Raw genomic sequence first — 57,671 nt, 5'->3', positions numbered from 1 at the left:
GATGCTTTCCCAAATGCTTTTGTTCGTTCAGAAGTTTATGAAAAGAATCCTGCGTACCTGGCCAATTTTTATGCTGACATTGCAATTCCTTACCAGGGAACGTCCAACGAAAAAATGGACATGCAGTTTTATTTCGGGCCGAACCACTACCAGACTTTAAAACAATACCACATCGACCTGGAACGATTGGTTTATCTGGGATATGCCATTGTAAGGCCGGTAAACAAATACCTTATTATTCCTACATTTAACTTCCTACGTCGCTTTATCGACAACTTCGGAATTATAATTCTGTTGCTCACCATATTCATCAAAACTATTTTGTTCCCGTTTACATACAAATCATATGTATCGCAGGCCAAAATGAAGGCGCTGAAGCCGGAAATTGATGAAATAAATAAAAAGTTCGGCAACGATAAACCAATGGAAAAACAGCAGGCAACAATGGCGCTATACAAAAAAGCCGGGGTTAACCCAATGGGCGGATGTTTGCCAATGTTGCTCCAGTTCCCGATTTTGGTTGCCATGTTCTTTTTCTTCCCGACTTCTATCGAACTCCGGCAGGAAAGTTTCTTGTGGGCAACCGATTTGTCTACTTACGACTCTATTTTGGATTTGCCGTTTAAAATTCCGTTTTACGGCGATCATGTGAGCCTTTTCTGTTTGCTGATGACTGTTACTACTATTATTTCAACCCGGTTGAATCAGCAGGCAACAAGCTCTCAGGGAATGCCCGGAATGAAAACGATGATGTACATGATGCCGGTTATGTTCCTGTTCATCCTGAATAACTATTCTTCTGGACTGAGTTATTACTATTTCCTTGCGAACTTAATTACCATCGGACAAACATACGCCATCAGGTCGTTTATCGATGAAGATAAAATCAGGGCTCAACTGCAGGTGAATAAAAAGAAACAGGTAAAAAAATCTAAATTTCAGCAACGGCTCGAAGAGGTCGCAAAACAACGCGGCGTTCAGATGCCGAAAAAATAGTTTCGAAAAACAGCAATATATTTAAAGCCGGAGAATAATTTTTTCCGGCTTTTTTTTATTTTTAGTCCATGACCAAGAGGCTAATCATTTTGCTGGTTTTACTCCCGGTTCTGTTTTCTGTTTCAGCTCAGGAACGAATATTTCAATTATGGAATTTAAACAGGGTGCAAGTTGCACTTTCAGAAAAAACAAAAATTGGCGTAACCGAAAAAGTTCATTTCACACCACATTCCGGAAACATCGATTTGAAATTGGGCGACGTGACAATCAAGCGAAGTATTAATCCCTGGTTTGAAGCAGGCGTTGCAGGACGAATTCTGATGATTCGAAAAGATTACGGCTGGCTTCAGGAAAACAGGCCAATGGTTTTCGGTGATATCTCGAAAAAACTGGGTCGGCTGGGTTTTGGTTTTTCAAACCGGTTTGAGTACAGAATGTTTAAGCACGTTGACGACCATTTCAGATACCGCCAGATGTTTTCAGTTGAATTGCCACCATTTGTTACACCGCGACTTATAATTTATGCAGCAGAGGAAGGTTTTATTAAGTTTAACGACGAGAACCTGCATATTGCAAGGTTGTATGCCGGAACAAAACTTAAATGCAGCAGAATCTTCGAAATGAGGTTTTACTATGTTCTCGAAAAAAGCAAAGAACTGGATTTCTGGAACACTTCAGATGTTGTTGGAATGAACCTGAGCCTGGATTTTTAACCTTTTTTCGGGCGCAATAACCTTCATCGATTTTCCGGTTTTAAAAGTGTGTTTTTTGTGCAATAAAATATAAATCCAAACACTCTTCTGTAACATCCGAGAAGAAATAGTCATCTATTGTAATCGACGATGTCAGTTTTTTGTTCTTACGTAATAATAGTACCCTGTTGAGCCGATTCATTAAATCGTAGGGGATTTTTAGCACCCAGTTGGGAAGCAAGCGATTTAACCCCAACACATCAAACTTGAGGATTTTTTGAACTGCTTTTTTGTTTTTCTCATAATAAGAAACCACGTTCCCGTTGCCCTGAATTCCTTTTGCTTCTACCTTTTTGAATGTCTGCAATAAAATCGAATGAAATTCCTGCCCGGTATATTCTTTTACATGCCATGGGTTTCTGGTTAGCGACATTTTGATGTTGGGCGTTGAAATAATCAATTTTCCGGTGCTTTTCAGAACTCTGCTTATTTCGCTTAGCATAAATTCGGCGTCTTTTATGTGTTCTATCACCTGAAAACAAATAACAAAATCGAAATAGTTATCGGGAATATTGGTCAACGGCGGTACCTTGTTTTTAATAAATCGGGTATTGCTGTATTTTTTATAGTTTATCGAAATATAATGTTTATCGAGAGTCCAGAATTCTGCGGCTTTTGGAGCAATCTCCCGAATGCCGTATCCACTTCCTGTTCCAATCTCGAGTACGTTGCCATGTACTCTTGCCGCCGCTTCTTTATAAGCCAGCAACGACCGCTGGTACACATAGTTATCCGACGGAGCTAACGATACTCTTTCTGCTGTTTTTATAAAACCCATACTTATTCTGTTTTGCATATATCAATAAGACAGGTTCCGGGGAAAAGGTACGGAGTATTTTTTTCAAATTATTTCGAAATAAATTGAAGGGAAAGACTTAAAGTGCAGAAAATCAAAATTCTATAAAATCGCAAAAAATTAAAATTTTTGGATCAATGCAAAAGAATATCCAAAAGCAGATTTAGATTTTGAAACAGGATATTCGTTGTTAAAAACAGAACCGGTGGGGTGCATGTATGAAGTTGAAAAAGAGATTGACGTTTTTCTGAATATTTTGTATTCCAGCGAAATATCTGCAACCACATCCATTTTGAATTTATTTAGCGGAGCATCTTTTAAATTCTTTATTTGGTGGGGCGGCTCAGAGCTTAAGTCGATATAATATCCGTCCCGGCTATTTAAAAAATTACCCCAGATTCCAATGTTTCCGCCAATGCTAATAGTACGGGTTAATTGTCCGCTGTACCCAACCAGCAAAGGAATTGACAAATACTGATAATGGTTTTTACCGACCCTGGGAAAACTGGCAGTATCGGGAATAAAAAGCAATTCGGAGGATACGGTATCAAGAGATGAGTAATTATAACTTTCGTTGCTTTTTTGAAGCGCTAACCCGGTGGTGAACTTTAACTGGTTAATGCTTACTGATGCCGTTATTCCTGCCCGCGACGACAATAACATTTCTTCTGATCCTGTAATAATACTTTTGACTTCGGCACTGCTTTCTCCTGCTCCAAAGTGGTTGTATTTTGCAGATTCATTTATGATTTGATAGAAGGGGGCAACCGAATATTCCACTATTCGTCTTCCCGGAAAGCTAAAGTAATTGGTGTTATTTCTGAATATGCCCGACTGAAACGTTCGCTTGTTTTTCCTTCTTAGAGAGCTTGACATTCGTTTCTCGTTTCCTTCCAACCCTTTCTGAGCAGGAGCCAGATTAATTTGCAACAGCGTGTCCTGATTCAGTGTTGCCGGCACCTCCAATCCGGTAAAAATATATGGTTCAATTTGAATTATTGGTATGGATGCTGGCTTGTCTTTTTTTTCCTTTTTACTTTCATTTATTGCTGTTTCCTCCTTTTTAGCATCGCGCAGTACTTTGGGTTGCTCTTTGTTTTTTGCCTTTTTCTGCCCGTTGCTTGGGGTGCGATACAAAATAATATTGTTTGAATTGAGGGTGAATGACGTGTTCTCCGGTAAAATGCTTTTTAATACGTCTTCCAGCTTGCCGTTAAAAATGAGTACGCTGATAACACTGTCTGAGTTTATGGTTGAGTTGTTGTACGAAAAGGTGACTTTCGCTTTTTGCTCAATCTCATCAATTAATTTACCGAATGTTTTTTTTTGAATCCGGATAGTAACATCGGTTTGCAAAACTTCGTTTTGAGGCTGTGCAATAACACCTTGCAGAAAAAACACAAATGCAATAATCAAAAAGTATCTGATAAAATTACTGTTTTGCATAAAAAATAAGGGTATCTTCTTTTTCTTCAATTCTTGCATTCAAAATAATTTCGAGCACCATTTTAACGGCAGGTAACGGTTGGTTATCCACGGTGGTGGTAATTTTTTCACTTTCCAGGTATTTATCGTTGAACACAATTTTCTTTCCGTACATCCTGGTTAATTCTTCAGCTACTTCAGCCATTGATGTATTGTCAAATTCAAGAATCCCGGTTTTCCAGGCCAGAAAATTACTGCTTTCAATCTCTGACTTTCTAATCAGCTTTCCTTTTTGAGACACAACAACCTGCACATTAGCAGGAACCGATTTCTGCATTTCTGATTTTTTGTGGTTTACAGAAACCAGCCCTTTGGTTACTGCAACTCTCACCAGGTTGGCAAGCGTATCTGTTTCCACCTCGAAACTGGTGCCGAGTACTTTTATATTGATATCGCCACAATCAACTGTAAATGGCCGGCTGGCATCTGCTGTAACATCAAAAAATGCTTTTCCAGACAGACTAACGGTTCTGAAATTATCGTCGAACTGTTCGGGTTTTTCGAGTTCCGAATTTTTGCTGAGTGTTATTTGGGTTTTGTCTTCGAGCTGAATTGTCAGATTAGAATCACGCGCCGTGTAATGCACCGTTTTAGTCTGAATATCTTCCTGCTGGTTGAAGAAAAAGTTTGCCAGAACAGCTATCAGAGCAATCGACGCCGCAATGGCCACAGCTCTTTTTATACTGGTAATTCGATGGGTTCGTTTGTTTATTTTCTGAAATTCAGCCAGGCTGCCTGATGCATCTGCAAATTGGGCAGGCGAGGGGTTTACAGCCCGTAAAACAGCAAGCTGTTCTTTAAAGTATATTTTATGTGTGCTGTTTTTTTCAACCCACAACAAAAGCTCTTCTGTTCCCTCGGGGCTGATTATCCCTTTGGAGTACTGGAGTATCAGAAAATCGATATGTTCGTTATAATCTACCATCGGTTACTCATAAGACAGTTTTAAAGTAAGTTTTCCCACTCATTTATTGAAATAATTTTCTCAGTTTTTCTCTAAGCGTTTTTGTCGCTTTCTGCAAATGTGTCTCTACAGTTCTTTCCGAAATGCCTAATTCATTGGCTATCTCCTTGTATTTCATGCTGTCTAAATAGCGCATTTCAAAAATCTTTTTTACCTGCGGAGTGAATTTTTTCACTTCATTATCAATTTTTTCCCGAATTTCCCACTGATAAAAAGTATCGTCAAAATTTTCAAGCTCAATCTCCAGCAATCGTACCCGCGAATAGTTTATGTATTTGTTCTGTACCTTCAGCTTTTCGAGCCTGTTTACACAGCCGTTGTAGACTGAACGATAAAGGTATTTTTCGATGGACTGGACTGGCGGAAGCGTATTCCGTTTTTCCCATATCCGAAGCATTACTTCCTGAACAATTTCTGTGGCTTCGCCTTCTTCGGGGAAAAAGCGAAATGCATACAAACACAGCGGTTCAAAATAAGCCTGGTATATTTTGGTAAATTCGTTTTTATCCATCTTCAGTGTTATTTCTGCAATTACTGTCAGAAATTTTTAGGCAAACGCAAAGTACGGTATTTTATTTTTTTGAAAAGAGGTTTGGTTCAAAAAATCAGATGTAAAAATGCAGCCTGTTTTTTTTCTCTTTTTTCCAGTTCCGTTAAACTATTTTCAGTTTATCATGTCAAAAGGGCTATAATTCATAAAAAAACATTGTAATGAAAAAAATTGGTGTTACTCTGATTCTGGTTATGCTGGTCGTTGTAACTTCCATTGCCCAACCCGGACAAAGAAGTTTTGACCCTGCAGAAATGGCTAAACGCCAGACAGAACAAATAAAAAAAGCTGTTGACCTGAATGAAAAACAGGAAAAGAAAGTATCAGACTTATTTGTTGAGACCGGAGAAAAAATGAAAGCTCTGCGCGACGAAAATCAAGGGGGAGATTTTGAGAAGATGCGTGAGAAAATGAATGAAATAAGAGCTGAGCAGGACAAAAAAATGAAAGAGATTCTGACCGAAGAACAATGGAGTAAGTATCAGAAATTTCAGGAAGAGAGACGGGCTCAACGGCGTGATCGCCGTCCCGGAAACAGAAGATAGTTTTGTTTTTACATTTAGTTTAGTTTGGTTTTCTTGAAAGGGCTTGCACAGGCAGGCCCTTTTATTTTTTGTCGGTTTTCTTTAAACTAAATAGAAAAATTCTGTTTCAGGTGAACCATTTTTATTGCCGTCACAGCCGCTTCGTCGCCTTTGTTACCGTGTATTCCGCCGGCGCGGTCTTTGGCCTGCTGTTCGTCGTTGGTAGTAAGTAGTCCGAAAATAAACGGCTTGTTGTACTTCAAATTCAGGTCAACAGTTCCTTTGGTAACACCGTCGCAAATGTAATCGAAATGGCGGGTTTCACCCTGAATTACACAACCCAGAATAATTACTGCATCCACATTTTCCATTTCAGCAAAGAACTGTGCTCCCAGCGGCAATTCAAAGCTTCCGGGCACATATTTTACCAGAATATTATCGCTGGTAGCTCCATGCTTTTTTAGTGTATATATTGCTCCTTTTGCAAGTGCCGATGTTATTTCGTAATTCCACTCGGCTACTACAATCCCAAACCGCATACTTTCAGCAGAAGGAACCGATTCTATGTTGTATTGAGAAAGATCTTTTGTTGCCATTTTTTTTGAAATAAAAAACCCCTCGCAGGGAGGGGTATATATTATAAATACAAACTGTTTACTATCCCAGTTTAATTTCTACCCGTGCAATGTATTTATCTACATTTTGACCTTCGGTAGAATTTGGATACTTTTCTTTGATTGATTTGTAGAGCGTCAATGCGTCGTTCAATTTTTCCATTGATTCGAGCAACTTGGCGGCTTTCAACATGTAAATAGGTGCTGTAAGCTCGTTGTCGTTTAACGAGTAAGCTTTTTTGTAATGTTTTAAAGCTGCATTTGAATCTCCGAGTTCCAGTTTTGCATCGCCTTTGGCACCTTCTGCAATCGGGGCAAGAAGCATGTCTTTTGTACTAAAACTCTGCAAATAGTCCAGCGCTTCTTCGTACTGTCCTAAATGAAGGTATGAAACTCCTGCGTAGTAGTTTGCAAGATTGGCCGATTTGGTCATTCCATAATCATCAATAATGTCAAGAAACCCGAGGTAATTACCATCACCGTTAATGGCCAGGTTGAAAGAATCTTTTTCAAAATAATTCTCAGCCATAAACATTTGCGATTGTGCTTCTTTTTCACGGGGCTGCAAATAAAATCTGGTAAAACCGAGATATGCAACCGCTACCAAAATAATAGCTCCGACTACGTAAGTTATTGGTTTTTGGTTTTCTTCAATAAAATGCTCTGTTTTAGTCAGTGCACTTTCAAGTTCCTGCAAATTATCAGCTTGCTGGGCTTTCTTGTTTGCCATGTTCTTAGATTTCAAAATTGTGCCGCAAAAATAGCTTTTTTTTACAAATTGCACCGAAAATGAACCTTTAAATTTCGGCTTTAATCAACAGTTGGATGTTATTAACCCATATTTTCATTAATCTGTTCTCTTCCCGCTGTTTTTTGGTTAGTTTTGCATGTTAAAAAGCACTTTTTTTATGTACATCGAAGAGATTTCCATCATAAATTTTAAAAACCTGAAAGATGTTCAGGTGGAATTTTCTCCGCGCCTGAATTGTTTGATTGGCAATAATGGCTCGGGAAAAACAAATCTGATGGATGCTGTTTACTATTTGTCGTTTTGCAAAAGCTTTTTTAATGCGGCAGATCAGTTGAACATCAATCACGATGAAAGCTTTTTTATGCTGAACGGGAATTATCGCCGGGATGATTCTGCCGAGATAATTTCCTGCGGACTTCAGAAAGGACAAAAAAAGCAGTTTAAACGAAACTCTAAAGTGTACAAAAGGTTGATGGAACACATTGGACTGCTGCCGCTGGTAATGATAACTCCATCGGATAACAGCCTTATTTTGGGAGGAAGCGACGAACGCCGGAAGTTTATGGACGGGGTAATTTCTCAATACAATCAAAATTACCTGGATGATTTGCTTAAATACAACCGGGCGCTATTGCAACGGAATAACCTGCTGAAACAATTTGCTTCGGAACATTATTTCGATGCCGAGCTGCTTTCTATCTGGGATGACCAACTGGTTGAATACGGCACGCGCATTCACGATGAACGCAAAAAATTTGTAGAAAAGCTGATTCCCGTTTTTCAGGAGTTCTACTCATTTATTTCGCAGGAGAACGAAAAAGTTGGACTTGTTCATTATTCGGCATTGTACGAAAACAACTTTGCCAATCTGTTGCAGCAATCATTAAAAAAAGACAGGATTGCACAACATACAACAGTTGGCATTCATAAAGATGACCTTGTTTTTAATATTGATGAATATCCCATAAAAAAGCTGGGTTCGCAGGGGCAAAACAAAACTTACCTGGTGTCGCTAAAACTGGCGCAGTATGAGTTTATTAAAGAAATTTCGGGGATGAAACCCATTTTGTTGCTCGATGATATTTTCGATAAACTTGACCGACACCGGGTGGAACAGATAGTAAAAGTTGTGTCTGACGAAAATTTCGGACAAATTTTTATTACCGATACCAACCGCGAACATCTGGATACCATCATAAAAAAAATGAATGCCGATTATCGGATTTTTAATGTGAATTCAGGAATAATAGAACCATTGCCATGAGAAAAAGTAATACCCAATCGATTAGTGCGGTGCTTCGCGAATATGTTAGCGCCATGAAGTTTGACCGGAAACTGAAAGAGGTTGATGTGGTTCAATCGTGGGAAACGTTGCTGGGGAAAACCATTGCAAGTTATACCCGGAATATTTTTCTGTCGAAACAGGTGTTGTATGTGGAAATTAGTTCGTCGGTGGTAAAAAGCGAACTTGTAATGATGCGAGAAGAAATTCGGAGGCGACTGAACGAACATGCAGGGGAGGAGATCGTCAAAAAAATTGTACTCAAATAATCCGTAAACAAACCATTTTTATCCAATAAAAACAAAGCTCCAATCCTTTCGGACCGGAGCTTATTGTTATAGTAAAATGGATTAGAAAATGGTCTATTCTTCTTCCTGCTCGGCTTCGTAAGCTTTAAGCAGTTCGTCCTGAACCTCTGCAGGAACTTTCTCGTAATCGTCAAACGAAATGCTGAATACGCCACGGCCACCGGTAATTGAACTCAGTGAAGTAGAGTATCTGAACATCTCTTTTTGCGGAACTTTGGCACTGATTTTTTCCATTCCTTTTTCCGACCCCATTCCCATAATCATGGCGCGGCGTCCCTGTAAATCACTCATTACATCGCCCATGCGGTCAGACGGGACCCAAACTTCGAGGTTGTAAATTGGTTCCAGAATTTTTGGCCCTGCATTTTTAAACGCTTTGCTGAAAGCATTCCGGCCGGCCAGTTTAAATGAAATTTCGTTGGAATCTACCGGGTGCATTTTCCCGTCGTAAATATACACAACAATATCGCGGGCGTAAGAACCTGTAAGCGGGCCTTCTTCCATTTTTTCCATAATTCCTTTCAGAATTGCCGGAAGGAAGCGGGCATCGATGGAACCACCTACAATACTGTTTACAAAAATCAGTTTACCTCCCCACGGAAGCAGATTTTCCTGCACGTCGCGAACAGATATTTTTTGTTCTTTGTCGCCAAACTTGAACATTGTTTTTGGTGCAGCGCCTTCGGTGTAAGGTTCAATAATCATGTGTACCTCGCCAAACTGGCCGGCGCCACCCGATTGTTTTTTGTGGCGGTAATCTGCCTGTGCGGGTTTTGTAATGGTTTCGCGGTAAGGTATTCTAGGTTGAATATAATTGACATCAATTTTGTACACATTGTCGAAATACCATTTCAATACATTCAGATGGTATTCGCCTTGTCCGTGTACCAACAATTGTTTCAATTCTTTTGAATATTGTATAACGTAAGTTGGATCTTCGTATTTAATTTTATTCAATATTTCACCAACTTTCTCATCGTCTGATTCGTTGGCTGCTTTAATAGCAATTATGTGTTTCGATGCCGGGAACTTAATCGGTTCGTATTTCGTTCCTGCTTCTTTGGTGGTCAGTGTCTGGTTAAATTTTGTCTCTTTCAGTTTTACGGTGCAGCCCAAATCACCGGCAACCAGAGCTTCTACTTTTTCGCGGTTTTTTCCGGCAGAAACAAACACTTGAGAAAGCCGTTCTTTATTGCCTGATTTGGAATTGATAAGATCCATGCCTTCCTGGATTTTACCCGACATAACTTTAAAGTAGGTAATCTCACCCACATGCGGTTCTACGGCTGTTTTAAAAACAAACAAGCTGGGCTCGGCCGACTCATCCATTTTCAATTCTTTTCCTTCAACAATAGGCCTTGCAGGGCGTTCTTTCGGGGTTGGAACGATGTTTACAATAAATTCCATCAGACGGCCAACGCCAATATCTTTTTTCGCACAGGTGCAGAACACCGGGAACAAGTCGCGCTGCAACATTCCCATTTTCATGCCCTGGCGCATTTCATCCTCGGTAAGAGTACCTTTGTCGAAATAGAGCTCCATCAACGATTCTTCGTTTTCTGCCGCCATTTCAACCAGTTCGTTTTGCAATTCGCTTGCTTTGTCTTTTTCTGAATCCGGTATGTCAAGTACTTCTGGTTTACCTCCGTTGGGGCCGTACTTGTACATTTTCATTTTTAAAACATCAATAATAGTGTTAAAACCTGGACCGGCTTCAACGGGGTATTGCACAACTGTAACTTTGTTTCCGAAGGTTGCTTTGCACTGATCCAGAGCAGCATCGAAGTTTGTGTTCTCATGATCGAGCTGGTTGAATACAAACATCATCGGAATCCCGAATTTTTCGGCCTGACGCCCGGCAGCAACCGTTCCCGACTCAATGCCGTTGATGGTGTTTACAGTTAACAGCGAAAGGTCGGTTACGTTCAACGACGAAACCACTCCTCCGCACAAATCATCCATTCCCGGGGTATCGAGAATGTTAATTTTTGCACCGTTACATTCTGTGTATAAAAGTGTGGATAATACTGAGTTGCCATATTCCTGCTCGATAAAACTGTGGTCCGAAACCGTGTTTTTTGCAGTTACTTCACCTCTGCGGGTTACTACTCCACCCTCGAACAGCATGGCCTCTGCGAGGGTGGTTTTTCCACTGCCGGCATTTCCAATTAATGCAATGTTTCGAATTTGATCGGTCTTGTAAACTTTCATGTTATTTTAGTTTTTTGATTCACGTTTGTACCTTTTGAACATTCTGTAAAAAAAGGTCACCAAAATTAGTAATAATTTATTAACGATCAAGTTTATTGTTATTTTTGGGCTTCGAATAATTGGCATGCTGAAGAAAATCATAATTGTTGTTGTACTACTATTTACAGGCATTTTTACGAATGCGCAAACCCTATACGTTTTAAGCGGAAATGTCACTGATATGTCAACCGGAGAGAGTCTGGTTGGAGCTGCTGTGGCTGTTGCCGAAAAAGACGGAATCGGGGCTTTTTCAAATAGTTACGGATTTTATTCGCTTTCGCTGGAAAGTGGAGAATATCGAATTCTCGTGCAATTTACAGGGTACGAAACAATGGTTATTCCGGTAGATTTGAGAAAAAATACAAAGCTGGATATTGAACTGAATAAATCGAATTATGAGATTGGGGGTGTGGTAGTTACCGGACAGCGTGCCGACCGGAACGTTACTTCGGTTGAAATGGGGAAAGTACAACTGGCACCCAAGCAGATTGAAAGTATTCCGGTGATTTTTGGAGAGCCGGATATTTTGAAAACGATTCAGTTGACAGCCGGCGTAAAACCGGCAGGGGAGGGGAATTCAGGTTTTTATGTGCGCGGCGGCGGAATTGACCAGAACCTGATTTTGCTCGATGAAGCCCCTGTTTACAGTGCTTCGCATTTGCTCGGTTTTTTCTCTGTTTTCAATTCAGAAGCGCTGAAAAGTGCCAGCCTGTTAAAGGGTTCTATTCCTGCCGAATTTGGAGGCCGTGCGTCTTCTGTGCTAGATATTCAGATGAATGAAGGGAATATGAAAAGACACGGTGTTTCCGGGAACCTGGGGCTTATTTCTTCAAACCTCACCGTTGAAGGGCCGATTGTAAAAGATAAAAGTTCGTTTATGCTAAGCGGGCGCCGCACTTATGCCGATTTGTTTCTGAACCTTTCCAGCGACGATGATATAAAAAATACCTACCTCTATTTTTACGATCTGAATATGAAGGCCAATTATAAGATAGACGGTAAAAATCGCATTTATCTTTCGGGATATCTGGGGCGCGACGATTTCGGATATAAAAAAGAGTTTGGGTTTGACTGGGGAAGCATTACCGGAACGTTGCGCTGGAACCATATTTTCAGCGAACGGCTATTTGCCAACACTTCGCTTATTTTCAGTAACTATTCATACAACATCAATGTTTTACGAGATCTGGATTTAAAAATTCGGTCTGAAATTCAGGATGTTAATCTGAAGCAGGATTTTTCGTTTTACATGAATGCGGATAATACTCTGAAATTTGGATTTAATATTATCAACCACAGGATTTTACCCGGAGAAGTTAGAGTAAATGAAGGATACACCTATATTTCGCCGGAGAACATTTCAAGAAGAAGAGCTGTTGAATGGGCGGGATACGTTTCCAATTCGTGGCGAACTTCCGACAAAATTAAATTGTATTACGGCCTTCGCCTTGCGTTGTTCAGCAATATTGGCCCGGGAGAGTTTTATGAGTTTGACGATAGCGGCGAATTGATTGAAACCATCCAGATTGGCAAAGGAAAGTCATACAAAACGCAGGGCGGGCTGGAGCCTCGGTTGGGATTTAATTACACGTTTACGAACCGAAGTTCGGTAAAAGCTTCCTACAATCGTATTTATCAGTTTTTACATTTACTAACCAACTCAACCACAACCACGCCCACCGATTTGTGGTTGCCCAGCAGCAACAACGTAAAACCCCAGATTTCAGACCAGTTTTCGGTTGGCTATTTCCAGAACTTTAAGAGCAATGAATTTGAGTCTTCCATAGAATTTTACTATAAAAATCTGCAAAACCAGATTGACTATAAAAACGGCGCTGATTTGATGTTTAATTCCACGGTGGAATCGGAGTTGGTGTTTGGCCGCGGGTGGGCTTACGGCGCCGAGCTGATGTTAAAACGAAACTTTGGCCGGTTGAACGGCTGGTTCAGCTACACATGGTCTAAAACCATGCGGCAATTTGATGAAATCAGCAACGGAAATCCGTTTCCTGCGCGGCACGATCGCACACACGATATTTCGGTGGTGGCCATGTACGACATTACCCGAAAACTGAAACTCTCGGCCACGTGGGTTTTTTATACCGGAAATGCAGTTACTTTTCCCAGTGGCAAATACGAAATCGACGGGAAAACAATCGGTTATTACACCGAGCGAAACGGCTACCGGATGCCCGATTATCACCGCATGGATTTGGGATTGGTTTGGCAGCTTAGGAAAACGACCCGGTTTGAATCGAGCCTGAATTTTTCTGTGTACAACGCGTACGCGCGGGAAAATGCCTATTTTATCGATTTCAGAACAAAAGAGGATAATCCGGATGAAACGGAGGCTGTGCAGGTTTCGCTGTTTCGAGCCATTCCGTCAATAAGTTACAGGTTTAAATTTTAAGAGAGAAATGAACATGTATAACAAATCACCGAAAAAATATCGACCGATTTACTTTATTTCCTTTTTGGCCGGTGTGTGTGTCATGTGCTTATCAGGTTGTGAGAAGGTGATTGACGTTGATTTAAACGATGCAAATCCTCAAATAGTAATCGAAGGCAACCTGTCGTTCGACGATGCTGCGCTGGAAGTTAAAGTGACAAAAACCGGCAGTTACTTTGGGAAAGAGGCTGCAGAAACAGTTGACGATGTATATGTGTTTTTGGAAAATGAGGCGGGAAAAAAAGTGGATGCGTTCCCCCTCGGGCAGGGACTTTACAAAATTGAATTTTACCCGGTCAGAAGAAACGAAGAATATACGTTACACGTTGAAACAGAAACGAAAAACTATGTGGCAAAATCAAAAATTCCGGCACCGGTTGCAATCGATTCGTTAAGCTATTCCTATCAGCAGGAAGTAAAATTTTTTGATGGCGGCTACCGTATTTTGCTTTACTTTTCGGATCCTCCGGACGAAAAGAATTATTACAGGGCGAAGGTTTATAAAAACGGCGAGCTGCAAAATGAAACCAGCGATATAATAGTTTTTGACGACAGTGGCCTCGACGGACGGGTTATTCAGGTAACGCTCCGGGGGCAGGTTTTCGAACACGGCGACACAGCTCGGGTCGAAATGTTTTCGATAGATGAAAACGCCTGGGTTTATTTTTCAACGTTTCGCGAAATGGCCAACACGAATCCCGGATCGCCGGCACCTTCCAATCCCGTTTCCAACTTTTCAAACGGTGCGCTGGGCTACTTTTCTGCCTGGTCGGTTAGCGAAAAGCAGATTATAATAGGGGAGTGACGGAGCTTGTTTTTATGAACGAGAAAAAGACTTTGCCGGCAGTTTTAACGGCTGTGAAATTTTCTTAAAATGTGTTAAGAACAGGTGTTCGTTTTTTTTCCAAAAGTTACATTTTTTAAATTCGTTCCCCCGAAAAAAACAATCACTTTTGAGCAATTAACTATGGATATCATTATTGATGGAAAAACGACAACGTATGGCCGTCAGAATGCGGTCGATAAGTTAAGTTTCGCCGCACACAAGCGGGAATTTTTCTTTCCTCCTTTCCTGTTAAACCTTATTAACACTATTGATGACCTTTTAAGGTTGCTTTTTTATAATTTTATTCGTTCAAAAATTATTAAAAACTAAATATTCAGGCAATTTGTGCTGATAACATTTCAATTGTATAATCAGATGAAAAGCATGAAAATTTTGAAAAACAATCCAACCACAATAAATGAATGTCGTTTTTTTGAATACGAAAAAGCGAAGCGTATTACCAACATTTGGGATCGAGTTTTCGATTTACCCCCTCCTGACATTTCCTGATTTTAACTGGTCTTTTTTCCCTCACCACACACTTGTCAACTAAATTTATTAACGATTAATTTTTAGATGATTCGATGTGCTTTTTATTAGCTAAAAGAAGAAAAATAAAACGACCATGAGAATAATTTTCGCAGAAATGCAAATTATTGAAATCACGGGAGTTTCATCATATACCTTTTAATAACAAACAATTTTAATAACATGAAAAACCTAAAATTTTACCTCAATGTGTTTTTTTGCGTGTTTCTGGTGGCAGCCGCTGCTGTAAAAGCTGACGCAAAAGACAGTCTGGAAGTTTATTCACCCTACACAAAAGTGTCGGTGGCGCCGGGCAGTACTGTAAATTACAAGATTGACATAATCAATCATGGCAACACTACCCGAAACGAAAACATTGTTATTAGCAATGTTCAGCGCTCGTGGAATTCTATGCTAACGGCAAGCGGATTAAATATAAAAAAACTTGCCGTTTTGCCGGGCGAAAAGAAGACTCTTGATTTAAAAGTTGAAGTTCCTTACCAGGTAAAAAAAGGAACTTATACCATTTATGCCAAAGCCGGGGATGATTCTGTCCTTCCGTTAATGATTACCGTTGCGTCAGCCGGGTCAAACGAATCGGAACTAACGTGCGACCAAAAAAATATGGAAGGTACTCCCAAATCGAACTTTTCATTTAAGGCAGTGCTAAAAAACAAAACAGCCAACAAGCAGCAATATGCCTTAATGGCTGCTCCTCCGAGGGGCTGGTCGGTAGCCATCAAGCCAAACTACCAGCAGGCCACTTCTACTGAGGTTGAAGCCAACGGCACAAAAAACATAACCTACGAAATAAAACCGTCGGCAACAGTAAAAGCAGGCACTTATAAAATACCGGTTAAAGCGGTTTCGGGCACAACATCTGCCGAACTGGAACTGGAAGTGGTGATTACCGGAACCTACGAAATGTCGTTCACAACTCCTTCCGGGCTTATTAGCGCACGCATGACCGCAGGCGACGAAAAAGAAGTGGAACTTGTGGTAACAAACACCGGATCTACTCTTCTTGAAAATGTTGAAGTAACCGCTTCCAAACCGCGAAATTGGGAGGCAACGTTTAACCCCGAAAAAATTGAAAAACTACAGCCCGGAAAATCAGTAACAGTAACCGCAACCATAAAGGCCGATAAAAAAGCGATTCCGGGAGATTACGTTACGAAATTTACGGCAAAAAATCCGGAAGTAAATGAAGCACTCTCGTTCAGGGTAATGGTAAAAACGCCTATGATTATGGGCTGGTTGGGTATTCTAATCATTTTTGTTGCACTGGGTGGCGTTGTGTTTCTATTCAAAAAATACGGAAGGAGGTAAGCCGTGGCCGAACCAATTATCCAACTGGTTGATATAACCAAAAAATATGGAGATTTTACGGCGGTTGACCATTTGAACCTGACTGTTAACCGGGGTGAAATTTTTGGTCTGCTTGGTCCCAACGGCGCCGGAAAGTCGACTTCTATTTTGATGATGCTGGGGCTTACCGAGCCAACTTCCGGGGAAGTCAGGGTTTGCGGAATAAATTCAACCACACATCCAATTGAAGTTAAAACCAGAGTAGGGTACCTGCCCGAAGATGTCGGGTTTTATGACGATCGCACAGGGCTAGAAAACCTGGTATACACAGCCCTGCTTAACGGAGCAAACCGCAGTGAAGCCACGCAGTTGGCAACTGAGTTGATGAGCCGCGTTGGGCTGGCCGACCAGATGAGCAAGAAAACCGGCAAATACTCCAAGGGAATGCGCCAACGGCTTGGACTGGCCGATGTTCTGATAAAAAATCCGGAGGTAATTATTTTGGATGAACCAACATCGGGAATTGATCCCAAAGGTGTTCAAAAGCTTCTGGACTTGATTGTAGAACTGAGAAACGAACACCAAATCAGCGTGCTTTTTTCCTCTCATAATCTGCACCAGGTGCAACAGGTTTGCGACCGCGTCGGGATTTTTGTTGAAGGAAAACTAATTGCCGAAGGGAATATTCAGTCGTTATCTCAGCAGCTTTTCACCCACGGAATGTACCTTATTGAATTGGGGCTTGACGAAAAATCGCTGCCCAAAAATACCAATCCTGACGCCCTGTGGCTGAAGCAAATATTGGAGCCGGTAGAAGGGGTACAAAAGGTAACTCGGGCAAATGGTCTTTTTCAGATTGAGTGCGCCGGAGATGTATCGTCCGCTGTTTCGAAGCGGATTATTGAACGCGGGCTAGGCCTGAATTTTCTGAACAGAAAAGAATACGGGCTCGATGCAATTTATAACCGTTATTTTGAAGGAGGAGTTTAAAATGAACAATTCATCAAGTAGCTCAGTTCGCCCTTTTTGGGTGATTGTAAATAAAGAAATTTCAGATACCGTTAGAAGCTGGCGCTTTTTAATTATGCTTGGGTTAATCGTTCTTACCTGCATGGGGTCGCTTTACACAGCACTCGACGATTTTTCGCAGGCCATTAAAGCCAGTGCGCCCGAAGGAACTTTTTTCTTTCTGAAACTGTACACGCACACTGACGGCACGCTGCCTTCTTTTATTGTTTTTATCAGCTTTTTGGGGCCGCTGCTGGGAATTAGCATGGGGTTCGACTCCATTAATTCGGAACAAAATAACGGTACGCTTAGCCGCATTTTGGCACAACCCATTTACCGCGATTTTGTGCTAAATGCCAAGTTTGTTGCAGCATTAATTGTACTCGGCATTTTATTTTTTGCACTGAGTCTGCTGGTTCTTGGTTTTGGCCTGTTGTTTATTGGTATTCCGCCAACTGCCGAAGAATTTTTAAGAATAGTTGTTTTTACCGTTGTCAGCATTATTTATGTGGCATTCTGGCTTAACCTTGCCATTCTGTTTTCTGTGAAATTCAGGCAGGCGGCAACTTCTGCTTTGGCGGGGATTTCAATATGGCTGTTTTTTAGTATTTTCTTTGGAATGATTGTGAACCTGATTGCCAAAGGACTTGCTCCATCAGTTTTTGTAAGCGAAAATCAGGTGGTAGCTTTTCAGCGTTTCATCCAAAATATAATGCGGATAAATCCGGGTCAATTGTTTAACGATGCAACAACGTCGTTGCTGATGCCAACGGTCAGAAGTCTGGGGCCACTAACAACCGAACAGATGAGCGGAGCCATTCCAAGCCCGCTTCCCCTTGGGCAAAGCCTCATGCTGGTGTGGCCGCAAACAACGGCGCTGATTGCCGGCACTATTGTGTTTTTTGCAATTGCATACACCATGTTTATGCGCCGCGAAGTACGTTCGCGTTAACAAATGCGCCAGATAAAATTTGAAAAGGGTATGGATTTTTCCGTGCCCTTTAGTTTTTTATTTGCAAATGGATTTTTCTTTCTCTTATCTAACTGCGAGTCGAGATACTGAACGACTTTGATTTCTTTAACTTTTTCTTTGTTGTTCAATGGAAAAAGCTTCCATTTGTTTAGTCTCTTGTGTACCCGTTTTTATGTTTTAAGCCGATTACTTTCCGATACAAAAATTTTTAAAGATATGCCCTAAAACTTCGTTGTTTGTTATTTCGCCGGTTATTTCACCAAGGTAGTGAAGACACTCGCGAATATCTTGTGAAAGGAAATCTCCTGTTATTCCCGTATCCAATCCGTTTAACACGCGCACAATGGCTTCGTGGGCGTGTTTCAGAATTTCGAAATGCCGGGCGTTGGTCACGATTACATCTTCCTGGCTTGCCGAATCGAGATTAACCGACACGGTCATCAAATCAATCAACTCATTTAGATTTTCTTTTTGCTTGGCCGCAATAAAAACGATTTTTTCGTGGGCAGACAACTGGATGCTCGTCAATTGTTGCTTTGTTTCTTCAAGCCCGGAATCAATTTTATTGGCCACAATAATAAGTTGCTGGTCGGGCGCAAGTCGTTCGCGTATTTTATCGATGCGGCTTTTTACAACCGAGTAAGGATTTTGCGTATCTACAACCAGCAGCACAACGGTGGCAGCATTCAGTTTGTCGTAAGTTCGTTCAATCCCCAGGGTTTCAATTTTATCAACGGTTTCACGCAGCCCGGCAGTATCAAAAAAGCGAAATGCCGTACCGTGAATATTTACTACGTCTTCAATTACATCGCGGGTTGTTCCGTGGATATCAGAAACAATGGCTTTGTCTTCGTTTAGCAGCGCATTTAGAAGGGTAGATTTTCCAACATTGGTCTCGCCGACAATGGCGACCGGAATTCCGTTTTTGATAGCGTTGCCCAGGTGAAACGAATTTTTTAGTTTTCCCAGCAAGTGCTCAACTTTTTCGGCTAGCTTTCTCAATTCGGTGCGGTCAGCAAACTCCACGTCTTCTTCGCTAAAATCGAGCTCCAGTTCAACCATTGCCGTAAAATGAAGCAGTTGTTCGCGAAGCTGGTTAATCTCTTTAGAAAAACCTCCCCGCATCTGTTTCAATGCAAGTCGATGAGCAGCAGCACTCGACGAAGCAATTACATCAGCTACAGCTTCGGCCTGCGACAAGTCCATTTTCCCGTTTAAAAAAGCACGCTGTGTGTATTCTCCCGGACGGGCAAGTCTGGCACCGTTCTCAACCAGGATTTCTAATATTCTTTGTTGAATATACACCGAGCCGTGGCACGAAATTTCAACGATATCTTCTCCTGTAAAAGAGTGGGGCGCACGAAACAGGGCTACTACCACTTCGTCAATTACTTCATTTTTGGAAACAATCTGACCAAAATGTAAAGTATTTGCAGGCTGCTCTTCAATTTTTTTTGTTTGGTTGGGGCTGCGAAAAATTTTGCCTGTAATTGAAATTGCATCATCCCCAGAAAGGCGAATTACAGCAATGGCACCGCTTCCGGGCGAAGTTGATATGGCACAAATGGTTGACTGGTCGAGCATCTCTTTTTATATTTTTGAAAAACAGTTCTTGTTTTTGTATTAATTTATTGAACTTTGCAAAAGTAAAAAATAAGTCGTTTAATAGCTAAATTGTTAACTTCGCCACCCGGTTAAAACTTGAGTCAATAATTTATGAGCATGACACCCGAAAAAACAACTGTAAGCGTTATTGTACCATGTTACAACGACGGCATCTATTTGGAAGAGGCTGTAAAATCGGTACTTGCATCTACTTATCCTAACGTTGAGGCAGTAATTGTTAACGACGGTTCTACCGACAACACCAATGAGATTGGAAAAAAGCTGCAGCAACAATTCAGCAACGTTAAATACATTGAAAAGAAAAATGAAGGATTGCCAAAAGCCCGAAACATGGGGATAGCAGAGGCGAAAGGCGATCTGATTCTTCCGCTGGATGCTGACGATAAAATTTCGAAAGACTACATCAGTGAGGCGGTACACCTGTTTGAGCAAGACCGGAACAACCAGCTGAAACTGGTTTACTGCAATGCCCAATTTTTCGGAAAAAAACAAGGCGAATGGAAACTCAAAGATTTTTCGCTAAAAAAAATAGCAAAGGATAACATGATTTTTTGCAGCGCCGTTTACCGAAAAGAAGATTGGGCGAAAATAGGTGGGTATTCTCCCGAAATGCTTGGTGGTTGGGAAGACTGGGAGTTCTGGATTTCGATGCTGAAAAATGGGGGAGATGTTGTTCGCCTGCCAATTACAGGGTTCTTCTACCGGATAAAAGAGAACTCTATGCGGAAAGGCATGACCAAAAAGCTGAAGAGTGAAAAGATTAATTTTTTGAATAAACGCCATCGCGACTTTTTTCAAAAGCAGTTAAACGGTCCGCTGAGAAAAAGCCGGTCGCTATCGAAACCGGTAAATAACATTGCCAAAATTTTAGGTGCCCGGAAAAGTTTTTTTCTATAATTTTAGGACTGAAAGCTGAATGCTTCAGGCTTGAACTAGGAAACAACTGATTTTTGTACTACAACAACCATTGTGTCTGACGGCAATCAGCAGATGTTTTAAAATTATTCCGATAGAATAAAAACTTTAACTATGCCAATAAAAGATTTAGTTCCGGAGGTGGCAAGCATCATTAAAGATTCGAATTATCTGATGGCTTTTACCGGTGCCGGAGTATCAGTCGAAAGCGGTATTCCTCCGTTTCGGGGTCCAAACGGATTGTGGAACAAGTATGACCCCGAAGTGCTTAACCTGGATTATTTTCTTGAAAATCCGGAAGAGTGCTGGTTTTACATCAGCGAAATATTCTACGATTTTTTTTCCGATGCCCGGCCCAATAAAGCACATCTGGTACTTGCACACCTGGAAAAAGACGGCTTGTTGAAATCGCTGGTAACTCAAAATATAGACAACTTACATCAACAGGCAGGAAGCCTGAATGTGCACGAATTTCATGGTAACTCCAAACGACTGAAATGTTTGAAATGCGGAAAGTTTTTTTATTCAAATGAGTTCGATTTCAATAAAATTCCTCCCCGGTGTGACGATGATGGTGAAATTTTAAAGCCCGACTTCATCTTTTTTGGCGAAGGAATTCCGCGCGATGCATATGAAAACTCTTTTGCTGATGCTGAAAAGGCTGATGTGTGCATTATTGTTGGTTCAACGGGCGAAGTTACTCCGGCCTCGTTTGTGCCGCGAACCGCCAAACAAAACGGAGCGGTAATTATTGAGATTAATCCTGAAGAAACCCTTTTTACAGAGCCGGTTACCGATATCCATCTAAAAGGAACAGCTTCGGACGTATTGGCGAGACTTGAACTGGAATTGCTTTAATTCAAAATTGTTCCATTATATTTGCCACGGAAAAATGTCAGTTATGAAGCGAGCCTTGTGTTATTTTTATACACCGTACAATTTTGTTTCGGCAACTGCCGGAGCGGCGAGTTTCATCAAATACCTTGAATAATTAATAATTTAAAGAAATGAAATTACTTGAAGGAAAGACAGCTATTATTACCGGCGCATCAAGGGGAATTGGAAAAGCCATTGCCCTGAAATTTGCCCAGGAAGGTTGCAATGTAGCTTTTACCGATCTTTTTGAAGACGAAAACATGAAAGCTACCGAAAACGAGCTGAAAGCGCTGGGAGTAAATGCAAAAGGTTATGCGTCAGACGCCAGTAAATTAGACGATACAGAGAGAGTTGTAGCTCAGATTGTAGACGATTTTGGCAGAATTGACGTACTGGTAAACAACGCCGGAATTACAAAAGATACATTGTTGATGCGAATGACCGAAGATCAGTGGGATGCAGTAATAAATGTTAACCTGAAATCGGTTTTCAACTTTACCAAAGCTGCCCAAAAAACCATGCTGAAACAACGCTCTGGCTCTATTATAAATATGAGTTCGGTAGTGGGTGTAAGCGGAAATGCCGGTCAGGCCAACTACTCGGCGTCAAAAGCCGGAATTATTGGTTTTACCAAGTCTGTAGCACGCGAACTGGGTTCACGCGGAATTCGGTCGAATGCCATCGCACCCGGATTTATTATTACTGAAATGACCGCAAAAATACCCGAAGATGCACGTAAGGCATGGGAAGCTTCAATTCCGTTAAAACGTGGAGGAACACCGGAAGAAGTTGCAGGTGTTGCAACATTCCTGGCATCTGACCTTTCTTCGTATGTCAGTGGGCAGGTAATTCAGGTTTGTGGCGCAATGAATACTTGATTTTAAAAGATATTCTTCAAAAAAAACAGGAGGTGAAATCTGCAAAGTTTCACCTCTTTCGCTTTTAAAAATTATACGAGCTGTGAAAATGCACGAAAAAAAATAAAAGTGCATGTTTTATAACGCTGTCGGAAACAAGAAATTTAAATCGTGTGAAATACCGGGGACTATTTATCGGATTAACAACCATCGACATTCAATATTTTGTCGAGCAGTTTCCTGAACCAAACAAAAAAGTTAAAACAAAATCGCCTGATATTTTAGTGGGCGGTCCGGCGGCTAATGCTGCTGTTGCATTTGCTCACTTAAACAACGGGGCGTTTTTTGCTTCGGCATTTGGCAATAATTCTTTCGATGCTTTTGTTCGAGAGGATTTTGAAGAAACCCGGGTTCAGTTTACGGATTTAATTGGGATGCAGAAAAAAAATCCGGTGCTGGCATCGGTAATTACTTCGGGGCAAAACGGCGATCGAAATATTTTCACTCACTCTCCCGATGCCATTTCCCCTGAATTATCTCCTTAAACACTGTTCGAAAAAGTTCGGCCCGAAATTTTATTGCTCGATGGATTTTATCCTGAATTTTCGCTGGGATGCGCACAATTTGCCCGCAGTTTAAAAATACCTGTGGTACTTGACTGTGGCAGTTGGAAACCTCAATACGAAACCTTACTGGAGAATGCCGACGTGGTTATTGCATCTGAAGATTTCTATCCGCCGGGTTGCAAAAATTCAGCCGATGTTTTTTCATTTTTCAGCAGCAAGGGAATTTAATTTTCTGCCATTTCCAGGGGCAGCCAAAATATGTTTTTTAATCAATGCGGCAGCCGCGGAGAGCTTCCCGTAAAAAAAGTAAGTGCGGTTGATTCACTGGGTGCAGGGGATTTTTTGCACGGTGCATTCTGTTACTATTATCTTGAGGCGAAATTAGATTTTGAAAAAGCTTTGAAACAAGCCATGCAACTGGCAACTTTCACCTGTCAGTTTAAGGGAACGCGGAGCTGGTTAAATTTTACAAAATAACTTTTATTTCGAAATTATTCCTTAAATTGTAGTTTATAAAAATAGGAGAGGGGAATGTCCAATAAATCTATTGCCTATCGTTTAACCTTATTCATTTCTCTGGCGGTAATAACTGTTTTCATAACATTTATTATTGCTAATTATTTGTTTAATCAAAAGCTAATTCGCGAAAATAACGTGAACCGGGCTATTGTTATGAGCATGGAGGTTAGTGCTTTAGTTAACAGCAAAGTATTTACAACCGCAGAAGTTACCGAGAATATTGCTGAACAGTTTATTTATTATGGTACAAAAGGCGACGAGCAGGTGTTGCTTTCCGGGATTGTTGAAAAATATCCGTTCATTAAAGCCATTCACGTTCATATTGATTCTGCAGTTCCACTTCAGTATAAAAATTTTTATGCCATACGTGGCGAAGATGGTGACATAAACGTTGGACAAGGAAACCGGATGATATCCTGCTGTGATAAAGAGAGGGAAATATACGACGAAATTAAAGACTTAACTGCTTCAGACTGGACAGATCCTTTTCTGTGCCCCAAAAAAGGAACTGTTGTTGCGGCTAATTATGCCCCGATTTTTTATCATGGTGAAGACGGAAAAAAGATATTTGCCGGTCAGGTAGTTATAGAGCTTTCTCTAACAGAGCTGAATGATGCTATTAATACAATGAAAAATCGGGAAAAAGGGTATGCATTTTTAATTACCCGGGATGGCGATTACATTACTCACCCAAACGACAGTAATATTTTAAAACGAAATTTGTATTCCCTTCCGTCCAGAATGTATGATAACGGGAAATTAAATCCAAAGGACATTTTGCAGGAAGGAAAATCGGGCTGGGCTACTATTTATCCTGATATTCTTGATTTTCAGAAGAGTTGGGTATACTATACTCCGATTAACGAAAACAGATGGTTTTTAATTTTTGTGATGCCCTATCGTGCACTTTTTGCACCGCTTTACTGGATTACTGCTCGCATGCTGACTTTTGCTCTTCTCGGAATTATTCTGACCTATTTGATTATTAAATACATTACCAAAAGTCTGGTAAATCCGCTAACCGATGTAACCTCTAAACTGACGGCTTTAAGCGGAGTTGGTAGCAACGGTGACAACACGTTAAATGAGGTAAAACAGGTGTCTGATACGCTGGAATACCTGAATGAGTGGTTTGACCATTACCGGATAGCAAGTGAACAGGAGGAGGTGAAAAGTCTGCGCAGGAAGCAGGCATTGCAACAGGCATCTGAAATTCAGCAAAGTCTCATAAAATTGAATTATCCTGCTTTCCCGAACAGAAAGGACATTGACCTTTTTGTGGCATACAAACCTGCACGGATAGTTAGCGGCGATTTATTCGATTATTTTCTGATTGATAACGAGAACCTTGTTTTTACCATTGGCGATGTTTCCGGGAAAGGTGTTCCTGCCGCTATTTTTATGAGTGTAGCACAAACAATTATCAGAAATAAGGCAAATGCGCTAAAAAAGGCAAAAGAGATTGTAGCAGAAGTGAACGTTGAACTGAGTACCAGCAACAGGCACCAGTATTTCCTAACGCTTTTTCTGGGAGTATTAAACCTGCGTACGGGGGGTTTAAATTGCTGTAATGCTGCCCACGATTTTCCGTTTATTCTCAAATCCGATGGAAATATTGAAGAGTTGCGCGAAGCTCACGGATTGCCGCTGGGGCTTTATCCTGACAGAGGATATAAAGAATCAATCGTTAAAATTGAAAAAGGAGATACCATTGTACTTTATACCGATGGGGTAACAGAACAGTTGGACAGCCAGAAAAATCAATATGGAGAAGTTCGGTTAAAAGAGAATTTGAGAAAAATGGCAAAAAATTCTTTAACGCCGTTTGAAATGGTGAAAAAAATAGAAGATGATTTGGATGTGTTTCGGGGGAATTCTCCTCAAACCGATGATGTTTGTCTATACACACTTAGGTATAATCCATAAAAAAAGCCCGGAAAACCGGGCTTCTATTTTGTTTTTAAGCAAGAATGCATCAATTATTGCTTAGCTCTTTTTTATTTGAAAGTATCCGCATCAGCAGTTTTTCATTCTTTTTATCAAATCCTACTGAAATGGTGTCACCCTCGGTAATGGAGGCTTTGATAATTATTTCGGCCATCTCATCTTCCAGATATTTTTGAATTGCTCTTTTTAACGGACGTGCTCCAAACTGCGGATCATATCCTTTCTCAGCAAGAAAATCTTTGGCAGCCGGAGATATTTTCAGCTTATAATTCAGCGCTTCAACACGGTTGTATAAATCCTTAATTTCGATGTCAATAATTTGATGGATATCTTTCTTATCCAACTGGTTAAACATCACTACATCGTCGATTCTGTTAAGGAATTCCGGTGCGAATGCTTTTTTTAGAGCTTTCTGAATTACATACTTCGCATGCTCATTGTCTGCTTCTGCTGTTTTGTTTATGGCAAATCCAACACCTCGTCCAAAATCCTTCAGTTGCCTTGTTCCAATGTTGGATGTCATAATAATTATTGTGTTTTTAAAGTCGACACTACGGCCCAAGCTGTCAGTCAACCGGCCTTCATCCAACAACTGAAGCAAAATATGGAATACATCAGGGTGCGCTTTTTCCATTTCATCGAGCAACACAACAGAGTAGGGTTTCCGTCTCACTTTTTCGGTAAGTTGTCCTCCTTCTTCATATCCCACATATCCGGGAGGCGCTCCAACCAAACGTGAAACAGAAAATTTTTCCATGTATTCACTCATGTCAATCCGGATTAGCGAATCAAGACTGTCGAAAAGATAGGTAGCCAGAACTTTTGCAAGCTGTGTTTTTCCAACACCGGTAGGCCCCAAAAATATGAACGACCCAATTGGCCGGTTCGGATCTTTCAGTCCTGCTCGGTTACGCTGGATTGCTTTCACTATTTTCTGGATAGCTTCTTCCTGCCCGATAACTTTCGATTTCAGGTCTTTTCCCATGTTCATCAAGCGTTTCCCTTCAGCCTGGGCAATCCGCTGAACCGGCACGCCCGACATCATGGCCACAACTTCGGCAACTTTTTCTTCATCAACTGTTTCCCTGTGATTTACCAGCTCTTTTTCCCAGGCTTCTTTTTCTTTTTCGAGTTGTTGCAGCAGATTTTTTTCTTTATCCCTGAAGTTGGCCGCCAGCTCAAAATTCTGACTTTTTACCGCTGAAATTTTTTCTTCTTTAGTCTGTTCAATTTTTTCTTCCAGCTTTACAATTTTATCAGGAACATTAATATTTGAAATATGCACCCTCGAACCGGCTTCATCCAAAGCATCAATTGCTTTGTCCGGCAGGTACCTGTCAGAAATATATCGTGCAGTTAATTTTACGCACGCATCAATTGCTTCGGGCGTATACATAACATTGTGATGATCTTCGTAACGGCTTTTTATGTTGTTCAGAATTTCAATGGTTTCGTCAACCGATGTTGGCTCAACCATTACTTTCTGAAACCTACGTTCCAGTGCACCGTCTTTTTCAATGTGCTGCCGGTATTCGTCGAGTGTGGTAGCACCAATACACTGAATGTCTCCACGCGCCAGTGCAGGTTTTAACATGTTTGCAGCGTCAAGAGAACCAGTTGCTCCGCCGGCTCCAACAATGGTGTGGATTTCATCTATAAACAGAATGACATTATTCACCTTGGTCAGTTCGTTCAGAATGGCTTTCATCCGTTCTTCAAACTGTCCGCGGTATTTCGTTCCTGCAACAATTGAAGCAATGTCGAGGCTTACCACACGCTTGTCAAACAAAATGCGCGACACTTTTTTTCCGATAATACGCAATGCCAGACCTTCTGCAATAGCAGATTTTCCTACGCCGGGCTCACCAATTAAAATCGGGTTATTCTTTTTTCTACGGCTCAGAATCTGAGCAAGCCGTTCAATTTCTTTTTCACGACCAACAATGGGGTCAAGGCTGTTTTCCTCGGCCAACTTGGTAATATCAATTCCAAAATTATCGAGTACCGGAGTGTCTGATTTTGGCACTGAACTTTTTTTAGCACCCTGTGAACCACCGGGGCCTTTTGAAAACGAACCGGCGGGTTCATCATCTTCGCTATCGGGAAAATCAGACTTGGCTTCAGTACTTCTGAAATCTTTTAACTGAGATTTTACGATATAATAATTTACACCAAATTCTACTAAAAGCTGTGTTACAACGTTGTCGTTATCCTTTAAAATTGCAAGTAATAAATGGCCACTGTTAGCGGTTGGGCTTTTAAACCAGCGGGCTTCGAGGTAAACAAGTTTCAGCGTTTTTTCAGTCGATTTCAGCATCATCAAATCTGCCTTTTCATCAACAGGCTTGTCGGTTCTAACCTTCTTTTCTATAAGATGTTTTATGTCGGCCAGATTTACACCCAGGTTTTCGAGTATATCGGTTGCAATGCCTTCGCCGTCCCTCAAAATACCAAGAAACAAGTGCTCCTGCCCGATGTAATCGTTGCCAAGCCTAATTGCTTCTTCTCTACTGTAACCTATGATATCTTTTATTCTTGGAGAAAACTGAGAATTCATATTCATTTTAAAATTTTACCTATTTAAACAAAAACTATTCCTAATAGTTTGAATCACTAAATTACTTAAAATACCGGTGCAAAATTAATAAACACGGGGGAAGTTTTTAAGGAATAATCCTTTTACCTGAATTATTGACAGTTAATTTGTTGATATCTTCTGGCTCTGCCTTTTATAAATCAAACGGCAATATGTCCTTTTGACAGCTGAATTTTACTATTTTTGTGGGTCTTTTTAAAAGGCTAAAAATTATTTACAAAAGAAGATAGAAATAATGAGTGAAGGAGAAAGAATAATTCGGGTTAACATCGAAGAGCAGATGAAATCTGCATACATTGATTATTCGATGTCAGTCATTGTTGCACGTGCATTGCCCGATGTACGAGACGGTTTTAAACCGGTCCATCGCCGGGTGCTTTACGGAATGTATGATTTGGGCATTTTGTCTAACCGCCCATACAAGAAATCAGCAAGAATTGTTGGTGAAGTTTTGGGGAAATACCACCCTCACGGAGACTCTTCTGTATATTTTACAATGGTTAGGATGGCGCAGCACTGGTCGTTGCGTTACCCGCTAATTGACGGACAGGGAAACTTTGGCTCTGTTGACGGTGACGGCCCGGCTGCCATGCGTTATACCGAAGCCAGAATGGCCAAAATTGCTGAGGAAACTCTGGCCGACCTGGATAAAAATACCGTCGATTTCCAACCCAACTTCGATGAGTCATTATCGGAACCAACAGTGCTTCCAACACGAATTCCGCAGTTACTGGTAAACGGTACTTCCGGAATTGCAGTGGGGATGGCCACAAACATGGCTCCGCACAACCTTTCTGACAGTATTGATGCCATTATTGCATACATTGATAATAATGAAATCGAAATTTCAGAATTGATTGATATTATTAAAGCCCCCGATTTTCCAACCGGAGGTATTATTTACGGTTACCAAGGAGTAAAAGAAGCATACGAAACCGGACGTGGACGGATTGTTTTGCGCGGAAAAGCCCACATCGAAAATGAAGGAAACCGTGAAAAAATAATTGTTACCGAAATTCCATACATGGTTAACCGTGCTGAAATGATTCAGAAAACGGCAGACCTGGTAAACGATAAGAAAATTGAAGGTATTTCCAACGTAAACGACGAATCGGGCAGAGATGGAATGCGCGTGGTTTACGATATTAAAAGGGATGCCATGAGCAATGTTGTGTTAAATAAACTGTATAAATACACCGCTTTGCAAACGACCTTCAATGTAAACAATATTGCGTTGGTAAACGGACGGCCACGGATGCTTAACCTGAAAGACATTATCAGGCATTTTGTTGACCACCGCCACGATGTGGTAACACGTCGTACCCAATACGAATTGGAACAGGCTGAAAAGAGAGCTCATATTCTGGCAGGATTAATTATTGCAAGCGATAATATTGATGAAGTAATTGCAATTATCAGGGGATCATCTACTCCCGACGAAGCCAGGGAAAAATTGATAAATCGTTTCGAGCTTACTGAAATACAGGCAAGGGCAATTGTAGATATGCGTTTGCGTCAGTTAACCGGACTGGAACAGGACAAGCTGCATAAGGAATACGAAGAAATTATGGAGCGAATCGAATACTATAAAGAAATACTGGCTGACTTGTCGCTTCGTATGGGAATTATTAAAGATGAACTTTATGAAATAAAAGCCAAATATGGCGATGAAAGGCGTACCGAAATAGTCCCCAATGCCGAAGAATTTAATCCGGAAGACTTTTACGCAGATGAAGATATGGCAATTACCATTTCGCATTTGGGATACATTAAAAGAACTCCGCTGAGTGAATTCCGGACACAAGGAAGGGGAGGAGTTGGCTCCAAAGGCGGAACTACCCGCGACGAAGACTTTTTGGAACACATTTTTGTTGCTTCAATGCACAATACGTTGTTGCTTTTCACAGAAAAAGGAAGATGTTACTGGTTGAAAGTTTATCAGATTCCTGAAGGTTCACGGGCTTCAAAAGGTCGTGCAATACAAAATATTTTGAATATCGATTCAGAAGATAAAGTACTTGCATTTATTAAGGTAAAAACGCTTTCCGACGAAGAATTCATCAATAACAATTACATTCTTTTTGCAACAAAAAAAGGAATGATTAAGAAAACTTCGCTCGAAGCATATTCAAGACCTCGCCAAAATGGGGTGAATGCAATTACTATCAGAGAAGACGATCAACTGCTTGAAGCAAGGTTAACCAATGGTGAAAGTCAGATTATGATGGCAGTAAAATCAGGCAAGGCCATTCGGTTTGACGAATCGAAAGTACGCCCAATGGGACGGACAGCAGCAGGTGTTAGGGGAGTATCCCTGGCCAACGAAAAGGATGAAGTAATTGGAATGGTTTGCCTGCAAAATGGCAGTGAAGATATTCTGGTTATTTCAGAAAACGGATACGGAAAACGCTCAAAACTGGAAGATTACCGTATTACAAACCGTGGAGGAAAGGGTGTTAAAACATTGAATATCACCGAAAAAACCGGACAGTTAATTTCCATAAAAGGGGTATCGGACAAAAACGATTTAATGATAATTACCCAACACGGATTAACCATCAGACTTGCTGTAAGCTCAATTTCACTTTTAGGCAGGGCAACACAGGGAGTTAGGGTAATTAACCTGAAAGAAGAAGACAGTATTGCATCTGTAGCGCGTGTTGCTCCTGAAGAAGTAGAAGACGAAGTTGTGGAAGATGCAACCGAGTTGGACACAAATACAGAAGCTGAAAATAATTTTTCGGATGAAGGTGAAAAGACTGATAACGAAGAAAAAGACTTAGAACAAGAATAAATAGTTGAATATTTTGGCGAGATATTTGAATAAACTATAAATCGTAATATTTTTGTAACTTAATAAGTATAAATAAAAAATTTTATAGGTAATGAAAAAATTGATGATGTCAGTGGCATTGGTTTCCATGGTCCTTATAGGGTGTGCACAGAAAGGATTGGTTACCAAGTCACAAAACCTGAAAGATACAGGAAAATTAAAGGAAGCTATAGAGAATATCGACAAAGCTATCGATCCAGCAAATGAGAAGTCAGAAAAAACGATTAACTGGCCACGTACATGGGAAGTTAGAGGTGAAGTTTATCAGGCTGTTTTTCAGTCAGATAATAAAGAAGTAAAAGAGCTTGCAAAAGACCCGCTTACCGAAGCACTTAATTCTTACAAAAAAGCTCTGGAACTCGACGAAAAAGGTAGATTCGATAACAGTGTAAAAGTTAAACTAACACTGTTAACCAATGACTTAACCAATCAGGCAGTTGAGTCGTTTAATAAAGACGATTATGCAAAAGCACTTCAGTCTTTTGAACAAATTATTGATATTCAGAATATTGATGTAATAAAGAAAGACAATCCGGAAGCTGTTGATACAGTGATAGTTTTTAATGCTGGTCTCGCTGCATATAATGCAGAAAATTACGACAAAGCCATTAAATATTACAAAGAAGCAGCTCAATACGGATACAACGAAGCAAAAACTTACAGTTTAATTGCCAACGCTTACCAGTTGAAAAAAGATACGTTAGGAGCACTTACCGCATTGCAGGAAGGTTTTGAAAAATATCCGGAAGATAATACTGTATTAACAAGTATGATTCAGATTTACCTGGATATGAACAAAACAGAAGATGCCATGAAATATTTGGATATGGCCATTTCTCAAGATCCGACTAATTCCACTTACTATTTTGCTCAGGGCACCTTGTTCGAAAAACTCGAAAAAGAATCAGAGGCAATTGAAGCATACAAAAATGCTATTGAAAATGACAAGACATCTTTTAATGCATATTACAACCTGGGTGCGCTTTATTATAATAAAGGCGTAAAACAAATAGAAGTTGCCAATGCTGTTCCTACAAGCGACAACGAAAAATATGAGGCTGAGTTGAAAAAAGCAGACGAATGGTTTAGCAAAGCTTTACCATATATGGAAAAATGCCACGAGTTGAAAGCAGATGACAACATGACCATGGAATCTTTAAAAAACCTTTATTACAGGTTAAAAGACATGGAGAACTACAATAAGATGCTTGAAAAATTAGGACAATCATAAATAGCAAATAAAGGGGTGTTTTTTACATCCCTTTTTCAATATATATTTTATTTAACATAATATCAATTATAAGACAAAATCATATTTGTGAAATATATGAGTGTTTACGCGGCTTTTAGCTATAATTCAGGTTTTGTCCAATTTATAACAACGTCAAAGTTTTTCTCTCAAAGAATATTTAACCATGTTTTTTCAGCAAGGAATGCAATTAAAAGGTTAATGTTCATAACTTGTATCTGAACAGTTTATTCCAGTCCAAAAGAGTTTTAAAATTATACTTATTTTAGCAGCTTATAATAAACCGAGTTTGATTTCGTTTTTTGAATTGAAAATCTATAATAATACAATTGTCCATGTTTAAACTTTTAATGATTCAGGCCGATTTAGCAACAGAACTGGATACGTTGGCCACAGAACCTGAAGGAATCTCAACAAAATTTATCGATCTGGCTTTTAAAGGTGGCTGGATTATGATTCCGATTATTGCGCTTTCGATTATCGCAGTTTACATCTTTTTCGACAGGTTTTTTGCCGTTAAAAAGGCAGGAAAATTTGATGCTGGATTGCTCGAAAAAATAAAGGTTTACATTACCAATGGAAAAATTGACGATGCAGTAATGCTTTGTCGTAATAATCCGAATCCTGCTTCCAGAATGCTCGAAAAAGGCATCAGCCGCATTGGCAGGCCTCTTACTGACGTAAGTACTGCTATTGAAAACGTGGGTAATCTGGAGATTTCCAAGCTTGAAAAAGGGCTTCCGGTTCTGGCTTCGGTGGCTGGAGGTGCTCCCATGCTCGGGTTCCTTGGAACAGTAATGGGTATGATTCAGGCATTTTATGATATGGCCAATGCTGGAAACAATATTGATGTAACTCTTTTGTCTACAGGTATTTATCAGGCAATGGTTACAACTGTTGCCGGACTTATTGTTGGTATTATTGCCTATTTCGCATACAACATTCTGGTAACCAATGTTGAAAAGGTGGTATTTAAAATGGAGGCTACCACTACAGAATTTATGGATTTACTGAATGAACCTGTATAATCGTTTAAAATGGCTTTAAAACGCAGAAATAAAGTAAATGCTGCCTTTAGTATGTCGTCCATGACAGATATCGTATTTCTTTTGCTGATATTCTTCATGGTTACTTCTACACTGGTGGCGCCTAATGCACTAAAGTTGCTGCTTCCGCAAAGCAACAACCAGACTGCAGCAAAACCCATTACAACCATTTCAATTACAAAAGACTTAAAGTATTACATCAACGATGACGGACGTTTGCGCCGCGTTGAATTCAGAGAAATAGAACCTTTTTTAAAAAACCGTTACGGCGTTGGCAACGACGATATTTTTATTTCTCTTCATGCTGAAAAGTCAGTTCCGTGGGACGAAGTGGTGAAAATTATGAACATTGCCCGAAAGAACAAATACAAAATGATTGCGGCGACTTCACCTGAAAATTAAATGACTTATTTCGAACAACATAAGAAAGGAATTATAGGAACAGCAGTATTTCATATTATCGTGCTGTTGTTACTGATTTTTATGGGTTTTTTCACACCACTGCCATTGCCCGGTGAAGAGGGCATTTTGGTGAATTTTGGAACCAGCAATCAGGGATTGGGAGATGTTGAGCCCAGTCCGCAACGCCGGCAGCCCGATCCTCCCCCACCAACTCGCAGCGAGCCGGAACCGGCAACTCCACCACCGCCTGTACCAGCTGCAACACCTCCGGCTGCTCAGCCAAAACCAGCTGAAGAAGTGGCAATGACACAGGATTACGAGGAAACTGCCGCAATTGATGCAGCGGAAAAGAAACGCCAGGAGGAGGCTGAACGTCAGCGAAAACTGGAAGAACAACGCCGCAGAGAACAACAATTGGCACAACAGAAAGAAGCCGAAGCAGAAAGACAACGGAAGGCAGAAATAGAGCGCCAGCGCCAGGTTGAATTGGAAAGGCAGAAGCAAGCCGAACTGGAACGTCAGCGTCAGGCAGAGCTGGAAAGGCAAAAGCATGAAGAAGAACAAAGGCGAATAGCTGAAATTAATTCCCGCGCACAGGGTGCCTTCGGCGGCGGAAACAGCGGAACAGAAGGACAAGGAACCGGAGCAAGTCAGAGTCAGGGAGCAACATTCCCCGGAGGAAATCAGGGAGTGCCAACGGGAGATCCAAACGCCGGAACATATGGGCCGGGCGGAAGCGGATCTGGGAATCAGGGCTCAGGCATTTCGTATAGTTTGGCCGGACGTTCAGCGCGTTCGTTGCCAAAGCCTGTATATCCGGGAAATGATGAAGGTGTTGTTGTAGTAAAAGTAACGGTAGATAAAAACGGAAATGTAACAGCAGCGGAACCGGGGTCGAGAGGAACAACAATTATGGATCAGCGCTTTTGGAATGAAGCACGCCAGGCCGCTTTGAAAGCTAAGTTTAATGTGGCAGAAAGTGCCCCCGCTTTTCAGCAGGGGACTATTTCTTATCGTTTTAGATTGAATTAATCATCGCTCGCGATGAACTTCATGGCCGTGCTCATGGCCATGTTCTTTTGAGTGTTCAACCAATTCATCATATTCCTTTTTGGTTATTTTCTGCGCTTTGTAGCCTTTTTTCTCTATTGCCTGAGCAATTGACTTATCGTCGTTTTTCTTTTCAGCATACTCAATAAAAATAGTATTTGATGCGTGGTCTACTTTTAAATCTTTTACCCCTTTTTCAAATTTGAGGTATTCGTAAAGCGTTTGTTCGCAATTTGTGCAATCCATATCGCTTTGGAAACAGACCACTGCCCTCCCCTTTTTCTGGGCCGCTGTTTCAGAGAAAGATCCCGCCAGGATCAAAACGAGAAAAACGAGTCCTAACTTTTTCATTTTTAATTATTTATTGGTTTATATTTTTATTGATGATTTAAAGAAAAACGTAATCCCAGATACACCCGGCGTCCTTTTATAGGTCCCCAGACATTTGTCGCATCAAACCGGGGGCCGAACGGATCGTCGGCTCCTGCCACAGGATTCTTTTGTTTGAAATCGGTAAAGTTTTCCGCTCCCAGATAAATGTTCCAGTAACGGAAATATTTGGTTACCTGTGCATTCATAACGGTGTACGGCGAAAATTCATCGTCATCCGAAGCACTAGCAATACTCAGGTTTTCTGTAGGATACCTGGCTATGCGTCCACCTCCGTTAAACTGAACGGTGTAATCAAACATCCACTTTTTTAGGTTTGTGGTGTAATTCAAATTAATAAGTCCTTTGTAACGGCTGATTAACGGTTTCTCCATCAACCGGCCGGCGATGGTTTGTTTCACGTCGTTGTGCCGGTATGCCACCAAAATATCCAAGCGCTCAACGGGCTCATAGCGCACATCAAATTGCAGGCTGTTTGAATAGGATTTTCCGTCTAACGGAGCCAAAATGATATTTGATGCGGAAGTTTCACGATCGACCACCAACTGTGTTTGAAAATCAGTTCTGAAATACTCGGCGTTTAGCTGAAGCTCCCGCTCCCAAAGCGTGTATTTCTGAACCAATGCAAGACCGTAATTCCATGCTTTTTCCTGAAAAACATTTTCGATCCACTTTAACTCGCGGGAACTGGCCAGCAAATAATTATTTTCGGAAATAACATTGGCAGTCCGGTATCCACGTCCTGCATTCGCCCTGATGGTTACGTGGTCATTTATCATGTAGCGCAGGTGCATACGGGGCGTCACAAAAGTGCCAAACAGGTTGTGAAAATCGGCCCGAATGCCTGTCATAAACGTAAAATGATCGCTGGGTTTCAGCGTGTATTCTGCAAATACTCCGGGAACCTGTTCTTTATGCTCCATTTTATTGTCATACAAGCTCTCGTTAAAACTGTCGTAAATAAAACTGACACCGGCATTTAACGAATGTGCACCTGATTTATCTAAATCCCGTGTAAGCACTGCATTGGCGTAAAAACGGGTCTCATCTGCATCGTAATGATTCAACCCGTAAAAAGAACGGGTTTCGTGCCTGGAGAAATTCGACATCCAGGCCAAAGCGGTGCGTTGATTCGGCCAGACGTAACCTGTTTTAAAGAACCCTTCTAACCTGTCATTTTCGATATTAATTCCGTAAGGGTTTGTTATCAAAGGTTCCATCCCGCGTTCAAAAGCAGTTTGTCCGCCAAGCCGGTCTTCCGTTAAAACGTTAAATCCGGCCTGCGCCATGTAGCCTTTGTGGTTATTGTATTTCCAGCGATTCATAACCTGAATCTGGCGGGACAAAGGTTCATCCAGAAACCCATTTCCGCTTTCGTCATTCTTTTTCGATTGGTCGCTGGCGTGCACAAAAATACCGGTTGAAAGCACGTCTTTGTACACCCGAATGTTTCCGTTTCCGTTAAATTCCAGCCTTCCGCTTGCACCAAAAAAGGTATTCAGAAAAAGCTTTTCATCGGCATCCGGTTTTTTATATTCGGCATTAATCTGTCCGGCGATGGATTCGTAACCGTTCAGTACCGATGCTGCACCTTTTGAAATCTGAATAGATTCCATCCAGGGGCCCGGCACATATGTTAACCCGAAGTTGGTAGCCAGTCCGCGCAAATTGGGCATATTTTCAATCTGCAAAAGCGAATAGGTTCCTTCCAGCCCCAGCAGCCTGATTTGTTTTGCACCGGTCACAGCGTCGCTGTAACTCACGTCAACCGACGGATTGGTTTCAAAACTTTCGGCCAGATTACAACAGGCAGCCTTATGAAGTTCTGCTCCGTTTATCCGTTCTGTTTGAATGGGATCGATTGCCGACAAGTACGTACCTCGGTTTTTGTGTACTACTTTTACTTCGCCCAGTTCAATATTCGGCTCCAGAATTACCTCAACGGGGTCGAGGTCATGCACATGTATTTCCTGGTGTTCGTAACCAACAAAACTGAATACCAGCATGTGATCCCGGGGGCCTTTTTTTATTTTGAAGCTGCCATCTCCCACAGAGGCAACTCCCCTGTTTGTTCCCTGCCAGTATATATTTACACCCGGCAGAGGTTGTTTCTCTCCGTCTTCATTTCCGTAAACAGTCCCTTCCAGAACCTGGGAGAACGTAACAAAAGGAAGGGACATTAGTAATACAATTCCTAAAATTTTCATGCTTAAGATTTTAAAATGTAAAGCGAAAAAGGGCTAACAAAAATCTTAAGCTATTTCAGGAATTTTAAGTTGTTGGATGTAAATAAGAAAATCTAACGATGTGGTTTTTAGCGGTGGTGGTTCGGCGTAATTTATCTGACTAACAGTTGTGCACTCATAAGAAAAGAACGGAAGTAAAGTTATCCAGTCGTACATAAAAAGTTGAACCACCTGAATATTCTCAATCCTTACTTTTTCGGTAGCAATCTGATTGTCAATTTTAAAAAACTGAACCTCGGGCGCATCGCACCCACAACTGTGGGTATGTTCGGAACACTCGTGACACTTTTCAGCAGAACAGAGTTCCTCTTCCCCACCCTCATTGTGCGTGTGATGCCGGTGAAAATTTTCTTCACACGTCTCCGGGCTCACATATATGGAGACCTGGTCGTTTCCGGTGCAACTGCAATGAGAATGGAAAACAACGATTCCGGTTGCCGACACCAAAAATATGGCACAGAAAAAGAAAACCGATATGTTCCGAATTAGCTTCACACCACAAATGTAAAAAAACGAAAAATATTTCTTGTTAACAAAAAGTTAAACTGTTAAAGCCCCAGTACTTCAGCGCCTTGTTCAAAAACAATGTCACGCGGAATTCCGGCTTCACCAATTCTGTCGAGGTCTTTTTGCAGTTCGGGGCGGATGAATCCTTTTTCTTCAATCATCTTTTTTGCTGCTTCGTAATCGCCGTCGCCCTGCATTTTTAAAATTAATTCCGAAAGGCTGAATATTGCTTCTTTCATTTTCTCAAAATCAACATGGTAAGTGCCGGTTTCTGCATCCCGTTCAAATGCCCCTTTTTCCTGAAAGTAGTAAAAACGCATCATGTTGGCTTTCCCGTGGGCACTGGCTGCTCCGAACCGAACCGAACGAAAAATTCCGGCCATGAACGTCACAAAATTGTCCATCATATCTTTATCGCCCAGCTCTCCCATTTCGTTTAACCGGTAAACACACCAGAGGCCCAGAATATCTGCTTTGCTCTCTTCTACCGATGTGTAAGCATCTTTCAACGCTTCTCTAACCGTTGCACTTTTGTCTACGGTATTTCCCAGTCCCAGTCCGTGTGACACTTCGTGAAACATTGTGTTTTCAAAAAACGCATCAAATTTCACGTGTTTCCGCTGGCTTTCAGCAATTAACAAATTTGAAATGGGAATTACAATTTTATCGAATTTTGCCTGCATTGAATTTTTGAGCTGCAACTTGCGGCTGCCCTTGTCTTCACGAACTTTTTCGTCGTTGGGCAGGTTAATTGCGATGGTTTTGCTTCCCGCATTGGTGTCGCCAGCATAATAAACAGCATCGTAAACATTCATGTCAGAATCCATCCCCGGTGTTTCGTCTTTGTAAGGCGCGGGGCACGGTAATTCTTTTTGAAGTCCGGGCAACAAAGAGGCGTATTTTTCCAGTTTCTGGCTCCATTCTTTATCCTTTATCAGAATGAATGATTCGTGCGCAGTTTTGTACCCGAACAACTGATCTTCGTAGTTTTCAATTGGCCCAACAATAAATTCGATGGTGTTATTTTTCATTTCCATCCAGGCTACATCACTTTCGTAATAATCGTCGGTGAGCAATGCATCGGCTCTTTTTTCGAGGTAATTTTTCAGTCCCGGATCTTCCGCCAGCTCAGCCGCTTTTTGAATTAAGTCAGCCGCTTGGGTGAGCTGTTGTTTCCAGGCTTCGTGGTACGGCACAGAAATCAAACCTCCGTTGGCATCCCTTTTAATTAAAGTGTAAAGACTGGTTTTTGTGGGTTCATCCCAGGCTTCAAATTCTGCTTTGGTCATATCTGCCGGGTAAAAATTTGCACCCGCCGGTTTCGGCCCAACTCCTTCAATAAAAGGTTCGTTGTTGTTTAGTCGTTCCCACGGACCGTAGTTTATTTTCAGAAACTGTTCTGTGTATTCATCAATATTTTCAGTGAACAGTTCGTTTTTGTCTCCGTAAGCCTGCGTCCAGTATATGTCGTCCATAATTTTAGCAGCGTCCAGTAACAACGGAATCATTTGCTTTTCTTTTTCCGACAGGACACTTAAATCGGTTGTAAGTTTGAATGTGGCAAATTCTTCCACTTTCTGTTGAATTTCTGTTTTCTTCGTCATCGTTTCACTTTTTTTTGTAGTTGATTTGCAGCTCCACACAACGGCTGAAATCAGGATCAGGAATACAAGCTGTTTCATTTTACGGGAATTTAATTTGCCGCCAAAGTTACAAAACAGAAGATGAAAAGGGAGTAAGCAAAGTCATATTTTCGCAATTAATCTACCCCGAAAGCGCCCTTTATTTATTTATCTGAGAGAGCAAGTAACTGAAAAAAATAGGGCCGCGCTTGCCTTCTCAAATACGCGTTTCAAAAATAAATTCATATTGAATAGTCTTCTTTTTTACACACAGGTTATTTGCAACCAGAACATTACCTTTATTTTAATACCGTGTTTTTTCTTCGGCTATTTTCTTGTACAGACTCTCTTTTTCCAGGATTATTCGTATTTTTTTGCTCAAAAACCAATAATACTATGGAAGAACAAATCAAACAAACCGCCAAAAGGTTGAGAGGGCTTCGGGAAGTTTTGGATATTGATGCTGCCGATGCCGCCCAAACCTGCGGCATATCAACAGAAGATTATTTAGAGTTTGAATCGGGAAAAATTGATATTCCTGTCAGTATTCTATACAAAATTGCCCATAAATACGGAATTGAATTAACCGTGTTGCTCACCGGAGAAGATCCGCACATGCATCGGTATGCCGTTACCCGAAAAAACAGCGGAGCCGGGGCAGAGCGCACCAGCGCGTACAAATACCAGGCGCTGGCGCAAAGTTTTATAAACAGAAAAGGACAACCTTTTATAGTTACCTGCGAGCCCAAACCCGATAGTACAACTGTCCATTTGAATACCCACTCCGGGCAGGAATTTAACTTTATTCTCGAAGGCAGAATGACTTTTTTCATCAATAACAAAGAGATAATATTGGAAGAAGGCGATTCCGTCTATTTCGACTCAGGACAACCCCATGGAATGCTGGCCCTCGATGACAAACAGTGCCGTTTTTTAGCAATCATTTTATAACCAACTTATTTTATGCAGCTTTATAAAAAGTACCTCGAGAAGCCCGAATTTAACTCACTGGAAGATTTTCAAAAGAACTTTAAAATAAATGTTCCTGAGAATTTCAACTTTGCCTACGATGTGGTAGATGAATACGCCAGACTGGAGCCCGAAAAAACGGCACTTGTGTGGGTAAACGATATGGGAGAGCATATTGAGTTTTCTTATGCCGAATTAAAAGAAAAAACAGATGCTACCGCATCGTTTCTGCAGCAACAGGGCATTGGCCGTACCGACAAAGTAATGCTTATTTTGAAAAGGCGTTACGAATTTTGGTTTGCGGTTTTGGCTTTGCACAAAATAGGTGCAGTGGCTATTCCGGCAACCCATTTGCTTACTCCGAAAGACATTGTTTACCGTTGCAATGCAGCTACAATAAACGCGGTTGTTTCTGTTGGAGAGGAAGTTGTGATTCAGAATATTGCCAGCGCAATGCCGGCGTGCCCTTCGGTAAAAACACTTATTTCAATTGGTCCTGATATTCCTGACGGATGGGTTGACTTTTCTAAAGGAGTGGACAATGCACCGCCGTTTGTTAGGCCTGAAAACCCGTCGCAAAACGACGATTTACTGTTTTTGTATTTTACCTCGGGAACCACCGGTGAACCTAAAATGGTAGCACACGATTATACTTATCCGTTGGGGCATATTGCCACAGCCGTGTTTTGGCAGAATGTACAGGAAGGCGGTTTGCACCTGACCATTGCCGACACCGGGTGGGCAAAAGCAGTCTGGGGAAAGCTTTATGGACAGATGCTGGCCGGGTGCAGCGTTTTTGTGTACGACCATCAGAAGTTCACACCGTCTGACATGCTGGAGGTGATTTCAAAATACAAGGTGACGTCGTTTTGTGCGCCGCCAACAATTTACCGTTTTCTCATTCGCGAGGACTTGTCGAAATACGACCTTTCTGCGCTGAAATATTGCGTTACGGCAGGCGAAGCACTCAACCCAAAAGTTTACGATACTTTTTTTCAGCAAACTGGAATAAAACTGATGGAAGCATTTGGCCAAACTGAAACGGTGGTGCAGTTGGTTACTTTCCCGTGGATGGAACCCAAACCTGGGTCAATGGGGATTCCGGTGCCGCTGTACGACATTGTTTTGCTGAACGCAGACGGTGTTCCGTGCGAAGATGGAGAACAGGGGCAAATTGCTATTCGTGTTGGTAACACAGCGCCCTTAGGACTGTTTAAAGGCTACTACCGCGAAGAGGAACGCACCCGCGAAACCTGGCACGACGGAATTTATTACACCGGTGATATTGCCTGGCGCGACGAAGATGGCTACTATTGGTTTGTAGGCCGTGCCGACGATGTAATTAAAAGCTCGGGGTACCGCATTGGGCCTTTTGAAGTGGAAAGCGCTCTGATGACCCATCCTGCCGTGGTTGAGTGCGCCGTAACAGGTGTTCCCGACGAGATTCGGGGGCAGGTGGTAAAGGCTACCATTGTTTTAGGAAAAGGCTACCATGCATCCGACGAATTGGCTTCAGACATCCAAAATCATGTTAAAAAAGTAACGGCTCCCTACAAATACCCGCGAATGGTTGAATTTGTAGAAGCGTTGCCAAAAACAATCAGTGGTAAAATACGACGGGTGGAAATTCGAAATAAAGATTAGTCGCTTCACCCGAATTTACGCGCGACATTGGTATTTATAAATTAAAGAACAGACCAGGTAGTTATGACTGACATTATTTCTGAAGTAAGAACGCAACTGCGTAGCAGTGTAGATATAAAAACGAAGAAAAACAGCCAGCGTTTTTTCAAAGAAAAAATTGATTTTTACGGAGTCAGAGTTCCGGTTGTAAAAGAAATCAGTAAAAAATCGTTTGCGAAAATAAAGGAGCTGGATAAAACGGAAATTTTCGGTCTAATTGAAATTCTTTGGAAATCCGGAATTATTGAAGAGTCGTTTGTAGCCTGTGAATGGACATACGCACTTCGGAAAAATTTTTTGCCCGGCGACTTTAAAATCTTTAAAAACTGGATTGAAAATTATGTGAACAACTGGGCATCGTGCGATACTTTTTGTAACCATTCGATGGGGACTTTTATCCAAATGTACCCCGATTTTCTGGACGAATTAAAGAAATTTACTGAATCGAAAAACCGGTGGATGCGAAGAGCTTCTTCCGTTTCGTTGATTGTCCCGGCGAGGAAAGGTTTGTTTTTGAATACCATTTTTGAAATTGCAGACAGGCTGCTTGCCGACAACGATGATTTGGTACAAAAAGGATATGGCTGGATGCTGAAAGCCGCGAGCCAGGCGCATCAATCGGAGGTATTTAATTATGTGATGCAAAACAGGTTGGCAATACCGCGCACTTCGTTACGGTACGCCATTGAAAAAATGCCGCCTGAACTGAAACAAAAAGCGATGAATAAAGCGGGTTAAAAAAAAGATGGTTGAAACCAACCGGTAACAACCATCTTTTATTTTTAGTGTAGTTCGAACATTTAACGCTTAATAATCTTTTGCATGTAAATTGATTTTTCGTCATCCGAAACCTGTATAAGGTACATGGCCGATGGCAAATCACTTACATCAATTGTGTTAATGCTGTTATTTTCAGCAACAAACTCTTTTACCACCAGGCCAGACATGCTTAAAACTGAAATGTTCAGTTTGTTCTGCGCGATGTTTGGCAGTACAACATTCACCTTGGTTGCAGTAATTGTGGGGTAAATTTTTATCTCGGCAGTTCCTTTGTCGTTGATGCCGGTTCCAACGCCTTTAAGCACTTTTACTACAACTTTGTTGGAGGCAGTGGCGCCATTTCCGTCTTCTACCGAGAAAGTTACCGCTGTGATACCGGGAACTCCGGAAACAATTACAAAGTCGTTGTTGGTTGCGTACGCTTTTGCAACCGAACTGTTTTCAACGTTGTACGAAATCAGATTAAGTACATCTTCATCCGGGTCAGCAAATAACTCGTTGAGAGAAAGAAAAGCATTGTGTCCGTTTTCGTGCAAAACAATGGTGTCTTGTTTTGTAGTTTCGGGCACTCTGTTTACGTTAACCACATTTACATTCAGTGTAAAATCGCTTGAATTTCCGTGTTCATCGGTACCGGTAATGGAAAACTGATAGTTTCCTGCCGATTCAAAATCGGGAGTTACTGTCAATCCCAGCGCATCTTGTTTTTGCTCTGAAGTAACAAAGCTGGCGGCATCAGCAAAGGTTAAACTGAAGTCGTCTTCTTCAGGGTCGCTGGCAATAATGTCCAGTTGCAGTTGTTCATTCTCGTTAACTGTTACTGTAGTTTCGTTTCCAAGGCTGAACTGCGGTCCCCTGTTTTTGTGCAGGAACACAGGAATTACCGCATCTGCATTTTTCGGGTCGTTGGTGCGGACATGCAATTCTGCGTAGTTTTCAAAATCGGGAGCATATGCAGCCGTAAATTTAAGTTCAACATTAGACGCCTCTCCCGCTTCAATACTGTTTGAAGAACCGGAAGTCAACTCAACCCACAACGAGCTTTTAGCCTCTGCTTCCACTGCATGAACCAACCATCCGTGGCTTTCGTACCCTGACTCGCTGAAATCTTCCCACACACTTCCATCGCCGTACATAAAACGGTGTGGCACATTTTCCTTTACCGATGCAACTCCCTGCGGAAATGCTGCTCCTGTGGGGTATTTAAACACGATAAAGAAATATTCGTTCGGATAAATAAGCTGGTTTTCTTTTAGGTTAAACGTCAACAATTCTCCCTGCTGATCGCTTTCGGTAACCGTATGATTTACCTTTTCGGAATAGATAACTGTTGCATTGTGAATGAGTGAATCGCCTGCGTAAATTTCCACCACGATATCGGAACTCATCCAGTCGCCCGGAGCATACCAGGTTTGTACATGCGTAAGATTAAATCCATCGGCAGGAGCCTGAAAACGGGTGCCGGTAGCAAACGGAGAGTTGCCTCCAAATCCCATTGCGCCTTCAGAAACAGTTGTCTCTTCGTGCTGCAACACGCGATTGTATTCTTCGTTTTCTTGTGCAGTTGTTGCAGTTGCTGTTTGCGTTTTTGCCAAATTAGGATTTGCTGCAATTTTGTTCAGAGTAACAGAATTTACCGATGCCGATTTTGTTGCAGCTGTTGCGGCTCCGGATGCTCGTTTTATGGACAATTCGAGTCTGCTGTCCAGTAACGATGCCCCATTTTTATTATCAATTGAGAACGAGTATTCTTTGATGTCATCTTCAGTATTTGTATAAACATGAATTTCTTTTTCTGAAGAATTGAATACCGGAGGAAGTTCTGTCTTCCCGCCAAAAGCTATTTGCAAAGGAGTACCGTCAAGATAATTGGTTTCAATTAAAAGTGTATCCTCAATGCTAAAACTGCTTTCCGGAGTTATTGTTGCACGCAATTGCATGCTGGATTTCGGTTCAATAAAAATTCGGTTGGCTGTTCCTGTAGACCAGTTAAAGCCAGGCAAATTTTGTACATCGTTCCATTGCCATGACGGATTTCCAAAGAAATCGGTTCCCAAAACATAAGCCTCGATGGTTACGTTCTGAGCTTTTGAAACGTCAAATCCCGATACTTCAACAGAATCAACTCCGCTGTTTTTAATTTCGAATTTTTTTCGGTAAGCGGTATATGGAGGCTCCCATGCAGCGGCATCCGGATTTTTTTTAACCATTAATGTTCCAAAATCGTAATAACCTTCATACTCCAGTTTTGCGCTTCCTTCTACGGTGATGCTTACAGGTATTGAAAGTTGTTCTGCACCCGGAGCATTGTTTAACAAGCTCAAACTATTGGTATATGTACCCGAATACAAACTTGAGGTATTTACTGTCAGGTCGAAAGCCATTGACGACTCGGGAGCAACGGTATATCTTTGGATTGGTGTTAACAGAATAGCTGTTTTATCGAAAATTAATCCTCCCTCTCTGTAAGATATGGTTGTACCGACAGTCCCATCTTCATTTTCAATTCCTACTGCTCCCATAGAAGGTATCAACACAGACGTGGAATTACCATAATTGTATTGGTATTTAATATTTCCACTGGCATAAATTATTGCCTGGTAAGAGATGGCTTCTCCCATTCCAAATCCATCTATAAAGTTCACCCATTCTACCGTAATGTGGTCTTCGTCTATTTTATAGAATATCCCATATTCATCAGCAAATGAGTATTCAGAACTAAATGCCCACATCGGAGCTATAATATTGTTGGGCTCGTCGCTATTGGGGAAAGTTCCTGTTGCGCCCATTGGATAGGAATTTCCATCCGGGTTGTTTAGGGTTATTACACCATTATAACCAATGTGTATGGAATTATAAGTTTTCCCGTAAAAGTTAAAGCTGAAAGGCAATTCAACAGCGTCTGAAAAGAACGGCATGCCATCCCCTGGGAATAACGATAATTCCACCTTTGTTCCGCTGTTTTTAATTTCTTCCCACGAATATTGAGGACCTTTTTCCTGATTACTTGTTGACCAGTTATAGGTAAATTCGGGAATTTCCACAGCCGCAGCTTCTTTGTCAGCCTTATGCTCTGCAATGCGTATCCAGTCTGTGTTTTCGGGAGCTACATAAAGATTATTGCCTCCGTTGTTCGAAACAGTTAGCGGGTATGTTTTTAACTCGCCAGCTTGCAATGTATCTGTAATTGAAGCCAGATTCAGATGAATTTCAGGTGCTTCTACAATATTGGCATGAAGCGCTACTTTCAGTGTTTTTGTTTTTGAGACCACTACAATCGTATCTTTGTATTCGCCCAGCTCAGAAGTTTTTGGTGATACTTTTAAAAGCTGTTTCCTGTTTGGAGAAAGAATAGCCGTAGTGTTACCATCAACAGAAAAATTGTTTTCGATTGTAGTAACCGAAATTAAAGTATCGCTTGCTTTTCCGGCATTTATAACCCATAGGTTGTACGAAACTTCGTCTGATTGGAAAACATCACCAAAATCAATAGAAGAATCGAGTACGCTCAAATCTGCATCGCCACCTTTTGTAACATTTATATTCAGAGAATAGATTCCCGGATTATTAAACGGATCGTTTGTAATTACAGGTACCTTTTCGGTATGCAATCCCATATTCAAAATATCGGTTTTTGCTTTGTATTCGATGAGTACAGAATCGTTAATACCTATTGTTCCATTCGGATTGGACAATTCAAATACCAGTCCCAGTCCCGGGTTTGTAATTTCAATTGCTGTGTTGTTTGTCAAATTCAGATTGTGATTGTTGTATTCTGTAATAAGCAATCCATCGTTCTGATTTTGATCTTCGATACCTACGAATGACGAGGCTAACAATTCCGGATCGAGGCCGTCTGTATCTTTATAATAAATGCTGATATTACCGTCATTATGCAACACAATTTCAAATGTCAGCTCATTGGTGCTGAACTGGTCTGTATTCCAGTCATAAGTATCAAGAATAACTTTCTCGTACTGAACAACAAACATATCGCCCAAATCCTGATAATAAACAGCGCCACCTTTGCCCAGGTCAATTTGCTGACCATATGCAGATATCATTCTATCGGGATTGTCACTATCTTTAAATCTGACCGCGGAGAAATTAAAAGAAGAATTCGTATCGAAAGACAGCAACCCGTAGTTAGTAACATAAACCTGTGTTTCAGTTTCTCCGAAAAACGGGAATCCGAAGCCCAATTCAACCGGGTAAAACCAGTATCTATTCTCACGGCTGTAATCAGTTATTGAAGTTCCTGAACCAGAAATTTCGTACCATTTGTATTCAGGAGTTGAAAGAACTCCGCCCTGGTTATTTTTAGCAGAATACCCAAACATATGTACGTCTTCTCCCACTTTTATATCGTCGGAATTAGTAAATGTCGGGAAGTAATAAGTAAGCGGATATTTCCCTTCATTTTTCAGAAAGAATTCGCCACTCACGGTATCGCCAATGGTAACATCATCAAAATACTTGCTGTCGGGTATCAGTTTTGCAACCGGCGGTTCAGCCGCTACTGCGGAAACAAGAAATGAATATTTATCGCCTAAATAGTTTGATAATGTAACTTTTGCATTTGAATTACCGGCTTTCTCTGGTTTGTATTTTATTTGAAAAGAATACTCACTCTGAGGATTAATAGTATTTAAAAAGCTGGAAGCCAGCGAAAACTCAGAATTAGAAAAGCTGATATCAGGATATGAAAAATTACCATATCCGGTATTGGATAAAGATACAGTATGCACACTTTCTGTTCCGACAACCGTGCTGCCGAGGTCAACTACCTGTTTGCTGTTGATAATTGGTTTTTGCCCGGTTACGTTAAACTTTAGCGGGGCACGCAGCATGGGTTCGCCAGATTCGTTGGTATTTACAACCACATTTGCATTGTAAGTACCGTTAATCAATTTGGAGGCGTCAATATCGATATCAATTTTCGTACTATCATTAGTATCAATACTTCCAGACAAGGGAGCTACAGTAAAATATTCTCCCATATTTTTGTAAAAACTACTCGGAACAATTGCCCAGGTAAGCAGGTTGTTTCCGTATAAATCTTCAAAAAGAGTCCACGATTTACCAAAGTTGAAACTTATATAGCAGTTTTCTGAATAACTTTTATTGGTTTCAACACCGGTTCCCAAAGGATATAACGGACCTGCAGGAACGTGTAATACCAGCCAGAAATATGTTCCTTCATCCAGAAATAATTGCTCTGTTAACTGAACACTGTTCCAACCTGGAACAACGTCGGTCAATTCCTGTTGATACTTCAGCTTGGCCTTTTCGAGCGTCTGACCTGCATAGACTTCGAGAATTACCGGCGATTTTTTCGAACTCGTATAATTCAAAAGCGTCTGTACATTGGTTAAGTTAAACCCTTCGGTGGAAGTAACCTGAAAACGTGTTGCTTCTGAATTAGAATAGGAAAGGTCGGTTTCTCCCACATAATAGAAACTGGAATAATCGTCGAAATAAAGCATCGATTCTTCTGTTGATTCCTGGGCAAGAACCTGGATGCTGGTTTTTGGTAAAAGAACTTCTTTTACTTCGGCCTTTTTTTCGGTGAGGGTACCAACAAGTTTGGGGTAACGCAGGTAAGTTGCGCCCCACGCATCAATAGTAGAAACATGGCGTTGTTCGGCATCCCATTTTAGTATTCCCGCACCTGAATTGTGCAGAAAAAATGAGTTCTCAGCAGCAGTAGTGGTTTGTGCATCTATATCAAACGGAAGATGGTAAACAGTGTCGTAAACAGGCTCAAATGTTTCCTGGTTTTCTCCAATATATTCGAGTTCGTATGCAAAAGCCGAATAGTCGATCCATGCATCGGGACCATCGTTGGTTTTCGCCGTAACAATGTTTGAAAATTCAGATACATTGCTCCATCTGTCGATGGAACGAACAGCGAAATAGTACTCGGTTAGTGCATCCAGGTTTTGAACGTCATAAGTAATTGTATCTCCTACCTTCCCTTCAACACTAATGATATCTTTTTTTGCATACTCCTGAGTTGCAGCTGTTATGTTTTGTTTGGAGTATAAAATCTGAAAGTTAACAGGTTTTTCGTCATCTTCGTCGGCAGGAATTACCCATTCGAGAGTTACAAAATCCTGTGATATACCTTTAACCGTGAGGTTTGCTATTGCATCGGGAGCTACGCCTTCGTCTTTTCCTAAGGCCAGGTAAGCGTTTGTGCTTCCTTTTCCCAGCTGACCAGCGTAAGCAGCATTTCCCGCTAACTTATAAATATCGTTTATTCCGGTAAGTAAATGGGTTTTTAAAGCCACCGGAGTGAATTCTGCCGATCCAAACTGCGAAACCACCAAAGCAGCAACTCCTGAAACATGCGGACATGCCATGGAAGTGCCGTCCATGTATCCGTATCCGTCATCTTTAAGCGTACTTAATACACCGTTGGAGTAGTATTCTTCGGTGTTATCTTCCAACTCGCCACCCGGGGCCGAAATATCTATCCATGTTCCATAATTGGAATATCCTGCTTTTTCGTTTTTAGCGTCAAGAGATGCCACAGCAAGAACATTTTCATAACAGCCCGGGTACCAGTCACCGTCTACATAACTATTTCCTGCGGCAAAAATTACTACTCCGCCTTTCATCGGGCTTCCTTCATAATTTCCGGCCTCGGCAATAAAATAGTCAATGGCATCCAAAACCGACTGCTCGTAGGCACCTTCAACTTGATACCCCCATGAGTTTTGGGAAATAACTGCGCCATTATTTGCAGCGTACACGTATGAATCGGGAGTATTTCCCTGGCTTACACCACCAAGAATCTGGCACGACATAACTTTGACTCCGGGAGTTGTTCCGTCTCCGCCGGCTACTCCGGAAACTCCAATACCGTTATTATTAACTGCCGCAACAGTACCTGCAACGTGGGTTCCGTGGTCGCCCGGAATAATTCCACCTACATTATCAGCAAAATTAAATCCGTAGATATCATCCACGTAACCGTTCCCGTCATCATCAACGCCATCTTTTCCGTTAAGTTCGGCCTGGTTGGTCCACATATTTGAAGCGAGGTCTTCGTGGTCGCATTGCACGCCCATATCATGAATTGAAACAACCACGTTGTTCGAGCCGGTTTCAATTTCCCAGGCTTTAAAAAGATTTATGTCGGCTCCGGGCATAAAACCACTTTGCCCGGTATTGTTATAATGCCACTGGCGCGGCAGGTACGGGTCGTTAAACGGAGGAAGTGTTTCGTCGGCATTTACACTTTTTGTTCCGATTGAATTTACTCTGACCGGAGTGCCCGGATTTATCAACGACTTTTCGTAAATCGGTTCGGCAAGTTCAATTACTTCCAGTTTTTTGTACTGCGAAACTACACTTTTGATGTCAGTATCGCCTGAAACCTTAATCTCGTACCACAAGTTAAGTCCGTGTTTTATTAACTTGTCTTCGTGTTTGGGTGAATACTTAAAAACCCGCTTTAGCTGCGTGGCTTTTACTTCTTTGTTCAACTTGTCGAAGGATGAAAAACCAGTAACAACATAAGCCGATTTTGTAGCATTCTGTTCCTTCAGTGTTCCTGATAATTCAGGTTTTATTTTTATCCGGACAACACCTTTTTGCATCCCGTTCGAATAGGATACACTTTGTCCTGCTACATTGCTGCCAAAAGCAAAGCTTAGCAGGACCATTAACACAATTTTTAGAGGTAAAAATTTTACATTCATATTAATTTATTTATGGAATATAATTTCTGAAATTCAAAATGCGCCATAGCCCAACACGGCGGGGAAATTGAGATTACCCCGTCAAAAAAGCTGTTCTTAAACACAAGTTTATTTAAAATCGATTTACAATTGTTTTGGGAAGCCACACGAAAAGCCATTATTAAAAAGAAACAGCCTCGAAAAAAATCCACTTGCATGGCGCAGCACAACAACAATATTATGCACACACCCATGCAATACCACTCAATAACGATGCAAACTTCTAATTTTCAGTATTCATTTTAAATGTAAAAAATATGAATAAAAATGCATTTTGATTTGTCGATGTGGAATCTTCAGCCTTTCAATGTTAAATAAAAACCTGTGTTTTGCTGTCAATTCCATATTTTTATTGTTTGCCATAATGATTTTTGTAACAGACGGGGGCGTTGTTTTGAACATTTATTCGAAAATTTTGCCGCAATTTGCACCCAGATGGGAAATAGTATTGTTCTATATTTCCATTAAAAAATTTACCAGGTTAATCTCTTTTTTCGCTATTCCCAATTTCTTTCGCAACCGGTACCTCGACGATTCAATGCTTTTAACGCTAAGCCCGGTTAACGACGAAATGTCTTTCGAAGTCATGTTTAACCGAAGAAATGCAGCCAGTTTAATTTCAGAGGGAGAAAGCTGTGGAAATTTGCTTTTCAGGTTGTTATAAAAAACTTCGTGTACCTGCTGAAAGCGTAATTCAAATTCGTCCCAGACTTCTTTGTCAGAGAGTGCATGCAACTCCATGATTATCTTTTGTATTTGCTCTTTTTGATCCGGGGTTACTTTCTTTTTTAATAACAACAGGCGTTCTTTAATGGAATCGACCAGGTTATTTGTTCGCATTTGCTGCATGGCAATGGAAGTTAATTCCTTATTTTTTAATTCAACTTCCATTTTCAAATCTTTGTTTTCAGAGCTTATTCGTTCTTTTCGTTCTCTGAAATATCGTATTAACAGAAACAGAACAATTAGCGCCAATACCAATAACAATATAAAAGTAACAAACCTGAATTTGACTTTTTGCGACTCCAGTTTTTGTTTCTGGGTCTGAATTTCAAATTCGTTTTGCAACTTCATGCCTTCTATTTTACTATAGGTTTCGTTATTGATAATACTATCATTTAGATTTTTATGGATTTTATAGTAAAAAAAGGCAGAATCATATTTTTGCTGGCCGTTGTATGCATTGGCCAGCGCCGAAGCACTTTCGGATTCAATAGAAAGTGACTGAATTTTTTTCCCGATACCAAAAGCTTTACGTGCGTGCGATATAGCTGTGTTATAGTTGTCTTTTAAAAAATAGTACTGAGCCATAAATGTGTGAGAAGTTCCCAGTCCGTTTTCGTCGTTTATTGAATCTCTGATTTGAAGTGCGCGGGTTAAATACCATAGCGCTTTGTCGTCATTTTTTTCCATGTAAACCTTTCCCAGGTTATTGTAGCCAGTTCCCAGGTTCAAAAAATCCTTTTTCTGAATACAAATAGATATTCCTTTTTTGTAGTATTGTTCGGCTTTCTCCAAATCTCCGTTTGAACTGTAAATATTGCCGATATTATTATATAATGATTGGATTTTAAATAAGGAAAACTCTTTTGAATTCGCCTCATAATTCTCGTAATAAGTGTTTAGTGCTTTAAAATAGAATTCAAGTGCTAAATCGAACTGGCGCAACCGATCATAGGTAACACCTATGTCGTGATATGTTCCAAAAATACTGGCAATGTAGTTTTTACGTTTATTCAATTCCAGCCTTTCCATATTTAATTCCAGACATTTTTCATAGTTGCCTATATACATATACGACAGCATTTTATAGTAAAGGCCTGTGCTTTTGTACATGTCGTTATTGGCGCGTTTAGCCAGTACTAAAATTTTCTCGGCATAATTCAGCGCAACATAATTATCTGTCCGAAAATATAATTTGTATAGTTCTTCCAGCGCCGACATTTTAACTGTGTCTTCGGTTGTGTTTTCGTATTTTACAGTTAGGCTGTCAACGAGTATTTGGTTTTGACTAAATGCAATGAAACTGGCAAATACAAGTAATATGAAGAAAATTGGTTTCATAAGGCAACAATATTAAATGCACACTTAGCATTCATAAACAGAAACACAAAGCATGATTTACGAAAAAATACTATTTGACGATATTTTTTACTAAACAATAATAATAAACCACAAATATCGAATAAAAAATAATAAAGTGTGCCCCAGCTCAAAGGAATTGCCCATGATGTCTGCCCTTCGCAACCCAAAGGAATTCGTTTCATGAGCAAAAACGAGAGAGCAGTTTCAAAAGGAACCGTACTCGTATTGGATAATTTAAAAACGGAGTGAACAACCGGCTGTCAGCATTTACTTTTAGAATAAAAAGTTGAAGAGCGATACGCTAAAATTCCTATTTTTACGGAGCAACATTTTACGAGAACCCCTGATGGATATTGCTAAAAAGCATCACTATAAATGTAACTGACAATTAAATGAAAAAAAGCGATGAAAGACAAACAACTTGAAAAATTAATGAATGTACTTTTCGGTGTTTCTGCGTTATTGGTTCTGATTGGTGCGTTCTTTAAATTACAGCACTACCCAAATGGGAGTGCAATTCTTTGGATTGGCTTTATTTCTGGCTTCGTTTTATACAATATTGAAATTGCCAGATTGAAAAAAGTCATTAAAGAATTAGAGCAGAAAATTCGGAAAGGCGATAAAAAAAGTGAGGAAGCGACGTAACCCATTTTAGAAATTAGTGCAATTCCGGGCAGAATTTTTTTCTGTATTCCTTGAAAACAAGATAGAAAAGCTTTTTCAAATAGAATTTTAAACCGAGCAGGAGGAAAATAAAATAGTTTCCCTCCTGCTCTTAGCCCTGCTCAAATACACATTATTGAACCCGGCTATAATTCTTGAAAAATTATATCTTTCCTACTTCTTAGCTGCACTGTTGTTTTTAAGCCGGTAATTACGCTGTGCTTCATACAAAGACAGAGGTGAAACAGAGTTATTTAACCTGTCAACATATATCCAGTCTTTATTCCAAGTGTCTTTTCTCTTGTCTATGACCAGTTCGCCTTGTGTTGATTTTACACCAACCAGGATAGTCCCGGGAAAATATTTGTAATCATCGTAACTTTTTCGAGAACCAAATCTCTCAAATTCATATACCCAATATTGAAACACATCGTCGCCATTTTTAAGTCCATCTAAAGAAACATTCCAGAAAGTATTCTTAGCAGCTGTATGAGGCAGATTCTCCAATGCACCACCTCCAGTTATATGACCAAAACCTTCGATCAGTTCAAAAAGGTTGCATGAAGGTGGGGAAAATGACTTATAGCTGAACCCATGAAAATCAAAATCACCTCTCGATACATTTCCTTCTGTGTCATATTTTATTTTTCTTACAACATTTCCATATGCATTACCCTCTAAACTAACCATATGAGTATAACTGGCTTTAAAAACCGCGTTTTGCAATAAATTATCACAGGCATGAGAATAGAACTTAACGCCACTATGCCCGTTGGCTCCGTCTAATACCAAGTTATCGATGGTCACATTTCTGGAGTCAAGAATATAAATGGGATTTACATAATCCTTAATCTTAACATTTGAAATCCACCCATGCGCAACTCTTACAAATTGAATAGCATTCCAGCCATAGTCCATAATTAGAGCCTCTCTGTTTATTGACCCCTCACAACCATGGTGACAGTAATGTCCATTCCAACGACTGGTAAATTCAATATTTTCGAGTCCCACTTCGGTAAGCATCGGAACTTTAGCCACAACAGGATCATATTTCATATCTATTGTTTCCCTCAAGGGTTGTTTTAAGCAGATGGTATCTCCTTTTGTCTGTTCTACTTCAACCAACCATTGATATGAGGGCATACTTTTTTCATCAGATTCTAGTGCTGACGTCATGTAGGATTCGAATTCCTTCCAAGGACTCAGTATCCTTTTTATCAGGCTTTCATCATCCTTTTGGCCGTACATAGCTACAAGTACAAAATCACCACTGTTTATAAAAGAATTATTTTCGGTAATTATTTGTGTGCTTCCCTTTCGTGCCGACTCTTTCAAACTTACAAGGTAATCTGGATGATATATTTCGCAACTATCAGCAGTTCCGCTATTGTATTTACTATCTAACCCCCAAAATTTCTCACTGCCTTGTATCTTATTTCCAACACGTATAATAGCGGGGCTTAACCATGGTTCTTTTTCTAACTGTATTAATGTTTGGCATTTTACAAATTGTGTCCCTTGTTCACCTCGTAATGTGATGTGAGAATAATCGATTGACAGAAAATTCCGTTCCCCGTCTATCGCGTTAAATAAATATTCTCCTTTCGGGAAAAAAATTACTCCGCCACCGTTTCGACCCACAGAATCTACTAAAGCCTGAATTTTTTGTATTTGATCCGTATCGATATCCGGGTAAATGTCATAATCGGTTACATCATATTCATTTCCTTTTTCAGTAGGAACTGAAGTCTCGCCATATTTGTATCCGGCATACGAAAAGTCAGGTAACAAAGCATCTACCCCCTTTTCTTTAAAATCTAGAAATAACTGATTGTGTTTGCTGTTTTCACATGATGTTATCATCAACAGCAGTCCCAAAACATAACTGAATATTTTCATTTTGACATTACTTTTTTAGTCGCATATTAAATTGAGCATTATACAGCGAAGCCGGCCATACATTTGTTCTGTTAAGACCTTCAACATAAATAAAATCTTCGTTTCTATCTTCAGAATTTTGTCCGATCTGAAGTGCTTTAGCATCGTTGTACACTCCAATAACCACGCTTCCCGGGTATAGCTTGTAACAATCGAAAGATATTCCTCCCCGCTTTTTAATGCTGTCGTAATAATTCCAGACACCATATGGAAAGAATTCATTATCAAGTTCCGAATGGTGGCTTGACTTTTCTTTTGCTTGAGCATGCAAATTCCAAAACACATTTTCTCTCCCCATATGTGGCATGTTATCAATGGAGCCTGCTCCCGACACTTTTACATTGGTAATATTTTCAAAAAGGTTATACACAGGAAAGCCTCCTCCATGCGAATCAATAGTACCATGAGGATCGGTTATTTTTATATTCGTAAACACACACCCATCCATCGCACCAGATCCTCCAATATTATGTGTTCGATGAGCAGTGAATTCACAGTCTTTTACAAGCACACTGCTTGAGCCCGGTGCTTTAATACCATGATGGCCATCAGTTCCGGAAACCGTTACATTCTGTACGGTTACGTTAGCTGATTCTAAAACTGTTAAATCCCATGTTAAGTTATGAAATGCCACATTCTTCACCCAGCTATTGCACGCATTAGCAATACGCAACGCACACCATCCATAATCCATCTCTCTGGAGCCGTGATGGATATATGGCCCATGCCAATTTCCTTCAAAACGAATATTCTCAAAACCGATATTTTCATAAAAAGCCTGCCTTTTTACTGTTGGCTTCCACTTGAGATCCATATCTATATCCAACGGCTTTTTCAGAGTTATTGTGTTGTTGTTTATACTAACAATCTGATTAAACGTGTTGTAAGGACTAAATTTTTTAAAATTGGTCCACTCAATTTCAGGAACTAATGGATAAGTTAAAATCTGACCTAATTCTTGCTGACGCTTTCCATTAACTACATGAGACTTTAAATATATTTGTATATTATCTCCTTTACTAAAATTACTTGCATCTTCTACTTCTATTTGAAATGTACCTCTTCTGGCGTTTTGGCTTAATTCAGTGAAAGCTTTGTTTTCCAGGTGTGGTTTTTTATTTCCTACCTCAAAAATAAAGTCTCCCCACCCATCAGGAGGCAGAAACTTATTAGCCATAAACAACACTGTTCCATCATTTCCGGAACCTTCTCCCCTGATAATTACATTGCTACTGTTAAGCGTTAACTTTTTAAATTCGTCAACATCTCCGTTTATAATGTATTTTCCTTTAGGGAACAACAGTACCCCACCTTTATTAGAAATTTTATCCAAAGCTTTTTGAATGGCGTCTGTGTCGTCAATTTCATCGTTAGGAACAGCACCAAAATCAGTAACTTTTAAGCGTACATTTTGAATTTCCGGAATAGCCTCTTCTCCATATTTATAACCAGCATAAGAAAAATTGTGCAATTGAGAGATTCCTCCCTGGCAAACATATTTTTTCCATAATTCGGGCACCCAACCATTTTCGGGCAAAGGATTCTTTTTTATCCACTGCTCCCATAACCTGTTATCCTCTTTTACATCAGGGTACACAGGGGCAAGAGCTTGATCTGAATGAGTTTCCTGCTTTTTCCTGTCGATGGTGTTAACTACCAAAAAAGATCTTTTGCTGTTAGAGGCAAGAGAACCTATCTCAACAGGGTTACCATTGTCGTCTCCTTTCAATAAAATAGTGCAATACTGCTTTCCCGTATTATGGTTTGTTCGCACAAACTTAGAGATGTCTATTTGATACAATTTAAATTCATCGTTATTGTCGATTGTGACATTCCCGACATTCGACATTGTTGAAGGTCTCTTTTCCCATGTAACGGGCGTTGTCAGCTTACTGCCTTTTCCGTCGTATAATTGTATGTTTGCAGCCCCCTGAAGTGCTTTTGCATTCAGATATAGAGATGCTTTTACCACATACCCGTCTATACTGCCTATATCGTAACTCAAAAAACATTCAACCTGCTTCTGAGGATCGCTGCTGCCCTTTACAATTAACTCTTCTGTGCTAAAGCCATTTGGGCTAATCGAATAATCTGTTGTTACAGAAATAGTTTTAGGACCTGACAAAATTACTTCTTGAGATATTTCCGGTGATACAGTTGCATTTAAAGTAGCATCAGTGTTTTCATTGTTCTC

The 57,671-nt window shown here is 40.6% G+C and carries 43 protein-coding genes (2 of these 43 only partly in view); 26 read left to right on the top strand and 17 right to left on the bottom strand.

Going from position 1 to position 57,671, the window contains the following annotated elements:
* Both yidC and BUB08_RS01060 read left to right on the top strand, forming a co-directional pair.
* Positions 1-996 carry the 3' portion of a membrane protein insertase YidC gene (gene yidC, locus BUB08_RS01065; protein ID WP_072998142.1) on the top strand. 930 nt of this gene lie to the left of the window's left edge, so the window shows 996 of its 1,926 coding nt (coding positions 931-1,926); its start codon lies beyond the left edge, outside the window; the stop codon is at positions 994-996.
* A gap of 68 nt (positions 997-1,064) precedes the next feature.
* Positions 1,065-1,709, top strand: a complete 645-nt coding sequence (locus BUB08_RS01060; protein WP_072998141.1) for a DUF2490 domain-containing protein — start codon at positions 1,065-1,067, stop codon at positions 1,707-1,709.
* A 40-nt stretch (positions 1,710-1,749) separates the two neighbouring features.
* Here BUB08_RS01060 and BUB08_RS01055 read toward each other — a convergent pair whose 3' ends face one another.
* The 4 genes from BUB08_RS01055 to BUB08_RS01040 all read right to left on the bottom strand — a co-directional run bounded on the left by BUB08_RS01055 (position 1,750) and on the right by BUB08_RS01040 (position 5,504).
* A complete protein-coding gene (locus BUB08_RS01055) occupies positions 1,750-2,526 on the bottom strand; it encodes a class I SAM-dependent methyltransferase (RefSeq protein WP_072998847.1) in 777 nt (258 codons plus the stop codon).
* Positions 2,527-2,664: 138 nt separating this feature from the next.
* On the bottom strand, positions 2,665-4,029 hold the full coding sequence (locus tag BUB08_RS01050; protein WP_139249577.1) for a hypothetical protein: 1,365 nt from the start codon (positions 4,027-4,029) through the stop codon (positions 2,665-2,667).
* Positions 3,977-4,954, bottom strand: a complete 978-nt coding sequence (locus tag BUB08_RS01045; protein WP_072998138.1) for a FecR family protein — start codon at positions 4,952-4,954, stop codon at positions 3,977-3,979. Before BUB08_RS01045 ends, BUB08_RS01050 begins: the two co-directional genes overlap by 53 nt.
* 43 nt (positions 4,955-4,997) lie before the next feature.
* Positions 4,998-5,504 carry an RNA polymerase sigma-70 factor gene (locus tag BUB08_RS01040; protein WP_072998136.1) on the bottom strand — a complete coding sequence of 169 codons (507 nt, stop codon included), beginning with the start codon at positions 5,502-5,504 and terminating at the stop codon, positions 4,998-5,000.
* Between the two features lie 200 nt (positions 5,505-5,704).
* Here BUB08_RS01040 and BUB08_RS01035 point away from each other — a divergent pair, with 200 nt between their 5' ends.
* Entirely contained in the window at positions 5,705-6,088 is a 384-nt protein-coding gene (locus BUB08_RS01035) for a hypothetical protein (protein WP_072998134.1), read from the top strand.
* 86 nt (positions 6,089-6,174) lie between these two features.
* Here the strand turns inward: BUB08_RS01035 and ribH are convergent, their stop codons facing one another.
* Both ribH and BUB08_RS01025 read right to left on the bottom strand, forming a co-directional pair.
* Positions 6,175-6,663, bottom strand: a complete 489-nt coding sequence (gene ribH / locus BUB08_RS01030; RefSeq protein ID WP_072998132.1) for a 6,7-dimethyl-8-ribityllumazine synthase — start codon at positions 6,661-6,663, stop codon at positions 6,175-6,177.
* 61 nt (positions 6,664-6,724) lie between these two features.
* The gene (locus BUB08_RS01025) at positions 6,725-7,411 is read right to left on the bottom strand and encodes a tetratricopeptide repeat protein (protein ID WP_072998845.1); all 687 of its coding nucleotides are present in this window, start codon (positions 7,409-7,411) and stop codon (positions 6,725-6,727) included.
* A gap of 178 nt (positions 7,412-7,589) precedes the next feature.
* Between BUB08_RS01025 and recF the strand changes: the two genes are divergently transcribed.
* Complete coding sequence (recF, locus tag BUB08_RS01020; protein ID WP_072998843.1) at positions 7,590-8,696, top strand: DNA replication/repair protein RecF; 1,107 nt, start codon at positions 7,590-7,592, stop codon at positions 8,694-8,696.
* The gene (locus BUB08_RS01015) at positions 8,693-8,983 is read left to right on the top strand and encodes a DciA family protein (protein ID WP_072998130.1); all 291 of its coding nucleotides are present in this window, start codon (positions 8,693-8,695) and stop codon (positions 8,981-8,983) included. Before recF ends, BUB08_RS01015 begins: the two co-directional genes overlap by 4 nt.
* Positions 8,984-9,076: 93 nt before the next feature.
* Here the strand turns inward: BUB08_RS01015 and BUB08_RS01010 are convergent, their stop codons facing one another.
* Positions 9,077-11,233, bottom strand: a complete 2,157-nt coding sequence (locus tag BUB08_RS01010) for an elongation factor G (RefSeq protein ID WP_072998127.1) — start codon at positions 11,231-11,233, stop codon at positions 9,077-9,079.
* A gap of 124 nt (positions 11,234-11,357) precedes the next feature.
* Between BUB08_RS01010 and BUB08_RS01005 the strand changes: the two genes are divergently transcribed.
* The 5 genes from BUB08_RS01005 (at position 11,358) to BUB08_RS00980 (ending at position 18,343) form a co-directional block, all read left to right on the top strand.
* Positions 11,358-13,682, top strand: a complete 2,325-nt coding sequence (locus BUB08_RS01005; protein WP_072998125.1) for a TonB-dependent receptor — start codon at positions 11,358-11,360, stop codon at positions 13,680-13,682.
* A 7-nt stretch (positions 13,683-13,689) separates the two neighbouring features.
* A complete protein-coding gene (locus tag BUB08_RS01000; protein ID WP_083570506.1) occupies positions 13,690-14,526 on the top strand; it encodes a DUF4249 domain-containing protein in 837 nt (278 codons plus the stop codon).
* A gap of 732 nt (positions 14,527-15,258) precedes the next feature.
* Positions 15,259-16,404, top strand: coding sequence for a COG1470 family protein (locus tag BUB08_RS00990; RefSeq protein WP_072998119.1), 1,146 nt, complete (start codon positions 15,259-15,261; stop codon positions 16,402-16,404).
* 3 nt (positions 16,405-16,407) lie between these two features.
* On the top strand, positions 16,408-17,373 hold the full coding sequence (locus tag BUB08_RS00985) for an ABC transporter ATP-binding protein (protein WP_072998117.1): 966 nt from the start codon (positions 16,408-16,410) through the stop codon (positions 17,371-17,373).
* 1 nt (position 17,374) lies between these two features.
* A complete protein-coding gene (locus BUB08_RS00980; protein WP_072998841.1) occupies positions 17,375-18,343 on the top strand; it encodes an ABC transporter permease in 969 nt (322 codons plus the stop codon).
* A gap of 207 nt (positions 18,344-18,550) precedes the next feature.
* Here BUB08_RS00980 and mnmE read toward each other — a convergent pair whose 3' ends face one another.
* Positions 18,551-19,948, bottom strand: a complete 1,398-nt coding sequence (mnmE, locus tag BUB08_RS00975; protein WP_072998116.1) for a tRNA uridine-5-carboxymethylaminomethyl(34) synthesis GTPase MnmE — start codon at positions 19,946-19,948, stop codon at positions 18,551-18,553.
* 138 nt (positions 19,949-20,086) lie between these two features.
* Between mnmE and BUB08_RS00970 the strand changes: the two genes are divergently transcribed.
* The 7 genes from BUB08_RS00970 (at position 20,087) to BUB08_RS00940 (ending at position 25,649) form a co-directional block, all read left to right on the top strand.
* Positions 20,087-20,887 (top strand): glycosyltransferase family 2 protein, encoded by an 801-nt coding sequence (locus tag BUB08_RS00970; protein WP_217651524.1) that lies wholly within the window; start codon positions 20,087-20,089, stop codon positions 20,885-20,887.
* Between the two features lie 132 nt (positions 20,888-21,019).
* The gene (locus tag BUB08_RS00965) at positions 21,020-21,763 is read left to right on the top strand and encodes an NAD-dependent deacylase (RefSeq protein WP_175549909.1); all 744 of its coding nucleotides are present in this window, start codon (positions 21,020-21,022) and stop codon (positions 21,761-21,763) included.
* Between the two features lie 149 nt (positions 21,764-21,912).
* Positions 21,913-22,659 carry a 3-oxoacyl-[acyl-carrier-protein] reductase gene (gene fabG, locus BUB08_RS00960; RefSeq protein WP_072998114.1) on the top strand — a complete coding sequence of 249 codons (747 nt, stop codon included), beginning with the start codon at positions 21,913-21,915 and terminating at the stop codon, positions 22,657-22,659.
* A 152-nt stretch (positions 22,660-22,811) separates the two neighbouring features.
* Positions 22,812-23,183 carry a PfkB family carbohydrate kinase gene (locus BUB08_RS00955; protein WP_072998113.1) on the top strand — a complete coding sequence of 124 codons (372 nt, stop codon included), beginning with the start codon at positions 22,812-22,814 and terminating at the stop codon, positions 23,181-23,183.
* A gap of 33 nt (positions 23,184-23,216) precedes the next feature.
* Entirely contained in the window at positions 23,217-23,432 is a 216-nt protein-coding gene (locus tag BUB08_RS00950) for a hypothetical protein (protein WP_072998112.1), read from the top strand.
* Positions 23,433-23,441: 9 nt separating this feature from the next.
* On the top strand, positions 23,442-23,681 hold the full coding sequence (locus BUB08_RS20735; RefSeq protein WP_394332725.1) for a PfkB family carbohydrate kinase: 240 nt from the start codon (positions 23,442-23,444) through the stop codon (positions 23,679-23,681).
* Positions 23,682-23,735: 54 nt separating this feature from the next.
* A complete protein-coding gene (locus BUB08_RS00940) occupies positions 23,736-25,649 on the top strand; it encodes a SpoIIE family protein phosphatase (RefSeq protein WP_072998110.1) in 1,914 nt (637 codons plus the stop codon).
* Positions 25,650-25,698: 49 nt separating this feature from the next.
* Here the strand turns inward: BUB08_RS00940 and BUB08_RS00935 are convergent, their stop codons facing one another.
* Complete coding sequence (locus BUB08_RS00935) at positions 25,699-28,227, bottom strand: ATP-dependent Clp protease ATP-binding subunit (protein WP_072998837.1); 2,529 nt, start codon at positions 28,225-28,227, stop codon at positions 25,699-25,701.
* A 274-nt stretch (positions 28,228-28,501) separates the two neighbouring features.
* On the opposite strand from BUB08_RS00935, the gene gyrA reads away from it, so the two are divergent.
* The 5 genes from gyrA to tolA all read left to right on the top strand — a co-directional run bounded on the left by gyrA (position 28,502) and on the right by tolA (position 34,828).
* A complete protein-coding gene (gene gyrA / locus BUB08_RS00930) occupies positions 28,502-31,060 on the top strand; it encodes a DNA gyrase subunit A (RefSeq protein ID WP_072998109.1) in 2,559 nt (852 codons plus the stop codon).
* Positions 31,061-31,151: 91 nt separating this feature from the next.
* Complete coding sequence (locus BUB08_RS00925; RefSeq protein WP_072998108.1) at positions 31,152-32,330, top strand: tetratricopeptide repeat protein; 1,179 nt, start codon at positions 31,152-31,154, stop codon at positions 32,328-32,330.
* Between the two features lie 353 nt (positions 32,331-32,683).
* Positions 32,684-33,376, top strand: a complete 693-nt coding sequence (locus tag BUB08_RS00920) for a MotA/TolQ/ExbB proton channel family protein (RefSeq protein ID WP_072998106.1) — start codon at positions 32,684-32,686, stop codon at positions 33,374-33,376.
* A 9-nt stretch (positions 33,377-33,385) separates the two neighbouring features.
* Positions 33,386-33,796 (top strand): ExbD/TolR family protein, encoded by a 411-nt coding sequence (locus BUB08_RS00915; protein WP_072998104.1) that lies wholly within the window; start codon positions 33,386-33,388, stop codon positions 33,794-33,796.
* Positions 33,797-34,828: a cell envelope integrity protein TolA gene (gene tolA / locus BUB08_RS00910; RefSeq protein ID WP_072998102.1), complete on the top strand. Its 1,032-nt coding sequence runs from the start codon at positions 33,797-33,799 to the stop codon at positions 34,826-34,828.
* On the opposite strand, the gene BUB08_RS00905 is transcribed toward tolA, so the two are convergent.
* From BUB08_RS00905 to BUB08_RS00890, 4 genes are read right to left on the bottom strand one after another with little or no spacing between them, the layout of a single operon-like run.
* On the bottom strand, positions 34,829-35,197 hold the full coding sequence (locus BUB08_RS00905; RefSeq protein ID WP_072998101.1) for a heavy-metal-associated domain-containing protein: 369 nt from the start codon (positions 35,195-35,197) through the stop codon (positions 34,829-34,831).
* 26 nt (positions 35,198-35,223) lie between these two features.
* The gene (locus BUB08_RS00900; RefSeq protein ID WP_072998099.1) at positions 35,224-37,443 is read right to left on the bottom strand and encodes a TonB-dependent receptor; all 2,220 of its coding nucleotides are present in this window, start codon (positions 37,441-37,443) and stop codon (positions 35,224-35,226) included.
* Positions 37,444-37,488: 45 nt separating this feature from the next.
* Positions 37,489-37,977 (bottom strand): hypothetical protein, encoded by a 489-nt coding sequence (locus tag BUB08_RS00895; protein WP_072998097.1) that lies wholly within the window; start codon positions 37,975-37,977, stop codon positions 37,489-37,491.
* A 53-nt stretch (positions 37,978-38,030) separates the two neighbouring features.
* Positions 38,031-39,671: a dipeptidyl-peptidase 3 family protein gene (locus BUB08_RS00890; protein WP_072998095.1), complete on the bottom strand. Its 1,641-nt coding sequence runs from the start codon at positions 39,669-39,671 to the stop codon at positions 38,031-38,033.
* A gap of 336 nt (positions 39,672-40,007) precedes the next feature.
* Here BUB08_RS00890 and BUB08_RS00885 point away from each other — a divergent pair, with 336 nt between their 5' ends.
* From BUB08_RS00885 to BUB08_RS00875, 3 genes are all read left to right on the top strand, one after another.
* The gene (locus BUB08_RS00885) at positions 40,008-40,562 is read left to right on the top strand and encodes a helix-turn-helix domain-containing protein (protein WP_072998093.1); all 555 of its coding nucleotides are present in this window, start codon (positions 40,008-40,010) and stop codon (positions 40,560-40,562) included.
* 12 nt (positions 40,563-40,574) lie between these two features.
* On the top strand, positions 40,575-42,224 hold the full coding sequence (locus BUB08_RS00880) for an AMP-binding protein (RefSeq protein ID WP_072998090.1): 1,650 nt from the start codon (positions 40,575-40,577) through the stop codon (positions 42,222-42,224).
* A 63-nt stretch (positions 42,225-42,287) separates the two neighbouring features.
* Positions 42,288-43,001 carry a DNA alkylation repair protein gene (locus BUB08_RS00875; RefSeq protein WP_072998088.1) on the top strand — a complete coding sequence of 238 codons (714 nt, stop codon included), beginning with the start codon at positions 42,288-42,290 and terminating at the stop codon, positions 42,999-43,001.
* Positions 43,002-43,063: 62 nt separating this feature from the next.
* Here BUB08_RS00875 and BUB08_RS00870 read toward each other — a convergent pair whose 3' ends face one another.
* Positions 43,064-50,716, bottom strand: coding sequence for a S8 family serine peptidase (locus BUB08_RS00870; RefSeq protein ID WP_175549907.1), 7,653 nt, complete (start codon positions 50,714-50,716; stop codon positions 43,064-43,066).
* Positions 50,717-51,244: 528 nt separating this feature from the next.
* Entirely contained in the window at positions 51,245-52,855 is a 1,611-nt protein-coding gene (locus tag BUB08_RS00865; RefSeq protein ID WP_072998082.1) for a tetratricopeptide repeat protein, read from the bottom strand.
* A gap of 426 nt (positions 52,856-53,281) precedes the next feature.
* On the opposite strand from BUB08_RS00865, the gene BUB08_RS00860 reads away from it, so the two are divergent.
* A complete protein-coding gene (locus BUB08_RS00860) occupies positions 53,282-53,521 on the top strand; it encodes a GldL-related protein (RefSeq protein ID WP_083570504.1) in 240 nt (79 codons plus the stop codon).
* A gap of 192 nt (positions 53,522-53,713) precedes the next feature.
* Here the strand turns inward: BUB08_RS00860 and BUB08_RS00855 are convergent, their stop codons facing one another.
* A complete protein-coding gene (locus BUB08_RS00855; protein WP_072998080.1) occupies positions 53,714-55,438 on the bottom strand; it encodes a glycosyl hydrolase family 28-related protein in 1,725 nt (574 codons plus the stop codon).
* A 7-nt stretch (positions 55,439-55,445) separates the two neighbouring features.
* Positions 55,446-57,671, bottom strand: the 3' portion of a protein-coding gene (locus BUB08_RS00850; protein WP_072998078.1) for a CBM96 family carbohydrate-binding protein. 585 nt of this gene lie beyond the right edge of the window; the window shows 2,226 of its 2,811 coding nt (coding positions 586-2,811); its start codon lies off the right edge, out of view — the gene reads right to left on this strand; it ends in the stop codon at positions 55,446-55,448.

The organism is Mariniphaga anaerophila, assembly GCF_900129025.1.
Lineage (GTDB): Bacteria > Bacteroidota > Bacteroidia > Bacteroidales > Prolixibacteraceae > Mariniphaga > Mariniphaga anaerophila.
Note: the sequence above shows the minus strand (reverse complement) of the source record. Positions and strands in the feature narration are given on the sequence as shown.

Coding starts and splice junctions, on each gene's coding strand:
- BUB08_RS01060 (WP_072998141.1), top strand. CDS start 1,065: ATGACCAAGAGGCTAATCATTTTGCTGGTTTTACTCCCGGTTCTGTTT.
- BUB08_RS01055 (WP_072998847.1), bottom strand. CDS start 2,526: ATGGGTTTTATAAAAACAGCAGAAAGAGTATCGTTAGCTCCGTCGGAT.
- BUB08_RS01050 (WP_139249577.1), bottom strand. CDS start 4,029: ATGCAAGAATTGAAGAAAAAGAAGATACCCTTATTTTTTATGCAAAAC.
- BUB08_RS01045 (WP_072998138.1), bottom strand. CDS start 4,954: ATGGTAGATTATAACGAACATATCGATTTTCTGATACTCCAGTACTCC.
- BUB08_RS01040 (WP_072998136.1), bottom strand. CDS start 5,504: ATGGATAAAAACGAATTTACCAAAATATACCAGGCTTATTTTGAACCG.
- BUB08_RS01035 (WP_072998134.1), top strand. CDS start 5,705: ATGAAAAAAATTGGTGTTACTCTGATTCTGGTTATGCTGGTCGTTGTA.
- ribH (WP_072998132.1), bottom strand. CDS start 6,663: ATGGCAACAAAAGATCTTTCTCAATACAACATAGAATCGGTTCCTTCT.
- BUB08_RS01025 (WP_072998845.1), bottom strand. CDS start 7,411: ATGGCAAACAAGAAAGCCCAGCAAGCTGATAATTTGCAGGAACTTGAA.
- recF (WP_072998843.1), top strand. CDS start 7,590: ATGTACATCGAAGAGATTTCCATCATAAATTTTAAAAACCTGAAAGAT.
- BUB08_RS01015 (WP_072998130.1), top strand. CDS start 8,693: ATGAGAAAAAGTAATACCCAATCGATTAGTGCGGTGCTTCGCGAATAT.
- BUB08_RS01010 (WP_072998127.1), bottom strand. CDS start 11,233: ATGAAAGTTTACAAGACCGATCAAATTCGAAACATTGCATTAATTGGA.
- BUB08_RS01005 (WP_072998125.1), top strand. CDS start 11,358: ATGCTGAAGAAAATCATAATTGTTGTTGTACTACTATTTACAGGCATT.
- BUB08_RS01000 (WP_083570506.1), top strand. CDS start 13,690: ATGAACATGTATAACAAATCACCGAAAAAATATCGACCGATTTACTTT.
- BUB08_RS00990 (WP_072998119.1), top strand. CDS start 15,259: ATGAAAAACCTAAAATTTTACCTCAATGTGTTTTTTTGCGTGTTTCTG.
- BUB08_RS00980 (WP_072998841.1), top strand. CDS start 17,375: ATGAACAATTCATCAAGTAGCTCAGTTCGCCCTTTTTGGGTGATTGTA.
- mnmE (WP_072998116.1), bottom strand. CDS start 19,948: ATGCTCGACCAGTCAACCATTTGTGCCATATCAACTTCGCCCGGAAGC.
- BUB08_RS00970 (WP_217651524.1), top strand. CDS start 20,087: ATGACACCCGAAAAAACAACTGTAAGCGTTATTGTACCATGTTACAAC.
- BUB08_RS00965 (WP_175549909.1), top strand. CDS start 21,020: ATGCCAATAAAAGATTTAGTTCCGGAGGTGGCAAGCATCATTAAAGAT.
- fabG (WP_072998114.1), top strand. CDS start 21,913: ATGAAATTACTTGAAGGAAAGACAGCTATTATTACCGGCGCATCAAGG.
- BUB08_RS00940 (WP_072998110.1), top strand. CDS start 23,736: ATGTCCAATAAATCTATTGCCTATCGTTTAACCTTATTCATTTCTCTG.
- BUB08_RS00935 (WP_072998837.1), bottom strand. CDS start 28,227: ATGAATTCTCAGTTTTCTCCAAGAATAAAAGATATCATAGGTTACAGT.
- gyrA (WP_072998109.1), top strand. CDS start 28,502: ATGAGTGAAGGAGAAAGAATAATTCGGGTTAACATCGAAGAGCAGATG.
- BUB08_RS00925 (WP_072998108.1), top strand. CDS start 31,152: ATGAAAAAATTGATGATGTCAGTGGCATTGGTTTCCATGGTCCTTATA.
- BUB08_RS00920 (WP_072998106.1), top strand. CDS start 32,684: ATGTTTAAACTTTTAATGATTCAGGCCGATTTAGCAACAGAACTGGAT.
- BUB08_RS00915 (WP_072998104.1), top strand. CDS start 33,386: ATGGCTTTAAAACGCAGAAATAAAGTAAATGCTGCCTTTAGTATGTCG.
- tolA (WP_072998102.1), top strand. CDS start 33,797: ATGACTTATTTCGAACAACATAAGAAAGGAATTATAGGAACAGCAGTA.
- BUB08_RS00905 (WP_072998101.1), bottom strand. CDS start 35,197: ATGAAAAAGTTAGGACTCGTTTTTCTCGTTTTGATCCTGGCGGGATCT.
- BUB08_RS00900 (WP_072998099.1), bottom strand. CDS start 37,443: ATGAAAATTTTAGGAATTGTATTACTAATGTCCCTTCCTTTTGTTACG.
- BUB08_RS00890 (WP_072998095.1), bottom strand. CDS start 39,671: ATGAAACAGCTTGTATTCCTGATCCTGATTTCAGCCGTTGTGTGGAGC.
- BUB08_RS00885 (WP_072998093.1), top strand. CDS start 40,008: ATGGAAGAACAAATCAAACAAACCGCCAAAAGGTTGAGAGGGCTTCGG.
- BUB08_RS00880 (WP_072998090.1), top strand. CDS start 40,575: ATGCAGCTTTATAAAAAGTACCTCGAGAAGCCCGAATTTAACTCACTG.
- BUB08_RS00875 (WP_072998088.1), top strand. CDS start 42,288: ATGACTGACATTATTTCTGAAGTAAGAACGCAACTGCGTAGCAGTGTA.
- BUB08_RS00870 (WP_175549907.1), bottom strand. CDS start 50,716: ATGGTCCTGCTAAGCTTTGCTTTTGGCAGCAATGTAGCAGGACAAAGT.
- BUB08_RS00865 (WP_072998082.1), bottom strand. CDS start 52,855: ATGAAACCAATTTTCTTCATATTACTTGTATTTGCCAGTTTCATTGCA.
- BUB08_RS00860 (WP_083570504.1), top strand. CDS start 53,282: ATGAAAGACAAACAACTTGAAAAATTAATGAATGTACTTTTCGGTGTT.
- BUB08_RS00855 (WP_072998080.1), bottom strand. CDS start 55,438: ATGAAAATATTCAGTTATGTTTTGGGACTGCTGTTGATGATAACATCA.